The organism is Nonomuraea sp. NPDC050786 (genome assembly GCF_040654115.1).
GTDB lineage: Bacteria > Actinomycetota > Actinomycetes > Streptosporangiales > Streptosporangiaceae > Nonomuraea.
On sequence record NZ_JBFAHJ010000032.1, the window covers coordinates 56,704 to 114,374 of the forward strand.

The 57,671-nt window shown below is 67.6% G+C and carries 52 protein-coding genes and 2 pseudogenes (1 of these 54 running past the window's edge); 23 read left to right on the plus strand and 31 right to left on the minus strand.

Going from position 1 to position 57,671, the window contains the following annotated elements:
* Window positions 1-147 precede the first annotated feature (147 nt).
* A complete protein-coding gene (locus AB0H84_RS41705; protein ID WP_357617362.1) occupies window positions 148-1,734 on the minus strand; it encodes a peroxidase family protein in 1,587 nt (528 codons plus the stop codon).
* A 2-nt stretch (window positions 1,735-1,736) separates the two neighbouring features.
* Window positions 1,737-3,080, minus strand: a complete 1,344-nt coding sequence (locus AB0H84_RS41710; protein WP_357617364.1) for a cytochrome P450 — start codon at window positions 3,078-3,080, stop codon at window positions 1,737-1,739.
* 217 nt (window positions 3,081-3,297) lie between these two features.
* On the opposite strand from AB0H84_RS41710, the gene AB0H84_RS41715 reads away from it, so the two are divergent.
* Together AB0H84_RS41715 and AB0H84_RS41720 are read left to right on the plus strand one after the other, a co-directional pair.
* Window positions 3,298-4,266, plus strand: a complete 969-nt coding sequence (locus AB0H84_RS41715) for an acyl-CoA desaturase (RefSeq protein ID WP_357617366.1) — start codon at window positions 3,298-3,300, stop codon at window positions 4,264-4,266.
* Window positions 4,260-5,207, plus strand: coding sequence for an aminoglycoside adenylyltransferase domain-containing protein (locus AB0H84_RS41720; protein WP_357617368.1), 948 nt, complete (start codon window positions 4,260-4,262; stop codon window positions 5,205-5,207). Before AB0H84_RS41715 ends, AB0H84_RS41720 begins: the two co-directional genes overlap by 7 nt.
* On the opposite strand, the gene AB0H84_RS41725 is transcribed toward AB0H84_RS41720, so the two are convergent.
* The 11 genes from AB0H84_RS41725 to AB0H84_RS41775 all read right to left on the minus strand — a co-directional run bounded on the left by AB0H84_RS41725 (window position 5,126) and on the right by AB0H84_RS41775 (window position 15,453).
* Entirely contained in the window at window positions 5,126-6,211 is a 1,086-nt protein-coding gene (locus tag AB0H84_RS41725) for a GRAS family protein (RefSeq protein ID WP_357617370.1), read from the minus strand. The genes AB0H84_RS41720 and AB0H84_RS41725 overlap by 82 nt on opposite strands.
* 312 nt (window positions 6,212-6,523) lie before the next feature.
* Window positions 6,524-6,889, minus strand: coding sequence for a carboxymuconolactone decarboxylase family protein (locus AB0H84_RS41730; protein WP_357617372.1), 366 nt, complete (start codon window positions 6,887-6,889; stop codon window positions 6,524-6,526).
* A gap of 664 nt (window positions 6,890-7,553) precedes the next feature.
* Entirely contained in the window at window positions 7,554-8,168 is a 615-nt protein-coding gene (locus tag AB0H84_RS41735) for a hypothetical protein (protein ID WP_357617374.1), read from the minus strand.
* A 317-nt stretch (window positions 8,169-8,485) separates the two neighbouring features.
* Window positions 8,486-8,767 carry a YciI family protein gene (locus tag AB0H84_RS41740; protein ID WP_357617376.1) on the minus strand — a complete coding sequence of 94 codons (282 nt, stop codon included), beginning with the start codon at window positions 8,765-8,767 and terminating at the stop codon, window positions 8,486-8,488.
* Window positions 8,768-8,872: 105 nt separating this feature from the next.
* Window positions 8,873-9,781 carry an amidohydrolase family protein gene (locus AB0H84_RS41745; RefSeq protein ID WP_357617378.1) on the minus strand — a complete coding sequence of 303 codons (909 nt, stop codon included), beginning with the start codon at window positions 9,779-9,781 and terminating at the stop codon, window positions 8,873-8,875.
* A gap of 5 nt (window positions 9,782-9,786) precedes the next feature.
* Window positions 9,787-10,902 (minus strand): VWA domain-containing protein, encoded by a 1,116-nt coding sequence (locus AB0H84_RS41750; RefSeq protein WP_357617380.1) that lies wholly within the window; start codon window positions 10,900-10,902, stop codon window positions 9,787-9,789.
* Window positions 10,895-11,752 carry a MoxR family ATPase gene (locus tag AB0H84_RS41755; protein ID WP_357617382.1) on the minus strand — a complete coding sequence of 286 codons (858 nt, stop codon included), beginning with the start codon at window positions 11,750-11,752 and terminating at the stop codon, window positions 10,895-10,897. The genes AB0H84_RS41750 and AB0H84_RS41755 overlap by 8 nt, the downstream gene beginning before the upstream one ends.
* On the minus strand, window positions 11,742-12,758 hold the full coding sequence (locus AB0H84_RS41760) for a molybdopterin cofactor-binding domain-containing protein (RefSeq protein WP_357617384.1): 1,017 nt from the start codon (window positions 12,756-12,758) through the stop codon (window positions 11,742-11,744). Before AB0H84_RS41760 ends, AB0H84_RS41755 begins: the two co-directional genes overlap by 11 nt.
* A gap of 3 nt (window positions 12,759-12,761) precedes the next feature.
* On the minus strand, window positions 12,762-14,141 hold the full coding sequence (locus AB0H84_RS41765; protein ID WP_357617386.1) for a molybdopterin cofactor-binding domain-containing protein: 1,380 nt from the start codon (window positions 14,139-14,141) through the stop codon (window positions 12,762-12,764).
* Complete coding sequence (locus AB0H84_RS41770) at window positions 14,141-14,644, minus strand: (2Fe-2S)-binding protein (protein WP_357617388.1); 504 nt, start codon at window positions 14,642-14,644, stop codon at window positions 14,141-14,143. Before AB0H84_RS41770 ends, AB0H84_RS41765 begins: the two co-directional genes overlap by 1 nt.
* Window positions 14,645-14,655: 11 nt before the next feature.
* A complete protein-coding gene (locus AB0H84_RS41775; protein ID WP_357617390.1) occupies window positions 14,656-15,453 on the minus strand; it encodes an FAD binding domain-containing protein in 798 nt (265 codons plus the stop codon).
* A gap of 90 nt (window positions 15,454-15,543) precedes the next feature.
* Here AB0H84_RS41775 and AB0H84_RS41780 point away from each other — a divergent pair, with 90 nt between their 5' ends.
* Window positions 15,544-16,215, plus strand: coding sequence for a GntR family transcriptional regulator (locus AB0H84_RS41780; protein ID WP_357617392.1), 672 nt, complete (start codon window positions 15,544-15,546; stop codon window positions 16,213-16,215).
* A 409-nt stretch (window positions 16,216-16,624) separates the two neighbouring features.
* On the opposite strand, the gene AB0H84_RS41785 is transcribed toward AB0H84_RS41780, so the two are convergent.
* On the minus strand, window positions 16,625-17,839 hold the full coding sequence (locus AB0H84_RS41785; protein WP_357617394.1) for an ROK family transcriptional regulator: 1,215 nt from the start codon (window positions 17,837-17,839) through the stop codon (window positions 16,625-16,627).
* Window positions 17,840-17,994: 155 nt separating this feature from the next.
* Here AB0H84_RS41785 and AB0H84_RS41790 point away from each other — a divergent pair, with 155 nt between their 5' ends.
* Entirely contained in the window at window positions 17,995-18,138 is a 144-nt protein-coding gene (locus tag AB0H84_RS41790; protein WP_357617396.1) for a hypothetical protein, read from the plus strand.
* A 328-nt stretch (window positions 18,139-18,466) separates the two neighbouring features.
* On the opposite strand, the gene AB0H84_RS41795 is transcribed toward AB0H84_RS41790, so the two are convergent.
* Window positions 18,467-18,853: a transposase gene (locus AB0H84_RS41795; RefSeq protein ID WP_357617398.1), complete on the minus strand. Its 387-nt coding sequence runs from the start codon at window positions 18,851-18,853 to the stop codon at window positions 18,467-18,469.
* Between the two features lie 591 nt (window positions 18,854-19,444).
* Between AB0H84_RS41795 and AB0H84_RS41800 the strand changes: the two genes are divergently transcribed.
* A complete protein-coding gene (locus tag AB0H84_RS41800) occupies window positions 19,445-19,891 on the plus strand; it encodes a group II intron reverse transcriptase/maturase (protein WP_357617400.1) in 447 nt (148 codons plus the stop codon).
* Between the two features lie 11 nt (window positions 19,892-19,902).
* Here the strand turns inward: AB0H84_RS41800 and AB0H84_RS41805 are convergent, their stop codons facing one another.
* The 8 genes from AB0H84_RS41805 to AB0H84_RS41840 all read right to left on the minus strand — a co-directional run bounded on the left by AB0H84_RS41805 (window position 19,903) and on the right by AB0H84_RS41840 (window position 28,596).
* Complete coding sequence (locus AB0H84_RS41805) at window positions 19,903-21,138, minus strand: iron-containing alcohol dehydrogenase (protein ID WP_357617402.1); 1,236 nt, start codon at window positions 21,136-21,138, stop codon at window positions 19,903-19,905.
* A 1-nt stretch (window position 21,139) separates the two neighbouring features.
* Window positions 21,140-21,628 carry an Ldh family oxidoreductase gene (locus AB0H84_RS41810; protein WP_357617404.1) on the minus strand — a complete coding sequence of 163 codons (489 nt, stop codon included), beginning with the start codon at window positions 21,626-21,628 and terminating at the stop codon, window positions 21,140-21,142.
* Window positions 21,625-23,085, minus strand: a complete 1,461-nt coding sequence (locus tag AB0H84_RS41815) for an NAD-dependent succinate-semialdehyde dehydrogenase (protein WP_357617405.1) — start codon at window positions 23,083-23,085, stop codon at window positions 21,625-21,627. The genes AB0H84_RS41810 and AB0H84_RS41815 overlap by 4 nt, the downstream gene beginning before the upstream one ends.
* A gap of 139 nt (window positions 23,086-23,224) precedes the next feature.
* Entirely contained in the window at window positions 23,225-24,301 is a 1,077-nt protein-coding gene (locus AB0H84_RS41820; RefSeq protein ID WP_357617407.1) for an ABC transporter ATP-binding protein, read from the minus strand.
* Window positions 24,301-25,368, minus strand: coding sequence for an ATP-binding cassette domain-containing protein (locus tag AB0H84_RS41825; RefSeq protein WP_357617409.1), 1,068 nt, complete (start codon window positions 25,366-25,368; stop codon window positions 24,301-24,303). The genes AB0H84_RS41820 and AB0H84_RS41825 overlap by 1 nt, the downstream gene beginning before the upstream one ends.
* A complete protein-coding gene (locus tag AB0H84_RS41830; RefSeq protein WP_357617411.1) occupies window positions 25,368-26,279 on the minus strand; it encodes a carbohydrate ABC transporter permease in 912 nt (303 codons plus the stop codon). Before AB0H84_RS41830 ends, AB0H84_RS41825 begins: the two co-directional genes overlap by 1 nt.
* Entirely contained in the window at window positions 26,279-27,145 is an 867-nt protein-coding gene (locus AB0H84_RS41835) for a sugar ABC transporter permease (RefSeq protein WP_357617413.1), read from the minus strand. Before AB0H84_RS41835 ends, AB0H84_RS41830 begins: the two co-directional genes overlap by 1 nt.
* Before the next feature lie 80 nt (window positions 27,146-27,225).
* On the minus strand, window positions 27,226-28,596 hold the full coding sequence (locus tag AB0H84_RS41840; protein ID WP_357617415.1) for an extracellular solute-binding protein: 1,371 nt from the start codon (window positions 28,594-28,596) through the stop codon (window positions 27,226-27,228).
* A 440-nt stretch (window positions 28,597-29,036) separates the two neighbouring features.
* Between AB0H84_RS41840 and AB0H84_RS41845 the strand changes: the two genes are divergently transcribed.
* From AB0H84_RS41845 to AB0H84_RS41880, 8 genes and pseudogenes are all read left to right on the plus strand, one after another.
* The gene (locus AB0H84_RS41845; protein ID WP_357617417.1) at window positions 29,037-29,780 is read left to right on the plus strand and encodes a GntR family transcriptional regulator; all 744 of its coding nucleotides are present in this window, start codon (window positions 29,037-29,039) and stop codon (window positions 29,778-29,780) included.
* Window positions 29,781-29,872: 92 nt separating this feature from the next.
* On the plus strand, window positions 29,873-30,442 hold the full coding sequence (locus AB0H84_RS41850; RefSeq protein ID WP_138666282.1) for a DJ-1/PfpI family protein: 570 nt from the start codon (window positions 29,873-29,875) through the stop codon (window positions 30,440-30,442).
* A 22-nt stretch (window positions 30,443-30,464) separates the two neighbouring features.
* A complete protein-coding gene (locus AB0H84_RS41855; RefSeq protein WP_357617513.1) occupies window positions 30,465-30,923 on the plus strand; it encodes an alpha/beta hydrolase in 459 nt (152 codons plus the stop codon).
* Between the two features lie 170 nt (window positions 30,924-31,093).
* Window positions 31,094-31,282, plus strand: a complete 189-nt coding sequence (locus AB0H84_RS41860; protein ID WP_357617419.1) for a hypothetical protein — start codon at window positions 31,094-31,096, stop codon at window positions 31,280-31,282.
* A gap of 611 nt (window positions 31,283-31,893) precedes the next feature.
* Window positions 31,894-32,079, plus strand: coding sequence for a hypothetical protein (locus tag AB0H84_RS41865; RefSeq protein WP_357617420.1), 186 nt, complete (start codon window positions 31,894-31,896; stop codon window positions 32,077-32,079).
* A 400-nt stretch (window positions 32,080-32,479) separates the two neighbouring features.
* Window positions 32,480-33,070, plus strand: a pseudogene (locus AB0H84_RS41870) (VOC family protein); the annotation flags it as partial.
* Window positions 33,071-33,073: 3 nt separating this feature from the next.
* Window positions 33,074-34,312 carry a carboxylesterase family protein gene (locus tag AB0H84_RS41875; protein ID WP_357617422.1) on the plus strand — a complete coding sequence of 413 codons (1,239 nt, stop codon included), beginning with the start codon at window positions 33,074-33,076 and terminating at the stop codon, window positions 34,310-34,312.
* A gap of 5 nt (window positions 34,313-34,317) precedes the next feature.
* Window positions 34,318-34,842, plus strand: coding sequence for an AsnC family transcriptional regulator (locus tag AB0H84_RS41880; RefSeq protein WP_357617424.1), 525 nt, complete (start codon window positions 34,318-34,320; stop codon window positions 34,840-34,842).
* Window positions 34,843-34,908: 66 nt separating this feature from the next.
* Here AB0H84_RS41880 and AB0H84_RS41885 read toward each other — a convergent pair whose 3' ends face one another.
* The gene (locus AB0H84_RS41885; protein ID WP_357617426.1) at window positions 34,909-35,517 is read right to left on the minus strand and encodes a TetR family transcriptional regulator; all 609 of its coding nucleotides are present in this window, start codon (window positions 35,515-35,517) and stop codon (window positions 34,909-34,911) included.
* A 322-nt stretch (window positions 35,518-35,839) separates the two neighbouring features.
* On the opposite strand from AB0H84_RS41885, the gene AB0H84_RS41890 reads away from it, so the two are divergent.
* Window positions 35,840-36,382: a GNAT family N-acetyltransferase gene (locus AB0H84_RS41890; protein ID WP_357617428.1), complete on the plus strand. Its 543-nt coding sequence runs from the start codon at window positions 35,840-35,842 to the stop codon at window positions 36,380-36,382.
* Window positions 36,383-36,542: 160 nt separating this feature from the next.
* A complete protein-coding gene (locus AB0H84_RS41895; RefSeq protein WP_357617430.1) occupies window positions 36,543-36,869 on the plus strand; it encodes a hypothetical protein in 327 nt (108 codons plus the stop codon).
* A 1,630-nt stretch (window positions 36,870-38,499) separates the two neighbouring features.
* Here AB0H84_RS41895 and AB0H84_RS41900 read toward each other — a convergent pair.
* Genes AB0H84_RS41900 through AB0H84_RS41915 form a run of 4 tightly spaced genes read right to left on the minus strand, consistent with a single transcriptional unit; the run spans window position 38,500 to window position 43,477 of the window.
* Window positions 38,500-38,682, minus strand: coding sequence for a transposase (locus tag AB0H84_RS41900; protein WP_357617432.1), 183 nt, complete (start codon window positions 38,680-38,682; stop codon window positions 38,500-38,502).
* A 26-nt stretch (window positions 38,683-38,708) separates the two neighbouring features.
* Entirely contained in the window at window positions 38,709-39,662 is a 954-nt protein-coding gene (locus tag AB0H84_RS41905) for a hypothetical protein (RefSeq protein ID WP_357617434.1), read from the minus strand.
* A gap of 3 nt (window positions 39,663-39,665) precedes the next feature.
* Window positions 39,666-40,235 carry a hypothetical protein gene (locus tag AB0H84_RS41910; protein WP_357617436.1) on the minus strand — a complete coding sequence of 190 codons (570 nt, stop codon included), beginning with the start codon at window positions 40,233-40,235 and terminating at the stop codon, window positions 39,666-39,668.
* Window positions 40,232-43,477, minus strand: a complete 3,246-nt coding sequence (locus AB0H84_RS41915) for a CHAT domain-containing protein (protein WP_357617438.1) — start codon at window positions 43,475-43,477, stop codon at window positions 40,232-40,234. The genes AB0H84_RS41910 and AB0H84_RS41915 overlap by 4 nt, the downstream gene beginning before the upstream one ends.
* A gap of 93 nt (window positions 43,478-43,570) precedes the next feature.
* On the opposite strand from AB0H84_RS41915, the gene AB0H84_RS41920 reads away from it, so the two are divergent.
* From AB0H84_RS41920 to AB0H84_RS41930, 3 genes are all read left to right on the plus strand, one after another.
* On the plus strand, window positions 43,571-45,406 hold the full coding sequence (locus AB0H84_RS41920; RefSeq protein ID WP_357617440.1) for a hypothetical protein: 1,836 nt from the start codon (window positions 43,571-43,573) through the stop codon (window positions 45,404-45,406).
* 80 nt (window positions 45,407-45,486) lie between these two features.
* Window positions 45,487-45,645, plus strand: a complete 159-nt coding sequence (locus tag AB0H84_RS41925) for a hypothetical protein (protein WP_357617442.1) — start codon at window positions 45,487-45,489, stop codon at window positions 45,643-45,645.
* A gap of 153 nt (window positions 45,646-45,798) precedes the next feature.
* Window positions 45,799-45,978, plus strand: coding sequence for a transposase (locus AB0H84_RS41930; RefSeq protein ID WP_357617444.1), 180 nt, complete (start codon window positions 45,799-45,801; stop codon window positions 45,976-45,978).
* A gap of 15 nt (window positions 45,979-45,993) precedes the next feature.
* Here the strand turns inward: AB0H84_RS41930 and AB0H84_RS41935 are convergent.
* The 3 genes and pseudogenes from AB0H84_RS41935 to AB0H84_RS41945 all read right to left on the minus strand — a co-directional run bounded on the left by AB0H84_RS41935 (window position 45,994) and on the right by AB0H84_RS41945 (window position 52,549).
* A pseudogene (locus AB0H84_RS41935) lies at window positions 45,994-46,994 on the minus strand (IS256 family transposase).
* A 1,216-nt stretch (window positions 46,995-48,210) separates the two neighbouring features.
* Window positions 48,211-48,615: a hypothetical protein gene (locus tag AB0H84_RS41940; RefSeq protein ID WP_357617446.1), complete on the minus strand. Its 405-nt coding sequence runs from the start codon at window positions 48,613-48,615 to the stop codon at window positions 48,211-48,213.
* 61 nt (window positions 48,616-48,676) lie between these two features.
* On the minus strand, window positions 48,677-52,549 hold the full coding sequence (locus AB0H84_RS41945; protein ID WP_357617448.1) for an SGNH/GDSL hydrolase family protein: 3,873 nt from the start codon (window positions 52,547-52,549) through the stop codon (window positions 48,677-48,679).
* Window positions 52,550-53,394: 845 nt separating this feature from the next.
* Between AB0H84_RS41945 and AB0H84_RS41950 the strand changes: the two genes are divergently transcribed.
* The 5 genes from AB0H84_RS41950 to AB0H84_RS41970 form a co-directional block, all read left to right on the plus strand.
* A complete protein-coding gene (locus AB0H84_RS41950; RefSeq protein WP_357617450.1) occupies window positions 53,395-54,012 on the plus strand; it encodes an RICIN domain-containing protein in 618 nt (205 codons plus the stop codon).
* 32 nt (window positions 54,013-54,044) lie between these two features.
* A complete protein-coding gene (locus AB0H84_RS41955) occupies window positions 54,045-55,016 on the plus strand; it encodes a hypothetical protein (RefSeq protein ID WP_357617452.1) in 972 nt (323 codons plus the stop codon).
* Between the two features lie 759 nt (window positions 55,017-55,775).
* The gene (locus AB0H84_RS41960) at window positions 55,776-55,907 is read left to right on the plus strand and encodes a hypothetical protein (protein WP_357617453.1); all 132 of its coding nucleotides are present in this window, start codon (window positions 55,776-55,778) and stop codon (window positions 55,905-55,907) included.
* Between the two features lie 166 nt (window positions 55,908-56,073).
* Window positions 56,074-56,478 (plus strand): integrase core domain-containing protein, encoded by a 405-nt coding sequence (locus AB0H84_RS41965; protein WP_357617455.1) that lies wholly within the window; start codon window positions 56,074-56,076, stop codon window positions 56,476-56,478.
* Between the two features lie 850 nt (window positions 56,479-57,328).
* Window positions 57,329-57,671, plus strand: the 5' portion of a protein-coding gene (locus AB0H84_RS41970; RefSeq protein WP_357617457.1) for a hypothetical protein. 110 nt of this gene lie beyond the right edge of the window; only the first 343 of its 453 coding nucleotides appear in the window; the start codon lies at window positions 57,329-57,331; its stop codon lies beyond the right edge, outside the window.

Here is a 57,671-nt window from a genome sequence, read left to right on the forward strand (position 1 = left end):
TGTTCTGCCCGGTCACGCCCGGGGGCAGTGGTCCGGCGGCCGGATCGTTCTGCCCGGTCACGCCCGGGGGCAGTGGTCCGGCGGCCGGATCGTTCTGCCCGGTCACGCCCGGGGGCAGTGGTCCGGCGGCCGGATCGTTCTCCCCGGTCACGACCTGGTCCGCCGGGACATGGTGACGAGGCGGGGGCTCGGGTCCTCCGGTGTGTTGCGGCGCAGCACGTCCGACAGCGTGCGCGTGGCCGCGATGACCCGCACGCCCTCCGGGGAGAACGTGGCGGCGTTGAAGATCCGCGGAGCCAGCAGCGGGTTGGTGAGCGCCTGGGAGAAGGCGTCGATAGCGATGATCTTGGTCAGCAGCGGAGGCAGGATCGCGTCGGGGGAGCCGGGCTCCTCGGCGAACAGCCCGACGTACAGGTCGACGTCGTCCACGTCGCGGTAGAGCTCGCGCAGCGCGCCGCTGACCCGCCGATCGCCGGAGATCTGCTCGAAGGCACGCACTCTCGGGAAGCGGCAGTGCTCGCGGTAGCTGTTGTACGGGGCCAGGCCGAGCGCCCGGGAGTCGGCGATGCTGGCCACGTCGACCTCCTGCAGGACGGGGTCGGTGTTGAACAGGCCGATGCGGCCGGCCCGCTGGCGGGAGGCGTCCTCGAACAGCCGCCCGAGGCCGGGGCCGGGGATCAGCGCCCCGCCGAAAAAGGTCTGGGCCATCGGCAGGTCTCGCCCGCCCACCGACAGGTGGGACGGAATCAGGCTGTGCCAGCGGTAGACGAGGTTGAACTCCACCGACGCCCAGTTCTGCCGGTGCCAGGGCGCATGGTCCAGCCGCGCCGCCAACCCCGGGTCAAGGGTGAACCGGAAGTGGTAAGGGGTGATGTGGTTGATGTACTCCTCGACGACCAGTTTGATCAGCAGCACGATCAGGATGTTGCGGGCCGTCTGGAACAGCCGCTCGTCGTCCCAGCGTGGATACTCCCGGGCGAGCAGCCGCGCCACCCTGTTGTGCTCGCGCAGGAACAGCACCGTGAGCATGGTGAAGCCGATCTGGCCGTTGCCCCGGTCGCTGCCGGTGGCGAAGAGCGTGTCGCGTTGCGCGTCGGAGAGCTGGTCGAAGCGGATGACGCTCAGCGGGGCGAACTCCGGCTTGATCTTGCCGTTCTCACACAGGTAGGGCGGGAACTCGCCGCCGTTGATGAGCTGGCTCTTGAGCAGCCCGCCGTCGAACGTGCGCAGTGCGCCCGTCGCCGCCTCGTCGAGGCCGTACACCTGGTTCAGATCGATGTGATGGTTGGAGCTGTTCTTGCGCGGGTCGCGCGGGATGTTGGTGTCACCGCGCAGGAAACCGTCGGTGAACCATTGGGCGAAGTACGCGAAAAGCACCGTGGAGCGCGGGCAGGGGATCATGGACTCGCCGCGGGTGAACAGGCCGCCGGCGCGCTCCGGAGTGGGCAGATCCCGCTGGGCGACGGGGACCGGCGGCAGGTGCCTGCCGCTGTAGGTGCGGTCGGTCAAGGAGGCCCACGAGGTGTAGTCGGCCATGGTGCTCAGCGGCTCGGGGCGCGGCGGCATCTCGCGGATCGCATGGTCGATCAGCGAGGCGTTGACCCGGCACCGGACGGGCCGGCTGCTCTGTACGAGGTCCCAGAACGGCCGGCCGTTGGTCAGGGCCAGGAACCTGAGCCGGTTGGCGAGACCATCCGTGGCGATGCTGCGTGCGCGTGCTCGGCTCGCCGCCATCGTCAGCCTTCCCTCCCGTCGATGCCCGGCCGCTCTTCGGCGCCCAGGCTTTCGGCGGCCACTCGCCCCTCGGTGCCGAGCCCGAGGACGAAGGTGTCGGGGAAGATCCCGAGTGCCCGCTCGACGCGGCCCTCCGGTGGCGGGAGCGGACGCACGCCGGGACGCAGCAGCAGGCGGCGTACGGTCTCGGCGATCACCACGCGGGCCACGTGCACGCCGAGGCAGGCGTGATGGCCGGAGCCGAAGAAGAGCTGATGGTGGCGAGGGCGGTCGAGGCGGAACTCGTCGGGCTCCGGCACCACGGCCGCGTCGAACATGGCGGAGGCCGGCGCCGCGAGCACGAACGTGCCCGCGGGGATCACCGTGCTGCGCGGGGTGCCGCCGGCCAGGACATGGTCGCGCTCGCACAGCCGGGGGAGCAGCTTGAAGAACGGGCTGAACCGCAGTGCCTCCCAGACGTACGGATCGAACCGTTCGGGGTCGCCGGCGACGGCCGCGGCCTCCGCGAGCACCCGCGGGCGCAGCAGGAGCTGCTCGACCGCCTCGACCATGGCCCCCGGCGCGCTCTCCACGAAGCCCAGCGGCAGTCCGGCCATGTTGATCACGATGCGGTCGTCGGTCACGTCGGGCAGGGAGGAGCGGACGAGTCGGGCGAAGACGTCGTCGGGGAGGTCCCGTCCGGCCCGCAGCGTGGCCCGGTGCTCGGCGAGGCGGTCTCGCAGGTATCCGATCAGCTCGCTGCCCGCTCTTACGGACGCGGCCTGGATCTCCGGATCTCCGAGGAAGTTGGCGAAGCCGTCGGCGACGATGGCCCGCGTCCACCGGCCCAGGGTCTGTGGATCGGGGCCGGGAATGCCGAAATAGCGTGCGCACACGCCGAGGGCGACAGGGCGGAACAGCCCGTTGACCGCTTCGAGGCGCCCGTCGGGCCAGGCGGCGTCGAGCAGTTCGTCGGCGAGGTGGCCGGCCAGCTCGCGCACGTCGGCCGCGTCCCGCGGGTCGAGCATGAGCTGCATCAGGCCTTTTTCCCGCCAGTTCATCGGCGTGGCGTCCCGGCCCAGCATGAACGGGGCGCCCAGCGCGGCGTCGAGGCGCGGACCGAAGGCACGTACCGTGAAGACCTGCTCGTGGGAGAGCACCTCGATGACGTCGGCGAAGCGGGTCACGACCGTGAAGGCGGGTGTGACGAAGATGGGGCGCCGCTCGCGCAACTCGGCGAACAGGCTCCGCCAGTCGGTACGCATCCACTCCCGGACGAGGCCGAACGCGGACATCGGCTCCCTGGCCAGCGCCTCCTCGTATCTCTCCAGATGGCCGCCCGTGGTCGCCTGATCGACAGCACCCATTCCGTGGACCTTCCGTCTGATGCCGGAGCGCACAAGGATGATCACGTTGTGCAATCACAATCTAGGGATGCGTCGCCCCTTTCCTTCATGGCGGCCGCGTGCATTGTTTTGCTTCCTCACGGTAATCATCCCGTCACTGTCAGGACATTGCCGCACTCCATGGGCCTGGCCGTTGAATAAGGAGCCTGATCGCGCTGTACCGCTCACGGGAGGAAACGTGACGTCACCCATGCCGCAGCCGGGCACGGCGGAGACGGTGACCGTCACCACCGGCCGCCGCACCGCCTATCTGATCGTCCTGGTCGTCCTGCCCGTGCTGCTGCTGGCTCTCGCGGTGCCGGCCGCCTGGGGCTGGGGCATCGGCCCCCGCGACCTGGTCATCGCGGTCGCGATGTACCTGGTGAGCATCTTCGGGATCGCCATCGGCTACCACCGCCTCTTCACCCACCGCGCCTTCAAGGCCAACCGGCCGCTACGGATCGCGCTCATGCTGGCCGGCGGCATGGCCGTCGAGGGCCCCCTCACGCTGTGGGCCGCCGAGCACCGCCGCCACCACAAGTACGCCGACCGCGAAGGTGACCCGCACTCGCCGTGGCGCTACGGCGACAGCGGCCTGGCGCTGCTGCGCGGCATGCTGCACGCCCACATCGGCTGGTTCTACACGGCCCGGCACCGCTCCAGCCGCCGGCATTGGGTGCCGGACCTGCTGGCCGACCCGGACGTGCGACGTTTCGACGCCGCCTACCCGGCGGTCGTTCTCCTGTCGTTCGCGCTCCCGGCGGCCGCCGGCGGGCTGTGGTCGATGTCGTGGTCGGGCGCGTGGAGCGCGCTCCTGTGGGGCGGTCTGGTCCGCTACGCCGTGGTGCACCACGTCACCTGGTCGGTGAACTCGATCGCCCACACCTTCGGTGACCGCCCGTTCCGCACCAGGGACCGTTCCTCCAACGTGTGGTGGGTGGCGATGCTGACGCTCGGCGAAGGCTGGCACAACTGGCACCATGTGGAGCCGACCTGCGCCCGGCACGGCGTGCTCAAGGGGCAGCTCGACCCCAGTGCGCGGCTGATCCGCTGGTTCGAGCGGGCGGGCTGGGCCGACGGCGTACGCTGGCCGAACCCCGACCGCCTGACGACCCACCGCACCGACCACAGTGCCGACTCCCGCGCCATAGGATCCCTGGAGTGCTGAGCGATTTCCTTCATCCGGCCGACCGCGCACAGTCGTGGGACGACTGCGACGCCGATGTCCGCGAGTATGTGACCGGCACGTCCGCGGCCGTCGGCATACCACTTGTCGGCGCCTATCTGCACGGTTCCCTGGCGATGGGCTGCTTCTACCGCGCCAAAAGCGACCTGGACCTGCTCCTGGTCGTCGAGGAGCCGCTCAACGACCGGCAACGGGAGCACGCCTCCCGCGCCCTGGCCATGCGAAGCGACCGGCGGCCGATCACGGGCGATCTGGAGCTGTCCATCCTGACCCGCCGGCAGGCACGAGCACACGAGCATCCACGACCTTACGAGGTGCACTATTCAGCCGCGTGGACGGAGCGGATCCTGCTCGGCCGGCACGACTACAACGACCGGCATCAGGCCGATCCGGACCTGGCCGCGCACATCACCGTGACACGTAACCGAGGCGTGACCCTGATCGGGGAGCCGCCGCAGGACGTCTTCGCGCCGGTGCCGGAGTCCGACTACAAGGCGGCCGTTCTCGATGATCTGGCGTGGGCGCTCAAGGATGATCGCTTGCTGAAATCCCCCTATTACGGGGTGCTCAACGCGTGCCGCGTGCTCGCGATGCTCGCAGGTCCCCCGGGAACCGTGCTGAGCAAGGAGGAGGGAGCCCTGTGGGCACTGGGCGAACTGCCCGAACGCCATCGTCCCATCGTGGAGCAGGCGCTCGCGTGCTATCGCAGCGCTCGACCGGTCTCACTTGAGGAACGGGAGACCGACGGCCACGCATGGGACGCCGACGCCCTGCGGGCATTCGCCGCCCACGCCCTGCAGTGCGCGGACGGATCACCGCCCGACTCCCGCGCGGCCGGTGGCTACGCCCGCGCAGGCACCGCGTACAGGACGGCGACGAGTGACTCGCCCTCGAATCCGATGCGCACGCTGTCCGGATCCTGACGGATGGCGGCGGGAGTAGCGGCTTCCGGCACCACGGACGGGGGCACCGGCATCGGGTGAAAGCCGGCCTCACGCAGCCGGGCGAGCCAGGTGGCGGTCGGCTCGTGACGTTCGTAGCGCTCCTCGTCGTCGGCTGTGCCGACGATGTCGGCCACCTCGCGGCGGAAGAAGAGCTTCATCGCGTTGCGGTCGGCGGCCGCCACCTCCAGCGCGTCTATCAGCCGGAAGACGGCGTGGAAGTGCTCCCACGAGTTGTGGAACCGCTCGGGGAGCGCCACCCGATGATGGTCGGAGTCCGGCTCGCACAGCACCACGACGTCCGGCTCGGCCGCGCGTAATCTCTCGAAGAACGTGCTCCGCTCGTCCGCGCCGGACGGACTGTCCCGGAGGTGGTGCAGCGCGAACGCGGCGTTCATGATCAGCGGACGTGGCGCACGGCGTACCAGGTCCCAGTCCTTGCTGGTCATGTGTTCGGCGAGTCGGGGCACTCCGTGGAAGTCCAGCGTGACACCGGTGTCGCGGATGGCCTGTTCGGCCTGGCGGAGGCTGGCCGCCGCAGGGTCCACCCCGATGACCGTCAGCCGTCCGGGTGCCTGATCGCGGTCCGCGAGCGTCCGCAGTACCGCCGCCTCCTGGACGCCTGAGCCGATCCCCACCGACAGCAGGGTGGCCTCGTCCTGCCCGGCGAGGTGCCCGGCGAGGAGTGCGCCGCCGATGCGACCTGCCAGGTTCACGATCGGCAGGTGTTCGGCCACCAGGTCGAACAGCTGGATCTGCGGACGCTCGAAGCTGCGGAGATAGAGATTGTCCCGCTCGTCTTGGCACGTTCCATGCCGGGCGGCCAGAGCGTCGTGATAGAGCAGATAGAGGAAGTCGTCGCCGCCTGCCTTCTCGGGGTTGATCACACTGCGGAGCTTTTCCAGCCAGCGCCCCGCTGTGTCGGCGCGGCCCGCGTCCGTCTCCTCCACGGCACGGCACAGCAGGTCGAATGCATGGGAATTCACGTTCAGGCCTTCCTTCCACGTCGGTAATGACGAGGATGCCGCGATGCCCTTGTAAGAAACTTGGGATGCGCTTGGGGGCCAGGAATGGACGAGGACGCGCCCGCGCGACGACGTCGGCGTGGCTGCCGGGCACCGGTCGCGCCCTCCAGGGTCGTCAGTGCGACCCGCGCACCGAGCTCGCGGGCGAGAGCGCGCGTCGACCATGGTTCACTGCTGCAGGTACGTGGTGGCGTACTCCACGAATCATCTGCCGAGGAATCGCAATGAAGGCAGCCGCTCACCGCTCAGGACCCGCCTTTCTGGGTGGAGGTATCACTCCAAGGGCTCTGTCCCAGAAAGGAAGACAGAGCCCTCGCTCCCGTCGCCGAGGTTCGGGAGTTTCTCCATGTAGGAGACGGCCCGGCGAAGGAGCGGAATGGTGACCGAACCGCCTCCTACGAGGGCGATCTGCAGCGCCTCGAGCACCTGATCACGAGTGACCCCCTCTTCGTCACATCGTTCGAGGTGGTAGTAGACGCATTCCTCGCAGTCCTTCATCACGGACACCACGAGGCCGAGCAGTTCCTTGACCGATACGGGCAGGGCGCCGGGCGCGTACGCTGCTCCGTCCAACGCGAAGAAGGATTCGAACAACGAGCCACTGCCGCGCAGGCGATCGTTTCCGTCGGCTCTGGCCATGCGGAAAGCTTCCGGAGAAGGCGTCGCAGTCAGATGTTCGCGGGGGTGACGTGTGGCATGGGTCGGAGAGCTTGTGGAACTAGACATGGGGGCATTCTGTTCTGCCGGTGGGTTAAGCGCCAATGATGATTTCTGCGTGGACTATCAGGGATGCTTATGGTGCCCGTAGGACTGGTGCCATCGTTGTCCGTACCCTCGGATGGCAGTCCGCGCACCTGGTCGGCACCTCGCTGGGCGGAGTGATCGCCCAGGCCTCGCGATCCGACACCCCCTCCGAGTGCGCACACGGCTGTACCCCCGCTTCAGAAGTCGTCGCGGGGTGCTCGTCCTGCAGAGCGTGAGACCTGATGTGGCGGACGTGCCGACGGTCCGGGCGGGGCCCCTCCGCCAGGTGATTGAGGTCAGGATCCACCCGGAAACCCCTGCGACGGTGCTTGAGACGATTGCGGCCATACACGGGCTGAGCCGAGACTCGCTTCGCCCGTGCGGTCGGGTGCGCGGATATCACTGCCTTCGATCGCCTGCTACAGGCGCTTGCGGCAAGCTGATCCAACCGCAGACCGGAAGCCTCTCAGCAGTGGGATTTGGCTACGCGCTCCACCGAAGGTGGGCGGTGTCCCCTGAAAAATCTCGTTGAGAAGCTGTGACGCTGCCTTGGGGTCCATCAGATTTGACCAGACTTGTTCGGCGGGTAGCAAGTCACGTTCGGGCAGAGTGTATTCGGGAAACCAAGCATCAAACGCGCAGCCGGAGCGCGAGAAAGGATCATCACGGTGAGGTTTGTCGGGACTGAGCCGGTGATTCGAATGGCGACGTAGGTCTCGTGGCCATCGTCGGCACGGACGACAACGCCAAGACGGAACGTTGGGAAGTCAGCGGCGTGCTCGTGGCCGTCATGTAGTGAGCCTCGGATGAGAGCGCGCAGCTCGGTGTTGAGGCGCAGTGCGAGTCGAGTGCCTGCCTCCAAGAGGTAACGATCATGATCGTCCTGATTGGGCAGGAGGTGACCCACATAGGTGTCGGTGGTCAACGGTTTGTCGTGCTCGGCGTTGTATCGCTGTCTGGCTGTACGGGCGTCCCTGTGTAGGGAGGTGTAGAAGTCGTCGTTAGATCCGTCCTCGCGGATGCCGGCAGCCACAAGCCAGTCCCGCACCTCCGAGTTGGGTTCGTCGGCGAGTACGGCACCCCGCCATCGGCCGGTCTTGACCCTGAAGAGGACGACGTCGTCGATGGCCCGGATCCGCACGGCGAATTCGATATCCGGGCCTAGCTCTCTCACGGTGGCGTCGACAAATGGCGGCAGCCATCGCGTGGTCCTTCAAAGGCGAACAAAATCGAAGCGGAACACGTGATGGCCGCGCACAACAGTGTGACGCCCGAGCAGTGGCAGGCGAAGCGGGTCGCCCAGGACCCGACTTGTTGCGACCCGTACCGATGCGGATGATCGGGATGATCCGGACTGTCACCGTGCTGGCGGAAGCGCGACTGTAATCGGAGTGGGTGATGGCGTTGGTGACAGCTTCGCTGAGCCAGAGGAGCACGTGGTCGAATACGGGGGACGGGACGCCGAGAGACAGCAGGGAGCGCAGGCGTGAACTAGCCGGAGCCGAGCGAGCCGACCGTCACGCGCCACTGGCGCAGCCGGCGATCATTGGTGACCTGTAGCTGTGTGTACGGGTCCTGGTCGACGAGCGCCTGCGCCGCGGCCTCGTCCTCGGCCTGTAGGACGATCATGCCGGCCGTCAGGTCCGTGTAGGGCCCGGCCGCGACGAGACTGCCCTGCTCGAAGAGCTTGTTCAGGTGTGCGAGATGGTCCTCGCGGCGCTCCGCTCTCAGGGGGGTGTCGTTGTAGCCGTAGGTCAGGACGAACAGTGCCATGCCGAGATACTCCTTTTCGTGTCATACCGTTGGACGACCGGGAATGTCCGACGTCGCCGGTCGAAGCCCTCCGGGCCTCGCGGCCCGAGTCGCAGCAATTCCAGGTCAGCCCTCCAGTCCGTACACCCGTCGAGCGTTGCCGGCGAAGATGTCGTGCTGGTCGGCGGGTGGGAGGTGGGCCAGTGCGTCCTTCCACGCCTCGACCAGGCGGGGCAGGGTGGTCCAGATCTTCTCGACCGGGAAGTTGCTGCCGAACATGGCCCGGCCGGCGCCGAACCAGCCGATCACCTCGTCGGCGACGAAGGAGATGAGGCCGGGATCCACCTGGTGGACGAAGGTGCCCTGGCCGGTGAGTTTGACGACAACGTTCGGGCGCTCGGCCAGCGCGGCCATCCCGGCCCGCCACGGCTCCAGGAACTCGCGGCCGATGAGCATGCCCGCGTGTACGAGGACGAAGGTGACGTCGGGGAAGTCCGCCGCCAGCTCGACCGCGTCCGGCATCTGTTCGGGGAAGACCTGCAGCTCGAACAGCCAGCCGAGGTCGGCGAGCGCGCCGATGTTCTTGCGGAAGAGCGGATCCTTCATGCGGTCGGGCGCGGTGGCGAACCGGAACTCCGGGCGCCGGTGCCAGTGCAGCTGCTGGCGGATCCCTCGGATCAGCGGCGTGAGCGCGGCCTGTCGTCGCATGGTGTCCGGAGCGCCCTCGTCGAACATGTCGGCCGATCCGATGACGGCCATCGGCCGGCCCGTCTCCTGATGAACCTCGTGAAGCCAGCGCACTTCGTCCACGACCCGGTCGAGCGGCCAGTTCGTCTGCACGTAGACCGACTCGCGGATGCCTGCGGCGGTGGCGTCGGCGATGTACTCGTCGATCAGATAGTCCCGCCTGATCGGCTCGTACGGGCCGAAGATCCGCGGCACCATCGGTCCGGACAACCAGGGCAGGTCTCCGGCCCGCCAGATGTGGTGATGCGAGTCGACGATGTCACCCGAGTAGCGGGTCGCCTCCGGCATGACGATCACTCCCTGGTCCAGGTCTGTACCTGCTCGTACGCCGTCCGCAGGTCGCGCACGCCCGCGAGCGCGTCCACGCTGCCGAGCACGGCCGACATGCCGCGGGTGACCGGCCGGTACGCCGGGTCGCAGGCGAGTGGCGACCACCACAGCAACCGGTGGCTCAGCAGCGACAACCGCCGTACGGCCGCCTGCATGGGCCGGCAGTCGCCGCGTTCCAGGCCATCGGAGAGCACGATCACCAGGGCGCCGCGCGCCACGGTGACCTGCCTGGCGTTGGCGAGGAACTCCTGGAGCGAGGCGCCGATCCGCGTCCCGCCCTCGGCGTCCAGGACGACGTCGCTCAGCGAGCCGACGGCCGCGTCGACATGCCGTGCGCGCAGCGGCTCGGTGACGCGGGTCAGCCGGGTGCCGAAGGTGAACACCTCGACGCGGTCGAGCCGGCCGACCACGGCGTGGGCGAAGCGGAGGTAGTGGGCGCTGTGCTGCTTCATCGACCCGGACACGTCGATGAGCAGCAGCACACGGCGCTGCCGCTGCGGGCGGTTGCGCCGGCGCAACGTCATGATCTCTCCATGGCTGCGCCTGGACTCACGGCAGATCCTGGCGACGTCGATCCACGGACCTCGCCGGGCGGGCCGCCGGCGTCGCGACCGGATCGTCGGCACCGCCCGGGGTAGTTCTCGCCACAGCAGCGAGAGCACTGCCCGGTCGTCCTCGCTCGCCGGGCCGAACACCGGGCGGCTCTCGCGCTCCGAGGAGCCGGCCTTCAGCCCCGCGTCCCCGCCGGACGCTGCCGTGAGAGGAGCCTCGTCCCGCTTCCCGCGCGGGGCGGGGGCCTCGTCGTCGGGGAACTCCTCATCGGGGATGCGCCGCGCCGCGACCTTCCCGAACCAGTGCTCGAACGTGGGGGAGTACACCTCCAGGTCTTCATGGGAGGTGGTGAGCGTGACCGCCCCGATCCAGTAGAGGTTTGCGGTGTCGCGCGGGCCGGCGGCCTCGATCGCCTGAAGGAAGACCCGCTGTTTGGGCACCGGTACGGGCAGGCCCCGAGCGTGCAGGTCCCGCAGGAACCCGTGGACATGATCGGCGATGCGTACGACGAGGGACTGCTCAGTCACCGAACACCTCCGCGGTGTGGCGGCCGAGGAGCGCGAGGTCCTCCTCGTGCTTGACGAGCAGCCCCGCGGACCGGCGCATCGCCTCCAGCCAGCTTGACCCCTCACGGGCCAGCGTCTGCACGCCGCGGGCCCAGGAGACCGACTCGGCGATGCCCGGGGGTTTCAGCAGAGCCAGCCCGCGGATCCGGTGCACGGCGGCCACGAGGCGGGCCGCGCTTCTCTCGTCCAGGCCCGGCGCCTGCGCCCGGATGATCGCTCGCTCCCGTTCGGCGTCGGGAAAGGGGATCCAGTGGTAGAGGCACCGGCGTTTGAGCGCGTCGTGCAGTTCGCGGGTCCGGTTCGAGGTGAGGACGACGAACGGAACGCTCGCCGCCGTGATGGTGCCGATCTCCGGGATGGTGATCTGGAAGTCGCCGAGGAACTCCAGGAGGAAGGCCTCGAACTCGCTGTCCGCCCGGTCGATCTCGTCGATCAGCAGCACCGCGCCGGATGCCGCCCGCAGCGACCGCAGCAACGGGCGCTGCAGCAGGAACTCCTCGCGGTACAGGTCGCCGACGCCGCGCCCCTCCACCTCGGCGGCCCGCAGGGACAGCAGTTGTTTGGGATAGTCCCACTCGTACAGGGCCTGGGAGGCGTCCAGTCCTTCGTAGCACTGCAGCCGGATCAGCTCGCGGCCGAGGACCCGGGCCAGGACGTTCGCGACCTCGGTCTTGCCGACCCCCGGCTCCCCCTCCAGCAGCAGCGGGAGCCGGAGCGTGCCTGCCAGGTGGAGGGCGGTGAGCAAGCCCTCGTCGGCGAGATAGCCCTCCGCGCCGAGCCGCCGGTCCAGCGTTTCCCGGTCAACCAGCACGGCCGGCCCGCAGCTCGTCGAGTCCGCGCAGCACCTTCTCCGGGGTGAAGGGCATGCTCGTCAGCCGTACGCCGACCGCGTCGTACACGGCGTTGGCGATCGCGGGGATCGGCGCGTTCGCCGTCATCTCGCCGATCCCCTTGGCCCCGAACGGCCCGTTGCCGGCGGGCCGTTCGAGGAACAGGCTGGTCTGCGCCGGGATGTCGGCCGGCCCGGGCATCAGATATTCCGTGAAATCGACCGGGCCGTGCTCGCGCGAGTGCGGATAGTACGGTTCGGTCGATTCGAACAACGCGTGCGACAGGCCCATCCAGGCGCCGCCCTCGACCTGCTGCGTCGCGAGGGCCGGGTTGAGCGCCCGGCCGATCTCGTAGGTGTTGTAGAGCCGCAGCACCTCGATCACGCCGGTCTCGTCGTCGACCGTGACGTCGGCCACCGTGCACGCGTGCGCCTGGCAGGAGTCCGGGTCCATCTCGCCGGTCTCCGGCACCGGGGTGCTCGGCTCCTTGAGGTAGATGCCTCGGCCGGAGATGGTCCGGCCCTGCCGGAAGTGCGCGGCGAGCGCGACGTCGCTGATGTGGATCTTCTTCTCCGACGAGCCCTTGAGGCGGACGAAGCCCGTGCCGTCGGTCTCCAGGTCCTCCGCGTCGACCTCCAGTTCGTCGGCGGCGACCTGGAGCATGACGTCTCTGGCCTCGCGCGCCGCCATGATCACGGCGTTGCCGACGCGGTGGGTGCCGCGGCTGGCGAACGTTCCCATGCAGTGCGGGCCGGTGTCGGTGTCGGCGGTGTCGACGATGATGTTCTCGATGGGGATGCCGAGTGTCTCGGCGGCGCATTGGGCGATGACCGTCCGCAGTCCCTGGCCGAGATCCACCGAGGAGAGCGTGACGACGAATCCGCCCATCGTGGTGGCGTGGACGAGTGCCTGCGACGGGTCGCCGCCGAGGTTCATGCCGGTCGGGTAGTTGACGGCCGCGTATCCGCGCCCGTGCCGTAACGCCATCGTTCAGCCCTCCGGTCGCTCGGTCGAGGACATCGCCCGGTACTCCGGCGGAAGGTCGTGCCCCACCAGGTCGGCGGCGCTCTGGATCACTTCGACCAGCGCGGTGCCGGAGGCGATCTTGCGGTGAGCTTTCATGTCACCGTCCCGGTAGGCGTTCTTGAGCCGGAGCCGCAGCGGGTCCATGTTCAGCTCCCGGGCGATGCGGTCCATGTGCGACTCCAGCGCGAAGTCGCCGATCGTGACGCCGAACCCGCGCATGGCGCTGGACGGCGTGCGGTTGGTGTAGACGCAGTAGGCGTCGACGTGGACGTTCGGGATCGTGTACGGGCCGGGCATGTGCGCCGCCGCCTTCGTGGTGCCGTACGGGCTGTGCCGGGAGTACGCGCCCGCGTCCACGTAGAGCGTGATCTTGCGGGCGACGATCCGGCCGTCGTCCATGACGCCGTCCTTGATGGAGATGCGCTCGGCCGCTCGGGGGGACGACACCTGCATCTCCTCGGCGCGGCTGTAGACGTACTTGGCCGGCCGGCCGGTGAGCATGGCGGCGATGCAGGCGAGTGGCTCGACGATGACATCGACCTTGCCGCCGAAGCCGCCTCCCACGGTGCCCCCGACGACGCGCAGGCTGGTGGGCGGGACGCCGAGAATGAGCGCGGTGTTGTCGAGGGTGAAGAAGGCGGCCTGGGTGTTGGTGTGTATGCGCAGCCGGCCGTCGCCCTGAGGGACGACGATGCAGCCGGTCGGCTCGGTCGGCGCGTGCTCGATGGGGGAGGAGCTGTAGCGGCCCTCGATGATGCGGTCCGCCTCGGCGAAGCCTCGCTCGACGTCGCCGAAGCGGATCCGGCGGCAGTGATGTCCTTCGTACACGAAGTGGTTGGCGCCCGCCTGCTTGATGATCGGCGCGTCGTCGGCCAGCGCCTCCTCGACGTCGAGGACGGCGGGCAGATCGGTGTAGTCGACCGTGACCCGGGCCGCGCCCTCGCGGGCGGCGTCCTCGGTCTCGGCGATGACGGCGACGATCGGCTCGCCGCGGTAGAGGACCCGATCCTCGGCCAGCACCGGCTCGTCGTCAGGTCCCACGCCGATCAGGCGCAGCACGGTGTACCAGTTGTTCGGCACGTCCTGGTGGGTGATGACCCGAAGCACGCCCGGGACTCCGAGGGCGCCGGAGACGTCGACCCGGTCGATGAGGGCGTGGTGCCGCGTGGACCGGTGGATCTTGACGTGCGTCATCTCCGGCGGGGCCATGTCCTCGAAGAAGACCGTGCGGCCGGTGACGTGAGCGCGGGCGTCCGAGCGCGGGACGGCGGAGCCGATGACGGCGAAGTCGTCCGCGCGCTCGCCCTTGAAGTACGCGGTGTCGATCGGGGTGAGGCGCGCCATCAGACCTCGGCCTCCGCGTTCGTGAGCGGGGCGCCGCGGCGGCGTTGCGCGGCGGCGAGGACGGCGGCGATGATCGGCTCGTATCCCGTGCAGCGGCAGACGTTGCCGCAGATCGCCTCGGCGACCTCCTGGCGGGTCGGATCCGGCTTCCGGTTGAGCAGAGCCGTGGCGGACATGATCATGCCAGGGGTGCAGAACCCGCATTGCGTCGCGAAGAGGTCGACGAACGCCTGCTGCACGTCGCCGAGCCGGTCGCCCTCGGCCAGGCCCTCGATCGTCTCCACGGCAGAGCCGTCGATCGTCACGACGGGGACCAGGCACGAGACCGCGGGCCGGCCGTCCAGCAGCACCGTGCAGCTGCCGCAGCCCCCTTGCGCGCAGCCGCGCTTGGCCCCCATCAGCCCCAATGTGTCGCGCAGTGCGCTCAGCAGCGTCGTCGACGGCCGGGCGATCAGCTCCCGCTCGGTGCCGTTCAGCTTGAGCGTGACGATTGTCGAAGGCATGCGATGCCCTTTCAGGCCCCCAGCAGGGCGCGACGCAGGTGGACGGGGTAGACCCGAGCGCGGTACCAGGCGGAGGCGTAGGCGTCGTCGAACGGCTCGATGACGTCGGCGCCGGCCGCCCGGGCGACGATTTGGGCGTTCAGCGGCGCGCCCAGCAGAACGCGCTCGGCGCCGGCCGCGCGTACCAAGCGCCGCGCCAGGCCGCCGAGCACGAGACGGATGTCACCGACCACGCCGTCCTCGATCGTGATCCGGGCCGCCACCGTCACAATGGATCCTGAGTTGAGCCGCCGCCGGCTCGCCTTGTAGAACCGGAACACGTCCTTGGCCGGAGCGGTGAACCGGACGCGGGTCACCAGGTCGCCCGCCGGCAGGCTGCCGGTGACGACCCGCTCGAGCGGCTCGCGGCGGGCGCCGTCGGCGCCGAGCACGTCCAGCTCCGCGTCCAGGGCCAGAAGAGCCGCCGCCAGGTCGCCGTACGGTTGTGGCACGAAAAGGTTGCCGGCCACGGTCGCGAGGCTGCGGACCGGCGGCGCGGCGATCGACCGTACACAGCCGGACAGGTAGCTCAACCGATCGTCGTCCTCGATGTCGGCGAGAGTGGTGGCCGCACCCAGAGTCACCGTGTCGCCTTCGACGTCGATGCCGGACAATCCCGCCTTGCGCAGGCTGACCAGCCGCAGGTCGCCGCCGGCCTGATCGTTCAGGCGGGCCAGCAGGTAGGTGCCGCCGCCGAGGGGCACGGCACCGGCCTGAAGCGCCGCATGAGCGGCTTCAGGACTCTCGGGTGTCTGAACGGAGGTCAGCATGTGCACTCCAGTTATCGATATCGATAATTAACTTACGTGGCATGATCGAAGAGTCAAGAGCCCTCTGGGCGTCAATGTGGAGGAGGTTCGTTGTCGCAACCCACGGGGAGCCCGCGCTCCGCGCGACCGACCCTGAGCCGGCAGATCCGCGACGGTCTGCTGCAACGGATCGTCTCCGGCGAACTCGGCGAGGGCGACCGGCTCATCGAGACGAAGATCGCCGCCGAGTTCGGAACGAGTCAGGCCCCGGTCCGGGAGGCGCTCCGGCAGCTTGAGGGCCTCGGCCTCATCGACGGCCGGCCTCGTCACGGCAGCCGGGTGCTGCCGTTCGCCGAGCAGACGATCCGCGAGGCGTACATCGTACGGGCCGCCCTTGAGGAGACTGCGACGCGGCTCGCCATGCTGGCCGGAACCCTCCCCTTCGACCGGCTGGGGGAGGAGGCCGAGGAGATGTACCGCCGCGCCCGTGACAACGACGTGCACGGCATCGGCCTGGCCAGCGCGCGGTTTCACCGGCACGTCGTGCAGGCCGGCGGCAACGTGCTGCTGACCCGCGCCTGGGAGGCGCTGCAGATCGAGGCGCGCACGGCCATCGCTCTCATGGTCACCAGACCGAAACTCGAGCGGGTCGCCGACGAGCACCGCGAGCTGCTGGACGTCATGCGCGCCGGGGACGTGGAGGTGGCCTGCCGGCACGCACGTGATCACCAGTGGGCCTACGCCGACACGCCGCACGACCCGTATGGAACGCCGAAACCCTAGGAGTCAGCCTCCGACGAGGCGCCGTGTCTCGTCAGACAGGAACTCCGACACTGTGCTGTTCCAACGCCTGTGTTGCCTGGTCGTCATAGAGATCGGCAGCCGCCGGGTGCACGTCCTCGGTGTCACCCGGCATCCGACCGGGCCGTGGGTTGCGCAGCAGGCCAGGTACCTGGTGATCGAACTGGGAGACAGGCGGAGGGGTTCAGGTTCCGGATCCGCGATCGGGATACCAAGTTCACCGCGATGCTCGACGAAGCCTTCACGGCCGCAGGCATCGGCCGTACCAGTCGAGGCGCCAACGTCCCACGGGCTCCACGATGCAGCCCTTCCGCGACGTGACCGCTACGACCTCAATCGTTTACGGCACGGCTGTGCCGATCGGTTTGTCGGCGCGGCTGTCCTCATCTCATCAGCGCAGGGTGGCCAGTGCGTCGAGTGGGTTGTCCAGGAGGTTGGCGAAGGCGAGTTCGGCGGCACCGGCGAGCGTGGTGTCGTCGCCGAGGGCCGTCACGGCCAGGCGGACACGTTCGCGCGACACCGGCAGGACATGCGCGTCGATCCGGGCACGGACGCGTGACGCGGCGCCCGGGTAGACATAGCGGAGCATCCCGCCGAAGACCACGAGCGCCGGGTTGAACAGGTTGATGAGGTTGACGACGCCGACACCGAGCCAGTCGCCGATGCGGTCGAGGGCGTCCCGCGCGCGGGCGTCGCCGGTCCCGGCGAGGGCGACGACTGCCCGGATACCGTCGTGTCCGACGAGTTCGCCGGACCGTCCCGCGTAGTCGAGCAGAGCTTCCTCCCCCACCTCGGCCTCCAGACAGCCCCGCGACCCGCACAGGCAGCGCCGTCCGTCGAACGGGTTGACCAGCATGTGCCCGAGTTCGCAGCCGTAGCCTCCGTCTCCGTCCAGGAGTTTGCCGCCGACGATGATTCCGCCGCCGACGCCGACGTCCCCGTGCAGGTAGATGAGGTTGTCGACGTCGCATCCCACGCCGCGCACGTGCTCGGCGATCGCGCCCAGGTGTGCCTCGTTGCCGACCTCGACGGGAAGCCCGAGACCGAGGCCGGCGGCGAGTTCCGCGCCGAACGCCTGGTCCACCCACCCGAGGTGCGGTCCGTACCGGACTGTGCCGTCGGCGCGCCTGATCAACCCGCAGTAGGACGCGCCCACCCCCACGCACAACGAGCCCGGACCGGCCCCGACGACCAGTTCGCGGCCGAAGGCCGCGAGAACGCCTACGATGTCCTCCAGGTCGGCCCCGGCGCGGGTGCGCACGGCCTCGCGGCGGTCGAGGACCCGGCCGCCGAGCCCGACACGGGCCGCGAGCAGCCGGTCCACGGCGACGTCGAACGCGAGCCCATACAGTCTCCCCTGCTCGGGCATGACGACGATGGACGGCCGCCCGGCGCGACCCCGCCCGATGGGGACGCCCTCGCGGACTAGCCCGGCGGCGGCGAGTTCGGCGGTCAGGTCCATGATGGTGCTGCGGTTGAGCCCCATCCGGCGGCTGAGCGCGGCCCGTGACACGGCCCCTTCCTTATGGACGCGCCGCAGCACCTCACTCAGGTTTCGCTGCCGCATCTGCTCCTGTGTCCGCGCGCCCGCCGCCGATCCCGTCATCCCCGCCAGCCTAGTGCTGCGTTGCCTTTCTCGCCCAGGCGGTCACCCACCGGCTGTCCGCTGCTGTACCGGCTGATCGCCCTGCGCGGGCTGCGCCGGGGGAGGCGGTCGGGCTGCGCTGGAAGGACGTCGACCTGACCGCCGGGACCGCCGGGGTGCCCTGGCAGATCACTCCGTTGGGTTGGGAGCCGGTGCAGGGCAGGCCGAAGACCGAGGCCGTCGACCGCACCATCGCGTTGGATGAGAACATCGTCACCGCGCTGCGCGCGCACCGCAAGCACAAGCCGCCGAACGGTTGATCGCGGGCGAGGCCTGGACAGACAGTGGGTTTGTCGTCACTGACGAGATCGGCCGGCCGCTGCATCCGCAGCAGGTCAGCCACCAGTTCTGCCTGCAGGCCTTCTTGCTTGGTCTTCTGATGCCCATCCCTGGCGGTGTGACCTGACGGTGGCCGCCTAAACGATCTGCCGCGATACACGATCCGTACACAAGAGCAACCAGCGAGCAACCATGCGTTCTTGACCATCGCCGTTATGAGCCATTGGTCCCCTATTTCGACACCGCTGTGTAGGGATGTCAACGACGGCCGGATTCAGGGTCTGGCACGAATTCCGTGAAGGGGCGGGCTCAGTCGGCGAGTAGGACGCGTTTGCGCATGAGGTGGGGGTTGGCGCGGCCGTACATCTGTCGCTTGAGCATCTTGATGCGGTTGACGTGTCCCTCCACCGGGCCAGAGCTGTAGGGCAAGGTCAGGCCTGCCCGGGCTGCGTCGAGATCTCGACGCAGGCCCGTGATGAAGGAGCGCAGTTCGGGCAGGTCGTCGGCGTCGGCTGTGGCCATCCAGCGTTCGAGGTGATGGCCGTGCCGGTTGACCATCATGTCCGCGAAGGCGCGGACGTGGTCGTAGGGCCTGGCCAGCGGCGGGCAGGCGGTGGTGAGTGCGTCCAGGTGTCGCTGCCCGTCAGCGGCGAGGGTGGCGGGGTTGCGCAGCAGCCATCCGGTGACTTGCCGCACTGCGGGCGGAGCCGGGAGCGGCGGTTGCCTGGTGGCGTCCGAGCGCCAGGGCTGTAGATATTGGCGGACGGTGGTCGGAGCGCCGTGGAAGCCGCGTTCACGCAGTTCCTGGTAGAGCTGTTCGGCGTTGGTGCAGCCGTCGTTCCAGCGCTGGCGCCGGTAGGGCTCGAAGGCCTCTACGGCTCACGGGTGGCGTCCGGTGCTGTCCTTGACCAGTAGTTCCTCTGGGGTGGCGGCGCGGGAGCGGGAACTGATCCAGCAGTACACGCGGGGGGCGACGCGGGCCGCCAATTACCGCCTACCGGCAGGCCGACGCCCTCCTCAGGAGAGCGCGGCGGCGCGGGGACCGGGCGGAGGCCCGGCGTCTCGCGCTGGAAATGCGCACGTCGAGGAGATCAAGGCGAAGCTGGCGCGGTTCCTCCGGGAGACCCTCGGACTTAACTCAACCAGGACAAGACCCTCATCACGCACGCCCGCAGCCCGCGGGCGCGGTTCCTCGGCTATGACATCACCGCCCAGCACTCCAGCACGAAGGTCAGCAATGGCCGCCGGTCGCCCAATGGCAAGATCGCGCTGAAAGTGCCTCCGGACGTGGTCGGGGCCCAGTGCGCCCGCTACCGGAAACACGGAAGGCCGTGCTACCGGCCGCGGCTCCAGAACCTGGACGATTACGACATCGTGCGGGTTTACGGAGCCGAGTATCGCAGCGTCGTGAACTACTACCTGCTCGCCAAGGACGCCTGGCGGCTGTGCAGGCTGCGCTGGCACGCCGAGGTGTCGATGCTGAAGACGCTGGCCCTCGAGCACCAGTCCACCGTCTCCAAAATGGCCACCCGCCATAAGGTGAAGGTCACCACCCGCGACGGCCCCAGGACCTCGCGAACCCGGTCGCGCACGCGGCATGAATCGCTGGAAAGCGGCCGTGGCCGGCCTGGTGGCGCGCAGCTGTGCGCCAGGCCTGGGAATGGGCGGCTCCCATTAAGGCGTAGCCGGCAATTCCGATACACAGGGTGGGGCAGGGAACTCGTCGTCATGTGAAAGGCCCGTCACTATCTCTGCTCCCGGGTCAGGACGTGTCGGGTCCGGTCCCCGATCCAGGCCGCTTCGAGGATCGCGGTCAGGCTGGCGGTGTCGGTCGGGCCTGGATGGTTCTGGATCAAGCGGGTGACGCCACCGGCCATCTCCGCGAAGCGCGGGAGGTCGGCGCGTGCCACGCCGATGTCCGCCAAGGTGGCAGGGATGCCGATGTCGGCAAGGAGCCCGTCGAGCCAGGTGAGGAACGTATCCGCGGCCTCGGCATCCGAGGCGTCGGTCACGTCGAGCCCGCACACCCCGGCGAGGATGGCCAACCGGTCGCCGATGGCATCCCTGGCCGCGTCCAGCGCGTAGGGCAGCAGCAGCCCGACGCCCAGGCCGTGCGGCGTGTGGGTGGCTGCGCCGATGGGGTACTGGAGGGCGTGCGGAGCCGCGTTGCCTGCGTGGGAAAACGCGAGCCCGGCCAGCATGGACCCATAGGACATGTCCGCGCGCGCGTCCTTGTCGCCTCCGTCCCTGACGACTTGGGGCAAGCTGCGGGCGATCCGCTCCGCGGCCAGGAGCGCGTAGTGATCGGTGATCGGGTTGCGGCCGAGGAAGACCTGCTCCACCAGGTCGCGCGGTCCGTGGGCGCGGGGTCGCGCGGTGTAGCTCTCCACCGCGTGACAGAACGCGTCGATGCCGGAGTGGGCAGTGACGGTCGCAGGGCAGGTGTAGGTGAGCTCGGGGTCGACGATGGCGAAGTCGGGCACGATGTGGACGCTGGAGACCCCCACCTTCAGCTCGCGGTCCGGGTCGGTCAACACCGAGACGGGCGTGAGCTCGGAGCCGGTGCCTGACGTCGTCGGGACGGCGACGAGAGGAATCGTCGGCCCCGGCACCTTCGACTCGCCGTAGAAGTCGCGCGGCGTTCCACCGTGGCACCGGATGACGCCGACGATCTTGGCGAGGTCGATCACCGTGCCACCCCCGATGGCGAGGATCACGTCGGCGTCCACCTCTGCGGCGGCCGAGACGGCCAGGGCGACATCGTCGAGTGGCACGTCCGGAGTCGCGTCGGCAAACACCCCGACGACTTCGACCTTCTCCCGCACGGCGGCCACGATCTCGGCCACGCCCGGCTGCCCCAGAAGAACCCGGTCGGTCACGATGAGGGCTCGCGAGCCACACTCGGCCACCACTCGTGGGATGTTCTGCGCGACCCCTTCGCCCACTATCAGCTGGCGTGGTCCGCGGACGGTCTCAAGCATGTCAGTGCCTCTCTGGAACGTCGGCGGTGATTTGCTGGGCGGACGTCCAGGTCACCTGCGAGACCGGGACGGCGTCGGCAAGGTTGGCCGCCGGGTGGCGCAGGCGCGCGCCGGGCTCCCGGACTCGGTCGCGCCCGGGAGCCATCGGGTCCATCGCGATGAAGACGTCGCCCTTGGTGGGCGGGTCAGTCGGGTCGAGGGTCCGGCGGCCATCGTCGCCAAGGGCGGTACGAGTCAAGGTCGCGACCAGCACCTCGGTCATGAGCCCGAGGGCGTAGCCTTTGGGACCGCCGAAAGGGCTGATCGCGCCGGCCACCGACGCGGCCGCGTCTGTGGCGCGCACATCGGCGGAGTCGACGGCGTCCCCGGGTGCCGGCGGATTCGTGCCGACCATGGCCCGGGTCCCGCCCCACGGGTGGAGGCCGGTCAGGTCATGTGTGCGCAGGGCGCGGTGATCCCCGGCGGGCACCCGCAGCGGCAGGCCGGTCACGGCAGGTCGATCGCCGCGTAGGTGACGTCGAGGTACTCAAGGATGCCCTCGTGCGACCCCTCCTTGCCGATCCCGGACTGCTTCACGCCTCCGAACGGAGCTGACGGGTCCGAGATCAGACCGCGGTTGATGCCGACCATCCCCGTCTCCAGCCCCTCGGTGAACCGGAGCGCCCGCTGGAGGTCACGGGTGAAGACGTATCCGATCAGGCCGTGCTCGGTGTCGTTGGCCTTCGCCATCACCTCGTCGTCGGACGTGAACGAGATGATCGGCGCCACCGGGCCGAAGATTTCCGCCTCCAGCATCCGCGCGTCCTCGGGCACGTCGACGAGGACCGTAGGCGGGTAGAAGTAACCCGGCCCATCCGGACGCTCGCCGCCCACCAGGACACGGGCGCCGCGATTGACCGCGTCGGCGACGAGCTCGTCGATCTTGGTGACCGAGGCCTCGTCGATCAACGCCCCGACGTCCACGCCGTCGTCGAGACCATGGCCCACCGAGAGCGCGCCCATCCGCTCGGCGAAGCGCGCCGTGAACTTCTCGCGCACCGGCTCCTCGACGTAGATTCGGTTGGCCGCGATGCAGGACTCCCCGATGTTGCGCATCTTGGCCACCATGGCACCGTCGAGCGCGACGTCCAGGTCTGCGTCGGCACACACGATCAAGGCCGCGTTGCCGCCCAGTTCCATGGAGGTGCGCAGCACGTTGTCCGCCGCCTGTCGTAGCAGCACGCGCCCGACCTCGGTCGACCCGGTGAACGAAAGCTTGCGGGTCCGACGGTCGGCCAGCAGTGCTGAGACCACCTCGCCGGCGCGCTTGGTTGTCACGACGTTGACGACGCCCGGGGGAACGCCGACCTCCTCCATGATGCGGGCCAGCAACAGCATGGTGAGTGGCGTCTGGGCCGCCGGCTTGGTGATCGTCGTGCAGCCCGCCGCCAGCGCAGGAGCGATCTTGCGGGCGCCCATGGCCAACGGAAAGTTCCAGGGCGTCACGAAGACGCACGGTCCGACCGGCTTCGGCACGGTGAGGATGCGATAGCCACCAGAGGGAGCGGTGTTGTAGCGCCCCTCGACGCGCACCGCCTCCTCGGCGAACCAACGGAAGAACTCGGCGCCGTAGGCCACCTCTCCCCGAGCCTCGGCGAGCGGCTTGCCCATCTCGAGCGTGATCAGCCGGGCGACCTCCTCGGATCGCTCGGTCAGTGCCCGGTACGTCGCGGTCAGCAACTCTGACCGTTTTCGCGGCGGGGTCGCCGCCCACTCCGCCATTGCCTTGCTCGCCACGTCCAGAGCGGCGAGCCCGTCAACGACGTCGGCGTCCGCCACCTCGGCGATGATCTTGCCGGTGGCCGGGTCCTCGACGGCAAAGGTGGCTTCGCCGGCGGCGTCGCGCCAGGTGTCGCCAATCCGGAGCCGCCGGTGCTCGGGGGCCAGGACGTTCATCGGGTCACTCATTGCGTCGCCTCCTGTGGTGTTCTTGGTGATGTCCAGCCCCCGCGCCACCGATCGTCTTCTCGGGCCATGGCTGCTTCAGCGTCGCGCCGAGGCCCGATTGCCACCTGTGGGCGCATGTTGACGTCGCCGCCCTGCGCGGTTACCTACCGGCCTCGGACAGCGCCAGCCCGGTGCCCGCATCGAACAGGTGCGCGCGGTCCAGGTCGACCGTGACAAGCAGCCGCTCGCCCGGCGTGCCGGTGACGGTGGGTCGTGCCTTGACCTTGAGGATCTCCGTCCCCACTCGGACGTCGACCACCGTTCGGTCACCGAGCGGCTCAAGGCCGTAGAGCTCACCCGACAACGACGCGTCCCCACGCTGCTCGACGGACAGGTCCTCTGCGCGCAGGCCCAGCAGCAGCGGACGACCGTCCTCAGCCGTGGTCCAGCGAGGCCGCGGCAGCGTCCAGCCTTCCGCCCCGATCAGACGATCTCCTTCGGCGTGGCAGGCGAGCAGGCTGATCGGCGGGCTCCCGACGAAGCCTGCGACCCACTGGTTGGCCGGACGCTCGTACACCTCGGTCGGCGTTCCGACCTGTTGCACCTTCCCCTCCTTGAGGACCGCGACCTGGTCGGCCATGGACAGGGCTTCGACCTGGTCGTTGGTCACGTAGATGAAGGTTGCTCCGAGGCTCCGGTGGATGCGGGTGAGCTCGGTGCGCATCTCGACGCGGAGCTTGAGGTCGAGGTTCGTCAGCGGCTCGTCCATGAGAAACGCGCGCGGACGACGGACCAGCGCCCGGGCCAGGGCGACACGCTGCATCTCACCGCCCGACAACTGCGCGGGACGACGCTGCAGCAGACGTTCGATGTGCAGCAGGCTCGACATCTGCTCGACGGCGGCAGCGATCTCGCTCGAAGAACAGCGGCGTGCCCGCAGCGGCGAAGCGATGTTCTCGTACGCCGTGTGTCGCGGGTAGAGGGCGTAGTTCTGGAAGACCATGGCCAGGTCGCGTGCGGCCGGGGCGTCACCGGTCGCGTCCCGCCCGTCCAGATGCACCGACCCGGCGTCAAGCTTCTCAAGGCCGGCGATCGCTCGCAGGGTCGTCGTCTTGCCTGCCCCGGAGGGCCCGAGCACGACGAAGAACGAGCCGTCCGGCACGTCCAGCGTCACCCCGTCCAGGGCCTGGACCTTACCGAAGGACTTGCACAGCCCGTGCACTGCCACGGTTCCCATCAGGCCACCAGCTCTTCCGTGCTCACGTCGTAGACCGGCGGGGGGCCGCCGGTGTGCCGCAGCCCGACCGGTGCGTCAGCAGCGAAACGGACAGTCGGTGGCATCCGAACCCGTACGTCGCGCTGGCCGCCGTGGTCAACCACGTAGATGATTTCGTCGCCCAGCCACTCCGCCGAGACCACGCGGGCCGGGACCGAACGTTCCGCCCCTGGTTCTGTGACTTCCAGCGCCTCCGGCCGCACGCCTGCGACCAGGCGACGGTCGCGCGGCAGGTTCGGCGGTGGCGTGAGGACCAGTCCGCCCTGACTGCGCAGCTTCCCGTCGGCCACCTCCGCCTCGATCAGGTTCATCGGCGGGGAGCCGATGAATGCGGCGCAGAAAAGGCTCGCCGGACGGTCGTAGACTTCCAGCGGCGTGCCGATCTGCTCGACGCGGCCCTTGTTGAGGATGGCGATTCTGTGACCGAGCGACATCGCCTCGACTTGGTCGTGGGTGACGTAGACCATCGTCGTCCCCAGTTCCCCCTGCAGGTGCTTGATCTCCGTGCGCATGTCCGCCCTCAGCTCCGCGTCCAGATTGGTGAGAGGTTCGTCCATGAGGAATGCGCGAGGCCGTCGCACCAGGGCGCGAGCAAGCGCGACGCGCTGCTGCTCCCCGCCGGACAGCCGGTGCGGTCGCCGGTCCAGGAGCGGACCGAGCCGCATCAGCCGGGCGGCCTCGTCGACCCGCTCGCGCACCTCCTGCTTGGGCAGTCCCTCGGCCCGCAGGGGGAACGCCAGGTTGTCGCGGGTTCTCAGATGCGGGTAGAGAGCGTAGAACTGGAACACCATGGCGATGTCGCGCTCGGCGGGCGGCAGGTCGTTGACCAGCGTGTCGCCGATGCGGATGTCGCCCGTCGTCTGTCTCTCCAGGCCGGCTATGGCCCGCAGCGTGGTCGTCTTGCCGCAACCCGACGGGCCGAGCATCACGAACAGCTCGCCGTCGCCGATGGACAGGTCCACGTGATCAACTGCGACCGTCCCGTCCGGGTAGCGCTTGTGCAGGGCGGTCACCTCGATGCCCGCCATCAGCGTCGCACCGCCCCGAGCGTCACACCGGCGACGAGGTGCTTGCGCACCAGGTAGGCGAAGACGAGCACCGGTAGGGCGAACACTACGGAGGCGGCGGCCACGAGACCCCAGTCCACAGTGGTTCCACCGATGAGGCCGGCGATGGCGGGTGGGGCCGTCCGCACGGCGTCGCTGGAGGTGAGGAAGATGGCGAACACGAACTCGTTCCACGAAAAGATGAGTGCGAAGACCGCCGTCGCGGCGATGCCGGGCAGGAGCAGGGGAAGGGTAAATCGCCAGAACGCCTGCAAGCGGGTGTAGCCGTCGAGCATGGCGGCATCCTCGTACTCTGGGGGCACCTCGTCGACGAACCCCTTCATCATCCAGATCGTGAACGGGACGTTGAACGCGGCGTAGATGAGGATCAGGCCGAGCTTGGTGTCGATGAGTCCGACTTGGCGGTACATGAGGAAGATCGGGATCACGACCACCACGGGCGGCATGAAGCGGGTGGACAGGATGAAGAACAGTTGGTCCTTCTTGGCCTTCACGGCGAAGCGTGAGTAGGCCCAGGCCGCCGGGACCCCCAGCACGGTGGCCAGCGCCGTGGAGACCCCGGCGACCACGACGGAGTTGAGGAACGAGACGGACAAGGCCGAGCGACCGCCGCCGGGGGCGACGAACACGTCCTTGAAATGGTCCATAGTGACCTTGAAGTCGAAGAACTTGGCCGGGATGGCGTAGACGTCCCGGTTCTCCTTGATGGACGTCTCGATCATCCACAGCGCCGGAAAGAGCATCACGACGGCCAGCACGGTCAGCAGCGCGACCTCCAGCACGGAGCGGCCCCGGCCGCCGAAGCGACGCGCGGGAGGTGTGTGATCCCGGGCAGGACCTGTGGACACGGCCTCGTCGACGGAGATGGCCATCAGTCCTCCTTGAGCTTGTTCAAGTAGCGCAGGTAGAGCTGCGTGAGGACCATGACGACGAGGACCATGAGGAGCCCGTACGCCGAGGCGGTTCCGGTGTTGAAGCCCAGGAACGCGACCTTGTAGACGTGGAACGACAACGTCTCGGTGGAGACCCCCGGACCTCCGCTGGTGAGGATGTAGACGAGGTCGAACAGCCGGAAGGCCTCGATGGCCCTGAACAACACGGCGATGAGGAGCAGCGGCCACACCAGCGGAAGAGTGATGGTGCGGAACCGGAACCACTCGGACGCCCGGTCGATCGAGGCGGCCTCGTACAAGTACTTGGGGACCGCGGTAAGGCCCGCAAGTGCGATGAGCATGATGAACGGCGTCCATTGCCAGGTGTCGACCACGATCAGGGAAATCAATGCCGTTCGCTGCCGGGTGAGCCACTCCACCTGCCCCAGGCCGAGCGAGCCGAGCATGCTGTTGATCACGCCGAATTGCGCGTCGAGCATGAATCGCCAGAACAGCCCGACCACGACGGGCGACAGCATCATCGGAACCAGGAACAGAGTGGTCAGCAGTCCTCGCCCGTGCGTACGCCGTGAGATCAGGTACGCGATGGCGAAACCGAGCACGGTCTGCAGGGTGACCGCGCCGATCACGTAGATCAACGTTGTCAAGGCCCTCAGGTGGACCTGCGCCGAAGTCAGGATGGCGGTGAAGTTCTCGAACCAGATGAAATGGGCGGGCCCCCCGCGGGTGGCCGAGTAGTCGGTGAAAGACAGGTACAACGCCCACAGCAACGGGAACACCGACATCGCGAGCAACAGCAGCAACGCGGGGGAGATGAAGGTCACGGCGAGCCAGCGGTCGCTCAAGCGGCGGGACCGACCCGGTGCAGGTGGCGTCGCGGACGCCACCTGCCCGGTGTGGTCGGTCGTCAGAGGGACGGGATCACTCACAGTCCGCCGCCGCCCTTGCGGCTGCTGGCGTCGAGCACGCCCTGCTGCTCCTTGGCGATGTCGTCGAGCGCATCCTTCGGCTTCTTCGCGCCGTTGAGAGCCGCGTTCACGTTGGTGTTCTCAATGTCGACGAGGCGCGCGTACTCGGGCACGTTCCACATGTCCCGCATCCGCGGAACCGAGTCGGCGTACACCTTGTTGAACGGCTGGGCATTGAGGAACTCGGGCGACTGCAGGGCGTCCGTACGCGATGGCACGCCACCGGCCGCGGCCCACTTCTTCTGGATGTCAGCCCGCTCGAACCACTTCATGAAGTTCAGGGCCTCCGCCTGGTTCGTCTTGGAGGAGTAGGCCGACACGTGCATCCCCATGCCGCCGAGAGGCACCAGGTTCGTCTTCTGGCTCGGCAGAGGGGCGAAACCCAGCTTGTCGAGAATCTGCTCCCGCGTGGTGCCGAGCGTCGACTGCTTCGGGTCGAGCAGGCCGCCGCTCGCGGCGATCCAGTTGAACGCGATGCATGCCTTGCCCTGGGAGACCGCCGCGTTCACCTCGTCGATGAACCAGTTGCCGGAGCCCTTGGCGGTCAGCGGCTTCATCTTGTTGACCAGGACGTCCATCGCCTCCTGGCCCGCAGTGTCGTTGAGGACGCCCTGGATCTTGCGCTTCTTGGAGTCCCAGAGGTTGCCGCCGTAGACGCCGTTGACCGTGTTGTAGGTTACGGCCGCGGCGTCGGAGCCGTTGGCCTGGTGGAAAGCCAGCCCGCTGACGCCAGGGTGGTCCGCCTGGCATTTCTCGGCGACTGAGATCATCTCGTCCCAGGTCTGCGGTGGCTTGTCGCCAATCAGGTCCTTGCGGTAGATCATCGTCCAGGTGTCGCCGAGCAGCGGCAGTCCGTACAGGGGGGCGTTTTCGTCGCGCTTCCCGGTCTCCGCCTGGGGGAACTGGCCGTAGGCCGCCAGGAGATACGGGTTGTAGGCCTTGACGTCGATGTTCTTCTTGACGAAGTCGGTGATGTCGAGGATGTTGCCGTTCGTCACGGCCTCGCCGATGTGTTGCGAGTCCAGGATCGGGATGTCGAAGTCGGTCTTGTGCGCGGCGAACTGGGTGAACATCGCGTCGTGCCAGTTCGCGTTCGGCACGGTGTTGACCTTGATGGTCACGTTCGACCGCTCCTTGGTGTACTCCGCGTTCGCGAAGTCTTCCAGCGCGTGGGCGGGGGGCCAGTCGAACCAGATGAAGCTGAGGGTCAGCGGGTCCTTGGTGAGCTCCGGGATGGTCGCCGGTGCCTTGGGGGCGCTCGCCTGCGTGTCGCCGCCGCAAGCCGCCACGGTCGTGGCCGCTAATATGGCCGCCGTCGCCAGTTGCACCTTTCGACCGGGAACGGACGGTCGTCCTCTTCGCTTTGGATACCGCATCTTCTTGCCTGCTTTCTGGGTGGGGACTTCTGGAGCCCTGCTGCGTGCTTCGCCGAGCAGTTGCTGGGGGTGTTCAGGCGTGTTGCCGGCTGTCGCAGGGGCTGACCCGCAGACCGGCGTCACGAGTACGCCACGACGTCATGGGGCTTCAGGCAGTCGAGCAGTCCTTCAGCCCTTGTGCGGCCCGGTGGCGAACCGAGAAGGACGTCGAGCATGCTCATGGGAGCTCCAACTGATCGAAGCGGAGCGATGGCGGGCGGTTCCCCGATGAGTGAAGGATGGCTGGCATCCGCCACCTTTCCTATACGATCCGAGTGGGGGCGTCAACATCCCGCAGCGTTGCGACCGATGTCAACAGGTTCCCGAAAACGCAAGAAAGGACCTCAGTCACGATGGACGACGAGGCGATGATCGCGCGGCGCCGTGGGGCCATGACGGCCGGAATGCCACCGGGAAGATCTCGCGGCCGGCTTGCCGACGAGGTGTACGACACGCTGCTCGGGCAGCTGATGTCGCTACGGATCGAGCCTGGCTCCCGCGTCACGATCGACGCCCTGGCGCGAGAGCTGGGGGTCTCGCAGACGCCGATCCGAGACGCTCTGAACCGCATGGAGGCCGAGGGCCTGGTCGTGCGGGTGCCCCATGCCGGCTATCGTATTCCCCCCCAAATCACCCGTCACCGATTCGAGGACATGCTTGAGGTCCGCCTGCTCCTCGAGCCGGCAGCGGCGCGCAGATCCGCCGAACGCGCATCCCCGAAGCAGGTGGCCGGTCTGCGACGACTGCTGGAGGAGATGGCGGAGCTGGAGGGGGGCGACGGGCTCATGGCCTATGGCGCCTTCGGGCTACGCGACGCCGCTTTTCACGATCTCGTCGCCCTGAGCGCGGAGAACGAGGTCATCCGCGAAGCGCTCGCTCGCCTGCACACGCACGTGCACCTGTTCCGGCTTCTCCACGACACCCAGGTCACTCACTTGGCCATGGCCGAGCACGAAGAAGTTCTGGCCGCGATCGCCGCGCGTGACCCCGAGGCCGCCGCCTACGCCATGCGTCGGCACATCCTGCTCTCCGGCGAGCGGTTCCGACGATTGTTCGACGACGTCAAGGATGCGGACGGAATGGCGGTAAAGGCTTGACGGGCGGGCTGGGTCGAGGAATGCTGACGCAATCGGATCGGATCGGATCGGATCGGATCCACCTCACCCGCCTCAGATGCTAGGAGAAGCAGGTGCCCAGAGCGCTGCTCCTGACCGGCGACGCCGCCGAGGAGCTCGACACCATGTATCCCTACTATCGCGTGCAGGAGGGCGGCTGGGACGTTGACGTCTCGTCACGGACGATGCGTGACGTTCAGCTGGTCATCCACGAGTTCGACCCCAACTCCGACGCCTACGTGGAGAAGAACGGCCGAAAGTTGCCGGTCGACGTACCCTGGGCCGAGGTCGACGTCGAGCGCTATGACGCCCTCATCATCCCTGGGGGACGCGCCCCCGAGTGGATCCGGGTCGACGCCGACGTCAGGCGCATCACCGAGCACTTCTTCGCGCGCAACCTCCCGATCGCGCTGGTGTGCCACGGCGCGCAGGTGCCGGCTGTGTACGGGCTGCTGAAGGGTCGAAAGACGGCGTGCTTCCCCCCCATCACCGGTGACATGGAGAACGCCGGCGCGACGGTCATCGACGCTCCCGACGTCGTGGACGGCAACCTCGTCTCCTGCCGGGGGTGGCCCGACATGCCGCAATTCGGCAGGGCGATGATGGAGGTCTTTTCGAAGTCCATCAACTCCGCATCGGCATGAGCACACCTGACCTGTCCCGGTGATGGCACTTCGGACCGTCATAGTCGACGGCTCTCCCGTCCACGTCCTGGAGAGCGGCACCGGGCCCGCGGTGCTGATGCTGCACGGCTCCGGACCCGGTACGACCGGATCCGGCGCCTGGGCGACGACGGCCCAGGCGCTGGGCACGTCCTGGCACCTGGTGGCTCCTGACCAGGCGGGGTTCGGCCGTACACCCATCCCCGCGGGCTCCAGGGGTGGGCTCCGGCTGTGGACGGAGCAGGCCGCGGGCCTGATGGATGCTCTCGGTGTCGAGCACTACGCCGTGGTGGGCCACTCCATGGGCGGTGCCGTGGCCCTGGCGTTGGCGGCCGCGCGTCCCCAGCAGGTCACCCGTGTCGTGGCGGTCTCGACGATGGGCGCCCCCGGGGCGCCGCTGTCCGCCGAGCTCGACGCGATCTGGGCCGCCCCGCCGGCCCGCTCGGGGCACGAGACATGTTGAGTCGCCTCGTCCTCGACCAAGCGCTCGTGACCGAGTCGGCCGTCGCTGCCCGTGCAGCCGCGATGCAGGCGGGGGCGGCCGCATTCGCGTCGTTGTTCCCTCCACCCAGGGCACGTTGGGCCGAAGAGCTCACCCTCTCGGCGCAAACGCTGGCAGGGGTCCGCGCGCCCGTGCTGCTTGTCCACGGCGCCGAGGACCGAGTCACCCCGCTCGGGACGGCAGCCCTGCCCCTGCTCGAACACCTGGCTGATGTCCGTCTGCACGTGCTCGGCCGATGCGGGCACGTGCCGGCGCTCGAGCACCCGCACGACTTCAGGCGACTCCTGTCGTGCTTCCTCGGCCGGGAACGAGGTCACTGATTGCTGCCGCAGGTCCGCAGCCCGTGCTCAAGCAGATCAGCATGAAGCAGGCGTGCTCCGCGCAGAAGCCGGCGCCCTCCCCGAGACCCTAGCCATGGCGAGGCAGTGGCCGAGGTCATCGCTCGACATGGTTCGTCTGCTGTATCTGGCTCTGATTCGGGTGTCCGGCCGGCTGGTGTTGCTGGGCCGCGGCCAGGCATCCAAGGATGTCGAGATCATGGTGCTCCGCCATGAGGTGGCGGTGTCGCAGCGTCAGGTCGTCCGGCCGAAGCCGGACTGGGCCGATCGGGCGCTCCTGACGGCCTTGGCCCGCTTCCTGCCGACGGTGCTGCGGGCGCATCGGCTGGTCACCCCGGGCACCTTGTTGGCATGGCATCGCCGGCTGATCGAACGCTCCTGGACTTTCCCCAACACCCTGGCCGTCCCGGAACAACCAAGGAGGTCCGGGAGCTGGTCCTCCGGCTGGCACGGGAGAACCCGGGGTTGGGGTATCGGCGGGTACACGGCGAGCTGGTCGGCCTCGGCTTGCAGGTCAGTGAGGCGACCGTGCGACGGATCCTGCGTTCGCGCCGACACGGTCCGGCTCCTCGCAGCTTCTACACGTCCTGGGTGTGACCGCCCATCCCACCGGCGCCTGGACCGCCCAGCAGGCCCGTAACCTGCTCATGGACCTCGGGCACAGGGCCGCCTCGCTCCGGTTCCTTATCCGTGATCGGGATACCGAGTTCACCGCCGCCTTCGATGAGGTCTTCACCAGCCTGGGCGTCACGGTGATGAAGACGCCGCGCATCCGTTGATCGGATATGACCTCGCCGCTGATCGAGTCCTGTCGCTCGCGACTTGAGGTGAGGGGATGGCCGGAGAGGGGCGTTGATTGCATGGGCCTGTGGCGGTGGAGCGGCGGGTCGGGAGAAGTGTGCCAGCCATAGCTCGAACAGCCGCACCCCCGGTGCGGCAGGGTCAGGCTCCTGGCGGCGGTGCGGCCCTTCACGTATCGGAATCCACCACGACTGGTCATTCAATGTCGAAAAGTATCGATCGCGGGACATTGACTGGAACTCAGTCCAGCCGTGGCGGCAGCCTGCGAACCATGAATGCCCACGACATCGACCGAATCGACCACTCCGTCCTCTACACCACTGACATGGACGTCACCGCGGCGACGTACGAGGCGCTCGGTTTCACCACGGCTACTCCTTCGGCTGCATCGACGCCGAGACCACCGAGAAGCGGCTGCGCGCGGCCGGCCTGTCCTCCTCCGGTGTGCTGCCGCTGCAGCGGGATGTGGAGACCTCTGACGGGGTGGCGACCGCCCGCTTCCAGGCCATTCACCTGGACCGTGCCCTCACTCCCGAAGGGCTGATCCACGCCGCACACCACTTGACCCCTGAGCTGATCCACCAGCCTCGCTACCTCTCGCACGCCAACGGTGCCACCGACCTGCACAGCGTGCTACTTGTGGTGGATGACCCCGAGTTGGAGGCCACCGTCGCCCGCTATGCCCTCATCCTGGACACCGAGCCGGTGAACGAGGGAGTGTTGCGGGTGCTGCCGCTCCAGCAGGGGCGGGTGGAGATCGTCGCGGTCCCCGCCTTCCACGAGGTGCTGCCCGGTGAGCCGGTGCCGGCGCTGCCGTACATGGCCGGGCAGACCGTGGCCGTCAGGGACGTGAGCGCGGCTCGCGCGCTGGTGGAGGGCAACGGGTTCATCACCGGCGAGCTGCCCGGCGGGTTCTTCGTCGGAGCCGCCCAGGCCCGCGGCGCGGCGCTGGCCTTCCTGGAGGTGTGATCGGTGAGCACCCTTGTCCACGCCCCCGCAGGACTGCTGCGCGGCGCCTCGAAGGGTGCAGCCACCGCCTATCTCGGCATCCCGTACGGGAGCGCCGAGCGGTTCGCCGCGCCGCGACCGGCCGAACGGTGGACCGGCGTACGGGAGGCCACCCGTCCGGGACCGGCCGCTCCGCAGCCGGCCTCTCGGCTGGCACGCGTCATGGGTCCGGGCAGCGATCTGCGCCAGGGCGAGGACTGCCTGTCAGTCAATGTCCGGACTCCGGGTGGCAGCGGGTTGCCTGTCCTGGTGTGGCTGCACGGTGGCGGCTTCTCCAGCGGTTCCGGGGCGGAGGCCTGGTACGACGGCGCGCTGCTGGCCGAGCGCGGCCGGATGGTGGTCGTCACGCTCAACTACCGGCTGGGCGCCCTGGGCTACCTGTACCTGTCACCGCAGTTCGGCCCGGCCGACGTCGGCCTGCTCGACCAGATCGCCGCCCTGCAGTGGGTACGGAAGAACATCGCCGCCTTCGGCGGCGACCCTGATCGCGTCACGCTGGCCGGTCAGTCCGCCGGCGCGCTTTCCGCGCTCGCCCTCCTCCACCATCCCACCGGCCGTGGCCTGTTCCGGCAGGTCATCCTGCAGAGCACACCGGCCGGGGTTCGGCCCTACAGCACCGGGGAGGCGGCCGGAGTCGGCGAGATCTTCCTGGACGCCCTGGGCCTCCGGCCCGACGACGCTGAACGGCTGCGTACACTGCCCCTGTCCGACCTGCTCGCCGCGCAAGCCGAGACCGTCCGGCGCACGGCACGGCCCCTGACGGTGACGCCACCCTTCCAGTTGGTCGCCTCCGGCGGCGTGCCGGCCGATCTGACCGCCGGGGTTCCGAAGGACGTGCCCATGTTGATCGGCACCACCCGGGACGAGGCATGGGCGTTCTTCCCCGGGACTCCGGCGGAGTTGACCGAACGCCTCTTCCGCGACGGCAGCCTGCACCTCGCCGAAGAGGTCGACCATGCCCACGTCTACCAGTTCGACTGGTCTCCGCCGGGCAGCCCCTTCGGGGCCTGCCACTGCATCGAGCTGCCGTTCGTCTTCGGCGATCTGGACGCCTGGCGCGCCTCCCCGATGCTGACCGGCGCCGAGCCCGCGCACCTTGAGCGGCTGGTGGAGCAGGTGCAGCGGACCTGGACGAGCTTCGTCCATACCGGTTCGCCAGGCTGGGCCCCGTTCCGCCACGTCAGGCACATCACGCTAACCTGACCATGGTGGCCGCCTCGATCCTGGACGAGCTCGACCGTGCGATCGTCCACGCACTGCACGTGGACGGTCGCGCGCCCTTCAATCGCATCGCGAAGGTGCTGGGAGTGTCCGACCAGACGGTCGCGCGCCGCTACCGCAGGCTCCGCTCCGATGGGCTGCTCACCGTGGTCGGCCAGTTGGAGGCGCGACGGCTGGGCTGGGTGCAGTGGTTCGTCCGACGGGTCTGGGTTGACCGTTCCCGCGAGCTGATTGAGGTTGTCTTGCAGGGCGATCAGCAGCACCGCGCTGCCGAAGGAAGCGCCGAATTGCATGAGGATCCGGTTGGCCGCGCTGGCGCGGGAGATGTCCGCGCCTTTGATGTCACGCAGCGCGGCGGTCATCGCCGGGGCCATCACCGCCCCGATTCCGCCGCCGCTGAGCAGCAGCGCGGTGGGGAAATTCTCATAGGTTCCTCTTCTTCCTCGTCGACAGCCGGACCGCGGCGGGCGGAGTCACGCGAGCGGCCACGGTCCTTCATTAGCGGTCGGTAATCCCGGGAATTCAGGCGCGGCTGAGCCACCAGCGGCACGCCGGTTGGTCAGGTGGAGGTCGGGCTGTCAGGCGGTAGGAGTGGGAAGGCCCTTCGCCACTTGATCGAGCGCGTCCCGTAGCAGCACGCCGTACGGCTTAGGCGGGTCGATGCGCAGCCACAGATCGGTCGAGGCGGTGATGGCGGCGCTGACCGTGCCCGCGACCAGCCGGGGATAGAGGTCGCGGTCGAGGTCGGTGCCGGTGCGCTCGGCCACGGCGGCGGCCAGCTCCTGCTCGGCGTCCATGGCCGCCTTGAGGAACTCACCCCGCAGCGCCGGGTGCTCGGTCATCAGCCGGACCCCTTCCACCCAGCGGGCATCGGGCTGGGCGTCCTCGGCCTTGGTGTCGAGCGGTGCCCCGATGAGCACCGCGTTGCTGATCGCCACCCAAAGAGGCTCTTCGGACGGGCGGGCACGCAGCTCGTCCGCGATGCGCGCCGCGCGTTCGAAGTGCCGGGCGGCGATCGCCTCGGCCTTGCTGGAGAAGTAGTTGTTGAACGTGCGGGGCGAGACGCCGACCTCTGCGGCGATGTCCTCCACTTTGACGTTGTCGAAGCCGCGCTCGGCGGTGAGCCTGATCGCCGCCCAGCTGAGCGCGATCCGGGTGTCGCGCTTCTTCTGCTCCCTCAAGCCCATGCGACAAGCATAGCCAATCTTGCGCAATAGGAAAAGATGCGTGATCGGAAAAATAATCCGTGCTCGTACGGCGTACAGCGCCTCCTGGGCCGGCAAGCCTGCCGATCTTCAAGGTCTGGGCCGTCTCGGCCACCGACATACCCTCATCAACCAGCCGGCGCGGCATCGCCGGCTCGGCGGGGCCACCGGTCGGACTTCCAGAAGCCCAGCTCGGCCAGTGCGGCGAACTCTGGTCCGGCACCGCGCAGTCGGCTCAGAGTTGTGGCACGATGTCGCGATGGTCCCCAGCTCGCCCATACCGGCTGTCGTTCCCGCAGGTCAGATGAGCCAGAGTGCCCAGCCGGTTCTTACCCTTTCCAGCGGCCTGGAGCTGCGGCCCTGGCACCTTTCCGACGCCGGCGTACTGGCGGCCGCCGGCCAGGATCCGGCGATCCGCCAATGGAACTTCCTACAGGTGGAGACTCGAGAGGAGGCGTCCCGGAGGATCGAGCGCATGCACGAGCGGTGGCGGGCCGAGGTGAGCGCCATCTGGGCCATCGCACGACCAGATGATGAGGCCATGGGTCTGATCGGGTGGGGCGACATCGACCTCAAGGGCGGCAGTGCCGAAATCGTCTACTGGGTGCTGGCCCCAGCGCGCGGCCGCGGAGTTGTGGTTGAAGCCACCAAGCGCGTCAGCCAGTGGGCCTTGAACGACCTTGGCCTGCATCGGTTGCGGTTGTGCCACTCGGTGGCGAACCCAGCATCCTGCCGTGTGGCGGTCAAAGCGGGCTATTCCCTCGAAGGAACCATGCGCAGCGCGCTGCTGCACGTAGATGGATGGCACGACCAGCATCTGCACGCCCTCCTCCAAGGCGACATCTGATTGCCTGGGCACCGTCCCGCCGTTCTGGTAGAAGCCCAGATCAAACGTGCCAAACACCGGATCCGCGGGCCCTGATCGCGAGCTCCCCACCGTCACTCCTGACGACCGGCGACGTGTCACTCAACCTTCGGGGCCTCACCTGGGAGGGCGTGATCCAGGGATGAGTTTGACCCCACTCGCCAGGCGCGGTGGTGACTGGGGCTGCACGCCGGATCAGCGGTCGGCGCCACCACGAGCGCTGGAGCCGGCCCGCGTCGTCGAGCCCCCGCGCAGGTTGTCGAAGTCAGGGGGTGCGAGGGCCGCCTCGCTCATGCTCGCCGCCGGAGTCGACCTGAAGGTCGTGCAGGAGTCCCTCGGCCACGTCTCGTCCACCTTCACCCGCGACACCTACACCAGCGTCTACCCCGAGGTGGCCCGTGCCGCCGCAGAATCCACCGCCTCCCTCGTCAACACCGCAGCCAGCAGCGCCCATGCGGCCCGGCTGTGATCACCTTGCCGGGCCACGCGGGAGACGCCACCACCTGAACCACCGAACCCAGGCAAGGCAGGCCCGCCGATCCTCCGGCGGGCCTGCCTTTTGCCCTCAGCGGCTGTCGCGCAGGTGATGCAGCTGATCGATCCTGAGCCTGAGCGGTGAACGGGCCGAGCGGATCGCTGCGAGAAGCAGCGGATCTTTTATCTCCTGGTTGCCAGCGGCCTGGCCGGCAAGACGAGGCGGCTTGGACAAGGCTTGACCGCACACAAGCCCTCACTGACCAGGGGCGCCATGCAGACCGTCTGGCTTGATCTTCTGGTGACCGTCACTGGGGTCTGAACTGACACCGGCGGCCTAAATGATCTACCCCGATCCGTACATAAGAGCAACCACCGAGCAACTAACCATGATCAACAACGAGCCCAGAGGCTGGCGAGAACCGAGGAACACCAGGTCGAACGCGGTATTGGTGAGTAGGGCGGGTGGGACTTGAACCCACGACCCACGGATTATGAGAATCCTCGGTAAATATCACTAGGTGCCATCGAGTGTTGTTTTGTATCGCTGTGGTCGGCATCGTCCACGCCGACGTGTCGGCCAGTGTTATCCCGCGCCGGGTTGTGGGGCATACACGCGAGCAACCACCGAGCAACCATGCGTTCTTGGCCATCGCCATTACGTGTGGTTTGTCCCAATGTTGGCGTCGCCGCGTAGCGCAGGGCCTGCGGGATAAGCTCGCGCTTCATGGCAGATCGAACGCGTACGAGCAACCGCCGAGCAACCATCCGCGAGTGACTGCATCCGCTGCTCGCCGCTCAGCAATCTGTGAGGCTCAAATACATCAGGCGCCGTGTCCGAGCTGTGGTCTTGCTGGACGCGCTGGTCTCCACCTTCCGGTTCAAGCGGTTGCTCCAGCAGATTTGAGCAACCGCTCGGACGGCAACGCTCAAGATCGGCAAGCCTGCCAAAGGCTGCAGGTCAGCGCGGGGATCGAATATTCGAGCCCTACAGGGTCAGTTCACCATGGATACGCCGGTGACCCCAGCTCGGGTTCTTCGCGGCCATGCGCAGGATAAGTGCCTTGACCGCAGCCGCGGTGGGTGGCCGTCGGGGACGCGACGCTTGCTGTAGTCCCACTTCTTCGCCACGAGCTTGCGGTGCCAGGCCGGCAACGTGGCTGGTCTGATCGGGAAGATTTCCGCCCATTGGGAGCGGGGGATCAGGTGCGAGAGCGCCGCCAACTACGGGCGAGCGGGCGGTTCGTAGCGCACCCGTTGGGCCTGGCGACGCAGGACCGCGTTCTGATGCCGAAGCACCAGCAGTTCCGCCTCCTTGGAGACGCTCCTCCGTAGCAGCGGCCCGGGCAAAGACAACAGCCGCCGGGTGACGCGTACACGGTAGACAAGATCACGAAACCTGATCCCAGGTGACCCGCACCAGCCATTCGGCACCCCAGAGCCCTTCCTCCCACCGGACGAAGAGGCTCTGCGCTTGACGAAATTCGAGTTCTTGAGCCCCACCGCTTGAGGAAGTCGACGTCCTCGCGCAGCCGCCGGTTCTGTCGCCGCAACGCCTCCACCTCCTCGCGTTCGCTGCTGGTCAACCCGTCGCGCTGCCCGGCGTCGATCTCGGCCTGGCGCACTCACTGCCGCACCGCGGTCTCGGTCAGATCGAAGTCCTTGGCCACCTGCCCGACCCAGCGGTCACCGCGCTGGCACAGCTCGACGATCTCGGCTTTGAACTCCGGCGTGAACGACTGGAGCGGCGAGGACGCGGCTTCTTCCCCAGGCCCTCGAGGATTCTGGTCAACACACTCATCGCTCACCCATGGGTGGTTGCGCGACGGCGTGACTATCTGAGGCACACCACCAAAAGTCCGCTCACGACGAACAGGGTCCACGCAAGCACGCTCAACGAAACGGACGGCAAGGCCCGCACCTCAAGGCGGTCGTTGGCCTCGGGCAGCAGCGGTGTGTCAAGCGGGATGTTACGGTGCCAAAACTGGTTCAGCCGCGCCCATTGTTGGTCGCCCTCCACCCCGAGGCGGGTAAGCAGCTCCTGGCGGTAGAGGTCGAACGCGACGCGCACCTGGTCGCTGTAGAGGCGGGCGGGTGCCAGCGCCCCGCAGTAGGTGGCCCAGGAGAGCGCGGCCGCGCCCCAGTAGCAGGTGAGGAACAGCCAGACCGAGCCACCAGTGACCGCGAGCCATCCTCCCGCTGCCACCGCGAAGAACGCCGCCTGCGCGGAGATCGTCACCTGGAACTCGATCTCCGCGCGGGCGGCGGTCAGCGAGGCCGTGAGCTTGTCCGGCAGTAAGGGGAACAGGCGTGGCCAGGTCAGCACGGCGTCCGCGCCATAGCGGTCGAACGCGTAGCTCTCCGCGGAACGCAGGATGTTGCCCAGCCGGGTCGGCAGAATGTCCGCCGGGTCGGCTGGGTAGTCCGCCGCGCCGCGTTCGAACCCGAGCCGCCGAGCGCGCCTGCGGTGCCGGTGTGTGCCGGGCAGCAGCAGGACGTGCCGCATCTGCCCCGGCCAAAGTCCTTCGTAGCAACGGATAAGCGACTGCGCCCGCCCTGCGACAATGGCGGCGATCAGTACGGTGACGACCACGGCACCGGTGCCTGCCAGCACTTTGACCGTGCCGTCGAGCGTGTTCCACGTGCGCAGCGCCTTGACCGGATCGGTCAGTGTGCTCGCGACCACCGCCCCGAGCAGGCCGAGGGTGATCAGGGTCGGCAGCAGCGCGTTGAGCAGGAAGCGCCGGTCGAACAGACCGGTGGTCTCCCGCACGACATCGGTGATCACGGGTCACCCGCCCAGCTCGAGGTCGTGCGGCGCGCGGTCCGGGTTGGCGCACTGCGGCGGCCTGCGCGGGTTCCAGTGCTCGAGCGTGTTGCGGTAGCCACAGTGCATGCAGGCGACGTGGGCGGCGGCGAGCCGTACCCGGCCGGGCAACGCTCCGTCGGCCGAGGCGCCGGCCGGGCCCATCTCGTTGCTGGACAACGGATGCGCGCCGGACGCGAGGTAGTCCGACACCCGCGCGACCGGGAGCATACCCACCGGTGTGCCGCCCCGCGTCAGCACCAGCCGGGTGATACCGAGCAGCAGCAGGGTGATCGCGGGGGAGTCGGCGAGCTCCGCGAAGGTCCGGTCCGCGTGGACCTCGACCGCGGGTGGCAGCGCACGCCACGAGGCCAGCGCGTCCGCGTTGGCGCCGGCCAGCTCCGGCGCGGTCACGGTGCCCAGCACGGTGCCGTCGTCGTCGACCACCACGCCGACGCCCTTCAGCACGGCACGTGCCTCGGCCGGGGTCAGCTCGCCTGCCAAGATCGTGAACTCGTGGTCGCCATGCTCGGCGATCCGGTCCCCTGGTTTCATCGCCAGTCTCCGATCAGCACGAATCCGGCCCAATGGTGTGGATGGGCATACACCCTCCTGGTGTAGTCGAGCTGCACGGCGGTGCCGCGCGACGCCAGTGTCGCCCTGGCATGTGCGGCGAACAGCCCGTGATCGTCGCTGCTCGCGGAGCCGAGCAACCTCGTATACTCGTCGGCCGCCGCGGTGAAGTCGCCCGCGCGGAACCTGATGTCCGCCACGCTCCGCGCGACCGTCCGCTCGTCACCACCGACCATGGTGCAGTACTCGATCACGCCGGCGCAGGTCGCGGTGCGCACCGCGAGCTGTGCCGTACGCAGTGCCTCGGCCTTGCCCGCGCCCGCCTTCCGCGCCAGGTAGAACGAGTACATAAGCAGGCCGGTGGCCACCTCGTCCACCGGCCAAAGGCTGACCAGAACGGCCGACGCACCCGCGTAGATCAGTGCTCTGGGCAGGCCGAACAGCTCGTCGCCCTTCCTGCGGTGCGCGACACCGCTCTGACAGGCGCTCAGCGTGACCAGGTCGGCGGGTAGCGACATACCGAGGATCTTCTCCGCGGTCAGCGCGCCATCGGCGTTCGTGTCCGCAAGCAGCACACGGGACTGCGCGGGCCGCTCGGCGTCGAACTCGCCGTGACAGGCTATGTGGAGCACAGAGACACCCTTCTTCACCGCAGACCTGATGCCGGCGATCGAAGCCTGCTTGCCGACGAGCCATGTTGCATCGCCCAGCATTGAAGCGATCAACCGGCTCTGTGCCCGCGAATGCGCCAACGGCCGATCCGCGCGGGAGTCGGCCAGCACGACCGACCTGCTCGCGGCCGCCTGCCGTTTCGCCTGGCAGTAGCGCATCACCGCGGCGGAGGGGGTGTAGCAGGTCGGATTCCGTTCGACCAGCGGCACCCCGTCGACCTCGATCGCGTGCAAAGGCACGCCATGCAGTTGGTCGTGCGGGACGACCCAGATCACCTGTCCCGGCGTGCTGTGCTGAACCAGCGGTGCGACCAACGGGCTCAACGCCTGCCAGTCGTCCGGATCCGCGGAACGCACGTCGTTGAACGAGGCGCCCACGATCCGAGCAAGCGCGGTACGACGCATCGGAACGCGTACGACGGTCGGCTCGGTGGCACCGGACCTAACCAGCAGCAGTACGACGGCGTCTTCGGTGACGTGATACTCGGCCAGCAGCGCCTGCCCCAGCACCGGGCCGAGGTCGGCGAACGTGAGCGGATCACCCCGGCGCAGCTGGACATACTCGGCACCGCGCGCCCCGATGGCAGCCATGTCCCGCCAGGTGGCGCTCAGCCGAGTACGGGCGGCGCGCACGGCGGCCAGTGCGGTGACGCGCTGACCGACCGCCTTCATTTCCGAGCGGTGGCGCTCGATCTCGGCCATGCCGTCACGTTCGCGTCGGACCAGTTGGTCCGGAATGTGTTCGGTCCGCAGGTCCATGGTGCCGAGCTGCTCCAGCAGCAGTCGCGACCGGGACCGTTCCGCCAGGTCGAACGCGGCGATGGACGGATGCGGCTGCCCGGTCGCGCTTCCCGCTGCGGTGAGCAAGCCGATCTGGTGGGAGTGCAGGGTTTCGAACCAGCCGTTGACCTGCATGTGCAGCTGCTCGTCGACGACCTCGTCGCGGAAGCGCTCCTGCAGCCGGAGCGCCTCGTTCAGCGTCTCGAACGCCGCGTGCGGGCCGATCGGGGTCTGCAGCCTGGCCAGCTCCGCCAGCACGCCCATCGCGGTGAGCTGCTGGGAGTTCTTCTCCAGCAGCGCCGCGGCCGCTCGCAATTCCCGAGCGCCCTCCGCGTGCCGTCCTCGGCGGAACAGCCTGGTGCCGCGGTCGATCATCCGTTGTGCAGGGCCGGTACCTGGATAGCGGGTACGGGAGATCTCGTGCTCGTCCGCCGGTGCACCCGGCGGAGCGGCAGTGACGAGAGGCAGCCACGGGGGCGTGGCCCGGCCTGGACTACCCGGCAGTCCGGCCCGCATGGCCATGCCCGAGTACCTCTGGTCGTCGGCGGGGTTGTGGACGTTCGCGCCCGCCCATCGGCGGATCGGCACGACCAGTTCGGCGTCGGCGGCGATCGCTGTGCGTTCGGCCGCGGCCTCGGCGCCGCGGTCCAACCGCTCGGCCAGCAGACGGGCGCGGAACAGCCACGCCAGCGCGGCGATCGCAGGCAACCCGGCCTCGTCGTACCCGGTCGCCGCAGCCCGATACGCGGCAACGGCGGCTTCCCAGTCCGCCGCGGCTTCCAGCACCTGCCCACGGGAAAACGCGCAGTGCGCTCGCGCTCGGGCGACATCGTCCGAGCCGACGTGCGGCTGCGCGATGGTGATCAGGTGCTCCGCGGTGGCCAGCCAGTCCTTTCCGGCGGCGATGGCGTCTGCGGTCGGCGGCCACTGCTTCTGTCGGAAGTCCCCGCGCAGGTCGTAGACGGCCAGCTCGGCCATGGTGTGCGGCAGAGCCATCCCGGTTGGCTCCCGCACCTCGTCGTGGAGCCATGCTTCGGCGTACCGGGGGTCGTGCTTGCGGAACTTCCGCGCCGACTCGACCCTGGACCACCACAGCGTCCAGTCGTCCGTGCCGAGGTGCACGGCCACCGTCACCATGGCCGTCAATGAGACCACGATCGACGCCCACGCGTCGACCATCGACGGCTGATGCAGGAATGAGTAGGCCAGCACCGTGCCGTTGGCGAAGACGCTGACGGGGTGGGCCACCGACCATGCCTGCGGGATCGGCCGGCGCAGCAGTGTGGTGGAACTGACCTGCATGATCACTACCGCACCCGCGGTGAGCAGGACTTCCACCGTCCCGCTGGGCAGCAGGCCGGTGTCGATGCGTGCGACCGCCACGAGCACGCCCAGGTTTCCCACTGTCTCCAGCATCAGGTGCCAGCGACGCTCGTAGTGGCCCACCTTGCGAGTGCGGAGCCGGCTCAGCACGCACACGAGGGTCGCGAGCCCACCCACCACCATGGTCAGCACCGAGTTGACCGGACTGCCGACAGTGACCACACCGACCGCGATGCCCATGGGGACCCACATCTGCACCCATGAGACGCCACGCACCCCTCGCTCCAGCAGCCCCAACGGCTTGCCAGGCGCCTTCGCACGGCGGCCCTTCGGCAACCCGACGCCGATCACCAGCGCCAGCACGACGAACCACGCCGCCGTGGTGATCACCTGCGGATTGAGCAGCAGCGGATCCGCATTCTGCACCAAATTTTGGGCCAGAGCCGTCACCGCGCCGTCACCCCATTCCGCACAAAACCATCATCCCCGTTCGTGATCACCACCACAATGAGGTGTCCGGTCGTGCGACGCGGAGGAGTTCGAGTGGGAGTCGAGATCCTCATCGGAGACCCTTCGCTGATCGCGTACGTGTTGCTGGACGTCGCGAGCCTGGTGCTGCTGCTGTCCAGGCTGCGGGAGGCGATCGGCCCCAGCGGTCGCGGACGGGCCCTCTACGTTCTCGACCTGGTGGTTGCACTTGTCTTGCTGTTCACCGCAGGCTGGTTCAGCGATCTCGTGGCGACGCTAGCCCGTGACGGGGCGCTGTTCGTGGTAGCGGCCGGCCTGGTCGCCGGGCTGACAGGCATGGCCACCACAGGGTTCGTCGCGCTGGTGATGGTCTCCATCGGCGGTAACGGGACGCCGGTGATCGCCTGGTTCGTCACGCCGCTGCTGGCCGGCGCAGCATTGCGCAACATCCGGCTCCCCCCGGAGATGCCACCTTCGGTCACCGGCGAGCTCACGGAGCACATCGACCGCTGGTTCATGAGGCCGAAAGCATACGACGTGTTGTGGGGTCTCGCGGCGAGATTGGTGTGCGTCGTCCCGCTGGTGTTCGTGTTGCTCGTGCCGGGAGACGCGGAGCTGAGGGTGCGGATCGTCGGCGCCGTGGTGATGTGGGTGATGTTGCTGGCCGCCGACCGAGCCCGGCGGCCCCTGTTCATCACCCACCGCAGAGCCGCGCGGACGACCGACGTCGGTCTGTTCCTGGTACTGCTGGCGGTCGCCGCCGGCCCGGTCGGCGAGTTGATCTCACGGTGGTGGCTGGCGCACGTGTCCGACGCCCAGTGGTATGTGATGCTGGCCGGAGCCAGCGTGATAATGCTCGACGCTGCCATCAGGCCGCGGTTCGACAGGTGGCGCTTGTCCTGGCTGATGGTGTGGGCCAGGCGGGTCATCATCGGACTACCGCAGGTCGCACTGACCTGCTCGACTCTGCCGTTCCTTATCGCGGGGGTGTTCCACCCAGCTCAGCGACCGCTGGAGTCGGCGTTCGTCGCGTTGCTGGCCGGGCTCGTGTACGCGGTCAGATCGGGGCGGAACGGCGACGGCTTCAACCGTCAGATCGCCGACGCTTTGGTGCTGGTGCGTGCAACTCCGCAGGAGCGGAAGATGCTGCTCGCCGGATGGCGGAACGACAACTTCTTCCGGCGTCGGACAGTGCGGGTCCGGACGTGGAACTACACGAATCTGCCGCGGATGGCCGGGGTGCTGGCGCAGTTGGGCGCCGAGTCCGCACACGCGACCACGGCCGTGCACATGACGCTGCCGTGGGGCGATCTGGTGCGGCTGGACCACACGTTCACCCAGAAGTTCCTGCGGCTGGCGGAGCAGGTACTGGACGAGGTGGACAGGACCTTCCCCGCGCAGATGTCCACGCCGGGCACCGTGGGACATCGAGTTCAGCAGATCGCCCGTGCCGACCTGGCCGTGCGCCGCTCCACAGTGGCGCAGTACCTCGACGACTTCGAAGGCGCGATCGCGGCCTCGCGTCAGGCCGCAGACCACTACACCGCAGTCATGGCACCGGCGCACGCGGCCACCGAGATCATCCACACGGCGAACAGGCTGTCCGCCGTTGGGCAGCACGAGGCCGCCGCTGAATTGCTCGCAGAGGTGCTTGACGACCTGCCGCCACCCGTTCGGCGGCTGCTGCTTGTCATCCGGGCCGCCGCGGCGCAACGGGCGGGCCGAGGCGCCGCCGCCCGCAACCTGCTCGCCGCCGCCAGAGCGATCCCCGAAAGCAGCACCTTCGCGTTCCACAAGGCTTTCCTGGTGGAGAAGGTCAAATATCCGTCCTTCGGGGAGGGCGCGCACAAGGCGCTGGTGGCGACCGAGCGCGAGCTCGACCGGAAGCTCGGCTCGGTCACCAGTTCGTGACGCGCTACGGCGTTATCGGGACGTTCGTCAGCGGCCAACGTCCGCCCCACATTTGCTCGAGTAGTTTCGGCGGCGGGGATGTGCTCGTAGTGGAAGGTACGGAGTTCATCGAGGATGGCGTCGCCGGCACGCTGGAACTGCTGGGCGGGGTCGCTCCCTCGCGTTCGGCTTGTTCGTTGATGTCGGCGGGGCTGGGGTGGCTGGTGAAGGTCTCGTACCGGGGTGTGCCACCCCAGTGACCTTGACCACATTCTGGCTCCGTTTCCAGCTCCCGCCACTTCGAGTATGCGGTTCTCCCTGCGCCGCTTCGTAACTCAATCGCAGAGGTGTGTCCCGGGTTGAGCAGAGTTGGGTTGCTGGATTCTTGTGCCACTTGATGAGAGGAAAGTGGCATGGGACGACGGGGTCATCCGCCAGAGTTCCGGCGCAAGGTGCTGGATCTGCTCGAGGCGGGGTGTAAGGTCACAGACCTGGCGCACGATCTGCAGGTCAGCAGTCAGACGATCTATACCTGGCGGCCGCAAGACCGGGTCACGTCCACGGACGTGGTGTATGAATCGATCTTCGCGTGATCCTGTTTCTGCAGGTTAAGCGGTAAGTGTCTGCGGGAGCGGGTTCTGGGTCGGTGTGTCGCTGGCGACAAGCCGGACGCGGGCTTTGGCCAGGACGTCCAGGCCCATGTAGCGGCGGGCTTCGACCCATTCGTCGGTTTGCTCGGCCAGCACGGCGCCGACCAGCCGGATGATGGAGGGCCGGTCGGGGAAGATGCCGAGGACGTCGGTGCGGCGGTGGATCTCCATGTTGAGCCGCTCTTGCGGGTTCGACCAGATCTCGCGGGGGAAGGCGGGCAGATGGAGGGCGACGGTGCGGCCACGAGACCGGCGTGGCAGTCGGAGATGACCAACTGCACGCCGGACAAGCTGCGGGCGACCAGGCCGCGCAGGAAGGCCAGCCAGCCCGCGCCGTCCTCGGCGCTGGTGACGTCCATGCCGAGGATCTCGCGACGGCCGTCGGCGTTGACGCCGGTGGCCACCAGGACGTGCACGTTGATGATCCGGCCGCCCTCGCGCACCTTCTGCGTCAGCGCGTCCAGCCAGACGAAGGTGTAGGGGCCGGCGTCCAGCGCGCGGGCGCGGAACGCCTCGACCTGTTCATCCAACGTCTTGGCCATCTGCGAGACCTGGCTCTTGGAGATGTGCTTGATGCCCAGCTGCTCGACCAGCTTGTCCACCCGCCGTGTTGAGATCCCCAGCAGGTAGCTGGTCGCGATCACGCTGATCAGCGCCTGCTCGGCCCGCCGCCGGCGTTCCAGCAGCCAGTCGGGGAAGTACGAGCCTTCGCGCAGCTTGGGAATGGCCAGCTCGATTGATCCTGCGCGGGTGTCCCACTCGCGGGTGCGGTAGCCGTTGCGCCGGTTGGTCCGCTCGCTGCTGCGTTGGCCGTAGCCTGCCCCGCACAGGCTGTCGGCCTCGGCCGACATCAACGACTCGGCCATGGTCTTCACCATGGATCGCAACAGATCCGGGTCGGTGGTCTCGATCTGCTTCGCCAGCCACTGCTCGGGCGTCACACTGGGATCTACGGCCATCGCCTGGTTCTCCTTCGAATCTTGATCTTGCTGCTCGAAGGATCACTCGATGGCCGTCTTCATTTCACGACGCCACGCCTGTGACCAGGCCAAACCCGTACACCACTCCCGCGGACGCAACCAGGATCAGCCACTCGGTGCCCTCAATCCTGCCGCACCGAGACGAAGGTCTCTGCGCTGGAAGCGATTTGAGTTCTTGAGTTCCGCAGGCTTGACCAGTGCTTGGACACGTCTGCAATCAAGCCGGGCGTGTCCCGTCCGCCAACCCTTCCAGTCAGGCCCTTCTGTAGGGCGCCGATTGAGTCTGGCATTACTGTCCGGCCTAAGGGGCCCGATAGCTGACATCGCAAACCGGGGCAGTTCGCTCTCGCTATCGGCCCGCTGATGTGCCGGACGTGTGCCGAAGAGCATGTGACGAGCATGAACTCGCCCATCTTCGCCTCGCGAAGAGGGCCGAGAACCGAGAAAGCCCAGGTCGGAAGGGGTATGGAGTGGTAGGGCGCCCGGGGCTCGAACCCGGAACCTACGGATTAAAGTCGCACTTTTAAATGCCGACCACTATCGAATCATGTCTCATTGTGTCGCGGTGTCATGCATTGCCCGCACTCGAAATTTCCAAGGATGCCACCCGGTGTTATGCCGTATCAGGTGCCGACGAGCATCCAACGAGCAACCATAGGACGGATAGCATCCCTTGACCGTTCTTACTTTACCTCCGATTGGTGACCTGACGTCCCGGATGGTTTGCGGTCCGGGAGGGGTTTGATGCGTCCCCAACGGACCTGTGATGATCGTTCAGAAACGAGCGAATCCGGGATGGGGCCGCCACGCACAGTTCGGCGACCACGTCACGGCACCTGGCCGGCAGATCGGCCACCTGCGGCCGTAGCCCGGCGAGGTGCAGCCCGACCCCGCGCGCTTGGGCGAGGGCCGCGGTCGCAGCAGCACGGCCAGGCATGAACTGTCCAGGAAGAACAGCCGACTGGCGTCGAGTTCAGGTGGGCGTCCAGGCTGTGGCGGACCAGGTCGATGTAGGTCTCCAGTTCACGAGAGGTGGTGATGTCTACCTCGCCACTGATCATGGCGAACTGCACGCCGGCCTGGCTGGGGATATGGCTCAACAACACCTGTCAGTTCTGGTCGATCGCACCGTAGGGCACAGGGCATAGCGCTGTCCCAGGCTCCGGCCGCGACTTCGCGACCTGGGTCTCTTGACTCAGCCTTCCTCGTAGGGGCACCCGGGCAGATCCTCGACGGTGTGCCGGAATCCGCCTGCCGGAACGCGGTCGAAGGCCAGCGTGTAGCAGCGAACGAATGTGCTCTGGCCGAAGAGGTCCTCCTTGGCTGTCGCCACGGCGATCTTGAGGAGGAGCCCCTGCGGCTCTCGCGCCGAGGAGAAGACCGAGATCTCGCCGGGTCGGCCCTTGACGGCGTCCGCCGACGGCAGCTCGGCTCCCCAGTCCTGTGGCAATTTCGTCGCGAAAAGCTCGGCCACCTCTTCGTTATGGCTGGCCGCCGACGCTTTGTATAAATAACCGAGAATGAACGGGCTGAGCACGCCGATGGCGAGGGCGGCGAGCAGGGGGATGAGGCACCCTTTTGGCATGGCCCTGCCCTCCATGTCGCGTGCTCAGTCTGTTTCCGAAAGTGATCGGCCTGCCATGTTCAGACCGATCGTGATTCTACCAGCCGGTGTATCCCAGGGCTTGAAGGTGAGTCGTCAGGACGCTGGCGTACGTCCGCGCTCCCGCCGCGTTGGGATGCATTGAGGTTCGGCTCGCACATCTGAATCCATCGAACATGCAACCCGACCAAATGTCGTCGACATCCCCGAAGTCGCCGGGGCCTGTCTTGGCGAAGGTCACTGGGGTGATCCAGCGTTCGCTCTCCGGCTTGCACGCGCCGTGGCCCTGGAACGCCGGCATCGGATTGGCGAAGGAGACCTCGACGCCGGCAGCCTTCGCCGCCTGCACCATCTTGTTCTCCTCGGCGGCGAAGTGCTCCGCCATCCGCTGCATCATGTTCTGCTCGTCCGGATCGAACGCGCCGCAGTCCAGCACTCCGGTGCCGGTGATCTCGGGATATCCCATCAGGACTATCTGCGCCTTCTTGCCGCGCGTCGAGCTGTAATTCTGGACGCGACTGTCGATGCTCTCCACGATATTCTTGACGTTGGCCTGTTCGGTCCCCACCGTCTTGTTGAACACCGCGGCGGTGACGTCCGCCTTGATATCGGTTTCGTAGCCCTCGGTATAGCAAGGCAAGAGGAAACAGTTGGTGACGACCGGCGAGAAATCGGCATCGTTGCCGCCGATCGAGAGAGCAACCAGTGTCGTGTTCTCGTCCAGGTATCCGCTTTCGAGCTGCGCCGCCTCGCGGAACCGGCCCTCCGCGCTGCCTCGATAGTCGGACCAGTCGAAGGGGACGGTCGTGTACGTGTACTCGGGAACGGTCATGTCCCGCGTCACGGCGCCCGAGCAGGCCACGAAGGAGAAGTCGAGCCTGGGATCGAACGAGTCGGCGAGCTGCCCCACGGTCTGCGTCTCGCCGGGCAGTACCGTCTGCCGGATCCATGCGTCCTTGCTGCGGCGGCAGGCGTTCCAGGTCGAACGCTTGTAGGCCGTGTCGGTCTCCGGGTAGTAGTTCCCGACCCCCTCGCCGGAGGCAAAGGAGTCACCCATGCCGACGACGAAATGCTTGGGCTTCTTGGCCAGCACCTGAAAGGCGATGGCGTCCCACGCCACGGCGGCGGTGCCGTCACCCTCCTGGTTGCGGTTGGTGAGCGCCACCTTGGGCACGCCCTTGAACTCGAACACGCCGAGGTTCTGCCAGTGGTTCTCCAGCCGGCCCTGCGACAAGTGACGGGTGCGGGTCTGCCCGTTGCCGAGGTGCACGGTGTATGGGGCTTGCTGGGTTTCCGCCCGGCGTTTCGGCACGTGCACGAGGACCCGCGCCCAGCCGTTGATGGCCTGGTTCAGCTCCCAGGTGCCGGTCACCTTCATAGGGTCGCCGAGATGAGAGCTGTTGCGGGTGTACCCGTACCACAGGTGGCCGCCGAAGCCGTTGCCGAGCTGCCCGAAATCGGCCCTGCCCGGCGCCTCGCCCGCGGAGTCCTGCTCGAACTCGAAGCTCAGCGTCCCGGAATTGGCCCATCCGGTGTTGTCGCATCCGCCGCGCACCGCCGGCACAGAATCGGGCACGTCGTCGACGATCAGCACGTTCTTGGTGTCGCCGGTCACCCTGGGCAGCCCTGAGGTCAGGCACGTCGTCCATTGGTCGGACGGCTCGGAGCGCTCGATGCTGGCATAGCTGGCGTCGTAACGCAGATACGCCTCGTTTCCGCACTGCTGGGGGCAGGTCTTCCAAGTCTTCGCCGAATGCCACCAGCATTTCCAGTCGGCCCGCGTGCATCCCCGCATCGTGTCGGCGGGGTCGCACTCGTTCTCTGCCGAGCAGAAGGCGTTCTCGTCCACCAGGGTCCCGCCGGGGACGATGGAGCTGCGGTACCCCTCAGAGTTCCACCAGGCGTAGTTGTAGCCGCCTTCGGTGACCCACTGGCCGGTGGCGGCGTTGTAGTAGGTCTTTGCGATGGGCCAGGCCGACCAGCCGAGGACCTTCTCCTGGTAGGGCCAGTCCTGCGGATGCGCGGCGTCGGAGTAAGAGTTGTTGTCGAGGAAGGGACGGCGCCCCGCCACGTAGTCGGGGTTTTTGGGGTTGTTGGCCCACCCGACGCCCCATGCGCCGCCGTTCGCGCTCGCCTGCGCCTTGGGGTAGTAACCGGAGTTGTACGCCCAGATGGCGAAGTACCAGTTCTCGATCTTAGAGGGGTCACCGTTATTGATCTTCATGGTGCCGCCCGTGTCGGCGTAGATCTGGTTCCACTTCTCGGCGAGTGTGGTCAGGCCGACGGCGATGTTCGTCACGTAGTCCAGGGCGATCCTGCGCTGGGTGTCCGGGTCCCACAGCCATTCCCCGGGTTTCGCGTGCCCTGCCCGGCGCATGTGATCGGTCTGCTGGGTGAGGCCGTACCCGCAGTCGGCCTCGTCCCACCGGATGATCCAGTCGTTGTCCGGCTTGTCGTCATAGATCTCCACGCCGTAGTAGTTGCCGACCAGCGGGTTGCCGGTCTCGCCCGGGAGCGTGTCGCGCTGCGCCTGCCACAGGTTGGACTCCTGCGCGAGGATGCCGAACATGACGGATACGGGAATCCGGCCGCCACCCGCCAGGTCGGGCACGGGGAACAGATCCTGTGGATTCCAGGATGAAAGGCCGGACTCCTTCCAGTTGTCCTGGCGCCACACCTGCAGCCGGTCCTTGAAGACAAGCTGGTCGACTGCCCACTCCACCTGCCGCCAGTGAGGCTGGTAGACCTGCGTGTTCGGGTCGTTTCGGGCCACGGCGCAGGTGTGATTCGGGTCGATCGTCCCCGTCGAGGTCGCGGTGGTCGAAGCTTTCGACTCGGCCTGCCCGCGCGCCTCGGCCAGCCGGGGATTCTCCTCGCGGCCCGATGGCGAGGTGGTCTCCCGCGCCGGGTCGATGGCGAAGGCCAGCGGGGAATGCGTCTGTGCGGTCTGGGCGTCGATGTCGATAAGCTCCGGGGCGGGATTCTCCGGTACGGTCCCTGGGTAGCCGGTGTCCGCCCGGTCGCTCTGCGTGTCACGCCTGAGCCCGCGCCGCGCGGTGCTCTTGATCAACAGGCCGCCTTCCGACGACACCGTCTCGACGTCCAGTGCGCCGCCGATCGCGGACATGCGTGAGGGTAGCTGCCCCTGCTGACGCGTCTCGCCGGTGATGAAGACCCTGCCGCCCGTGCCCGAATGCAGAGCCACCTCGCCCAGCCGTCCTGAGGCGAGCACCCGTACCGAGCCGTTGCGGTAGTGCTTGACGGATACCGCGCCACCGGCCTGGTCCATGAACGCGACGCCGCCGTCGGCTGTCGGCCGGATGCCGAATGGGATGGAATCCGCGGTCGCCAGCGTCTTGAGCTTGCCCGATGCTGTGACCTCCACGAGCTCGTTCCCACGGGCCGCGACGATATGGTCGGCGACAGCTGTGGCCGAGGTGATCTGTCCGTCCAGGACGATGGGTCGAGATGCCGACTTCGTGCCGGTGTCCACCGTGAACAGGCGCGTCGTCATGTGCTCCTCGGTGGTCCCCTGCGTGAGGGCGACCTTGTCGTCCGAGCCGCATCCCGGGTTGTAGTGGGCGAGGCTCACCTGGTCCTCGAGTTTGGTGACCTTGCCGCTCTTGACATCGATGACGGCGGCGAAGGCGCCCCTGCTGAACAGCCAGGCGCGATTGGTGAAGTGCCGCGGCGCGTAGGTGGCGACGACCTGGCGTCCCGAGCTTGTCAGGCAGGCGTTGCCCACCCACTGGTCAGTGTCCATGCCCGGTTCGCTGAGGGTCGCGATGGTGTGCCAGGCGTAGCCGTCGCTGGACCTTGCTCCCAGAATGTGGAACCCGGTGGCGTCGCCCGTGGCGGTGATGGCCAGGTCGTTCGACGCTTCCCAGTTCGAACCCAGCATCTTGTCGCGCTGGGACGGCTCAACCGACACGCGTTCTTCGGGCGGTTGCGGCGATGTCCTCGTCGGCGGGGGTGCCGCTGCGGCGCTGCTCGTCGCGGCGAGTACTTCCGGAGCGGACAGCGTGGTGGTGACCAGAAGGGCGGATAACAGGAGGGTGCATGTACGGTTCAGGACTCTGCGCTCCTTCTACAAGGGGGTTGCCGCCGTGGGGGTTGCGTGCCGGCTGGAGCGTGCGGTGGCACCTGAAGTTTCAGGAGGAAGGAAACACGATGGCCGCAGGGCCTCTCGCGTTGCTGGCTTTGTCTGCTCAGGACGTTTTGTTGTCTACACGAAGCGTAGACGCGGATTCCGACACGAGACGTTTGACGCCTTGACACTCCGCAGAATAGAGCCATTGTGCGCGGGGGCCCGAATGGCCTGACAGTCCTGGCCGAGTAGCCGACAAAGAACCATTGAACTGCAAGAACAGCCCTTCCTGTACGGTCGGTTCCCTTTCTCGCCGCCTGCGCCAGACACGACGATGACGGCCATGGCCTCCATAATGTGAACACATCGGGCAAACCTCGGCAAGGGTGAAAAGAATCCCATGCAGTCCTCTTGTGTCCCAGGCTGCCAATGAGTAATGATCCCTGTCGGCCAGGTCGTGTCATCTTCCTCTGTCAAGGTCCCAACCGTTCGGGAACCGAACGCGCGTGGACGCCCGCCTCGCATTCGGGCATCGAGTCTTGTCGCCTCGAAGACAGAGAACGGACGCACATGCGCCGCACCTGCTGAGGTCCGGTGAGCGAAGGGGGAAGCATCAGGAGACCGAACATCGATCTCGGTAATTGTCAAGCTCTCAGGAATACTGATCGAGGAGAACGGGAGAGCTCGTTGTGCAACTGAACATGCGCGGAATCAAGTCAGCGGCGCGGGCCGCGGCGGTAGGACTGCTCGGCGTCGTGGCAGGCATCACCATGATGCCCGTGGGCACCGCTCAGGCGGATTCGGTGAACCGGTGGGCCACGGCGAACGACTACGGCTACGGATACTTGTACCTTGAAGTGCTCAATTCCAGCACCGCGGATCTCGCCTCCGTCATCGCCTACCCCGGAAACAGCGGATCGGCCAACCAGTGGTGGTCCGACTACCAGTTATCCAATGGCTACTTCGCACTGTTAAACAACAACAGTGGCAAGGCGCTCGACCGATGGGATCCGCACACCGGTACCGGCAGTGATGGAGGCTGCAGCACGCCCATGCAGTATTCATGGGTTGATGAACCTCAGCAGCACTGGGGCTATCGCACGGAATGGAGCGGCTACTACGGCCGGTACTTCAACAAATGGGTCAACTTGCATGGCTGCAACGGTGACCCTTGGCAGGATACGATCAGTGTGAACTTCACCACCGCTGCTTCCTATGGACTGTGGACGACTCTGTTCCATTCCAACCGCTGTGTCGACGGCCAAGACAGCGCAACCCGGTGCTTCTGGAGGAGGAACGGCGAATGACGACGCGACGAAAAGGACCTGCCGTCGCGGGTATGACCGCGGTTGCCCTGGCCACGTTGACTGTCGTGGGCTTCACCGTCAGCCAGCTTTCCGGCACCGATACCTCGGCGCTGGCCACGGTGGACCCCACCGTGGAACCCACCACCCCCAGGGCGACGTCGGCGGCCTCGCCTCTCGGCTCCGAGGGCGAACCAGCCCTCGGAGCCATCCCGAAGATCAAAGACGCGACGCCCGTACCGATGCCGCTCGACTCTGTTCTCACGCCCATGAACGACATCAAGCTCATCGACCAGGCCCGAGACGTCGCGGCAGCGGCCTGTATGAACGCGCTCGGCTTCAAGACGTGGACGGCCGGCACTATCCGCACGTGGGACGCCCGGGAGTATCGCGAACACGATTTCTTCGATTACATCGATCCCGCGGTCGCGGCTGAATCCGGGTACCCGCGGCAGGCCGATGTCAAGGCCGTCTCCTCCACCTTCGCAGGCACGAAGCACGAACCGACCGCAGAGGAGAGGAAGGCGTACGAGGGAGGCGCGAGCCAGACCGCGGACGGGAAGCCCATTCCGGCGGGTGGTTGTGCGGGCCAAGCCGACGAGAAGCTCTACGGCCAGCAGAAGAAGCTCCCCGCTGACCCGCGCGCACTAGCCGTCGCCTCCCGCTCGCGCGCCCTCGGCGACAGCCGTGTCCGCGCGGCGCTGGTCTCGTGGCAGTCGTGCATGCAGAAGGCGGGTGTCACGGCCTACCAGCATCCGATCACCGCACAGAACGACCCCAAGTGGAAGTCAAGAACGCAGGGAACCCCCGCGTCGGACGAGGAGAAGCGGATAGCGGCTCTCGACGCCAAGTGCCAGGACGAGGTGAATCTGGTCGGCGTCTACAAGGCGGTCAGGGCTGCTTATGAGCAGCGGCTCATGGAGGAGAACAAGTCGAAGTTCGCCGAAAGCAAGGCCATCGTGGACGGCTGGACGAAGAACGCGGCCGCGATCATGAAGTCCGGCTGAGGCGCGAAACACGACCGATTGCGGACCGGTGAAAGGACCGCGCCATAGTAGGGGAACCGCGTGCTCGATCGGGAGCGCGCGGTTTCTCGCAGTGCCTGGTCACCGTCCACATCGTCTCTCGCCGTAGCAACCACCTGCGTTCCTCTGCCGCGTGCTCGAAGGGCGAAGCGCAACTGCACTCCACAATCGCCTGCTCGAACAGCTCATCCAGATAATCGTCAGGGGCAGGCGAGCCACAGCAGCACTGCGCCTGCCGATAATGTCATCCGGCCAGGTCATGGCCTTGCTGAGAACGGTCGGATGCGCGTGATCCTCAACCGTTCGGAGTGCGGCATGATGATCGTCCGTGCTCTTTCGCCTGGCCTATCTCGCTATCACGAACGCCTTCGCCGCGCTGCGGTTGCTTCCGGTGAGCGATCGGGATAAGGACGTGAGATCCTCGCCCTGCGTCATCAGATCACCGTTCTCGAACGGCAGCTCGGTGCCGACGCCAGGGTGAGATTCGCTCCCGAGGACCGTGCCTTTCTCGCCGCTTTGCTGACGTCGCTACCCCGCGAGGTCTTGCGCCGGCTGCGGCTTCTCGTCCGGCCGGATACCGTCCTGCGCTGGCACCGCGATCTGATGACACGGCGTCATGCCAGCACGTGTCGGCCGAAGCGGCCGGGGCGCCCGCCCACGGTCCGCTCCATTCGCACGCTCATCCTGCGCCTGGTCCGGGAGAACCCGTCCTGGGGATATCGGCGGGTGCATGGTGAGCGGGTGCATGGTGAGTTGGCCGCGCTCGGCATCGCGGTCGCGTCCTCCACGGTCTGGGAGATTCTCCAGCAGGAAGGGCTTGACCCGGCCCCCGACCAGGCCTCCACCTCGTGGGCCGACTTCCTGCGCTCCTAAGCTGCTGCGTTGCTGGCTTGCGACTTCATCGAGACCGTCACCCTCAGCGGGCAGCGCCAGTACATCCTGGCCGTCATCGAGCACGCCAGCAGGCGCGTCCGCGTGCTGGGTACCACCGCCCCATCCGACCGCAACCTGGGTCGTCCAGGTGGTGAAGGATCTCGTGATGGATCTGGAAGAGGTCGGTTGTCGGGCCCGCTACCTGATCCGGGACCGTGACGGGAAGTTCCCCGGCCTCCTGGACGAGATCCTGGCCGAGGCCGGTATCCGGACCGTGCTCACCGGGATCCGGGTGCCGCGGATGAACGCGGTCATGGAGCGGTGGGTGCAGTCGTGCCGCCGTGAGCTGCTCGACCGCTGCCTGTTGTGGAACGAACGCCACCTACGGCACGCCCTGCGCGAGTACGAACAGTTCTACAACCGGCACCGCGCCCACCAAGCCCTCGCCCAAGCCGCCCCGCTGCGTCCCGTCCCGGACCCGATCACCGATCCAGAGCAGATCACGAGCTTGACCATCCGCCGACGAGATCGCCTCGGCGGAATCCTCCACGAGTACTCACATGCCGCTTGAACTGCACGGATGGAATTTTCGGCAAGGACAGTCTTTATCCTCAGCGCTGTCGTGCAGGTGATGCAGCCGATCGATCCCTAGCCCGTCCTGTAAACAGGGCTAAGAGGATCGCCGCGAGAACCAGCGGATCTTTTTTCTGCTGGTCACGAACGGCCTGGTCGCGAGACGAGCCCACTTGGACAAGCTTGACCATCCATCGAATCAACACTGACCAGCGACGCCGATCGGGCCTTCCGGCTTGATCTTCGGATGGTCGTCTCTGGGGTCTGAGCTGACGGTGACGGACTAAATGATCTACCGCGATACACGGTCCGTACACAAGAGCAACCACCGAGCAACCAACCATGATCAACAACGAGGTTGGAGGCCGACGAAAACCGAGAAAACCCAGATCGAACGCGGTATTGGTGAGTAGGGCGGGTGGGACTTGAACCCACGACCCACGGATTATGAGTGGATTTGATCCTAGTGGCCAGGTGGTGCTTTGAGCTGCGCCTCGACGGGACGTTGATCATGTTGCTCTAACGGCGTTCCGCATATGTGCCGGATCTTGAAAAGCGCGTCCGTGTACGCCTCGCCCGCCTGATCGTCCGTATGCCCCGGCCCACACCAAAACGGCTGAGGGCTGGCCATGGGCGACCCGGAGTCCTCGCGAATATGAGTTCTGGGTCGGGGAGGACAACCAAACCGGAGATGGGCCCGATTCCCCTCACGTCCGTGCCACGCTACTGCCCTGTGGGTTGTTGTCGGGATAGCCTGCGATCAACCGTGACGATGGGTCGGCTCCGGTGCTGCTCCGTGCCGGAGGAGTGGACCCCGGCCTCCCGCTCTTCGCCGCAAGGAGCAGACTTTGATCTCCGCACCATCCCCGTACGCTTTCTCGCTGCTCACGATGACCGCGCTCGGCGTCGTGCTGCTCGCCGGTTGCAGCGCCCCCGTGATGTGCGGGCCATGCCCTGGAAACGGGATACAACTCACCGCGGAAGGGGCGACCTTGACAGCGGGGAGGACCTACGAGCTGTGCGATGGACGGGGACCATGCCAGAAAGGCGCCTGGGTGGTGCCCACTGACACCGGCACGCGCGCGGCCGCAGTTCCAGTCTTCGTCGTCTCACTGCCGGGAACTGCCGAAGACTATTCACGGGTGACGGTCAAAGCCATCGTCCGAGACCAGGCTGGGCGGGAAATCGGGG

Bases quoted from the DNA above. Each gene is read 5' to 3' on its own strand.
- AB0H84_RS41895 (WP_357617430.1), top strand. From the start codon at position 36,543: ATGAGTTTGACCCCACTCGCCAGGCGCGGTGGTGACTGGGGCTGCACG.
- AB0H84_RS41745 (WP_357617378.1), bottom strand. From the start codon at position 9,781: ATGCCGGAGGCGACCCGCTACTCGGGTGACATCGTCGACTCGCATCAC.
- AB0H84_RS41890 (WP_357617428.1), top strand. From the start codon at position 35,840: ATGAGCCAGAGTGCCCAGCCGGTTCTTACCCTTTCCAGCGGCCTGGAG.
- AB0H84_RS41940 (WP_357617446.1), bottom strand. From the start codon at position 48,615: ATGGAGGGCAGGGCCATGCCAAAAGGGTGCCTCATCCCCCTGCTCGCC.
- AB0H84_RS41820 (WP_357617407.1), bottom strand. From the start codon at position 24,301: ATGGGAACCGTGGCAGTGCACGGGCTGTGCAAGTCCTTCGGTAAGGTC.
- AB0H84_RS41805 (WP_357617402.1), bottom strand. From the start codon at position 21,138: ATGCTTGAGACCGTCCGCGGACCACGCCAGCTGATAGTGGGCGAAGGG.
- AB0H84_RS41855 (WP_357617513.1), top strand. From the start codon at position 30,465: ATGGCACTTCGGACCGTCATAGTCGACGGCTCTCCCGTCCACGTCCTG.
- AB0H84_RS41965 (WP_357617455.1), top strand. From the start codon at position 56,074: ATGGATCTGGAAGAGGTCGGTTGTCGGGCCCGCTACCTGATCCGGGAC.
- AB0H84_RS41765 (WP_357617386.1), bottom strand. From the start codon at position 14,141: ATGGCGCGCCTCACCCCGATCGACACCGCGTACTTCAAGGGCGAGCGC.
- AB0H84_RS41705 (WP_357617362.1), bottom strand. From the start codon at position 1,734: ATGGCGGCGAGCCGAGCACGCGCACGCAGCATCGCCACGGATGGTCTC.
- AB0H84_RS41825 (WP_357617409.1), bottom strand. From the start codon at position 25,368: ATGGCGGGCATCGAGGTGACCGCCCTGCACAAGCGCTACCCGGACGGG.
- AB0H84_RS41885 (WP_357617426.1), bottom strand. From the start codon at position 35,517: ATGGGCTTGAGGGAGCAGAAGAAGCGCGACACCCGGATCGCGCTCAGC.
- AB0H84_RS41710 (WP_357617364.1), bottom strand. From the start codon at position 3,080: ATGGGTGCTGTCGATCAGGCGACCACGGGCGGCCATCTGGAGAGATAC.
- AB0H84_RS41830 (WP_357617411.1), bottom strand. From the start codon at position 26,279: ATGGCCATCTCCGTCGACGAGGCCGTGTCCACAGGTCCTGCCCGGGAT.
- AB0H84_RS41730 (WP_357617372.1), bottom strand. From the start codon at position 6,889: ATGGCCAGAGCCGACGGAAACGATCGCCTGCGCGGCAGTGGCTCGTTG.
- AB0H84_RS41775 (WP_357617390.1), bottom strand. From the start codon at position 15,453: ATGCTGACCTCCGTTCAGACACCCGAGAGTCCTGAAGCCGCTCATGCG.
- AB0H84_RS41815 (WP_357617405.1), bottom strand. From the start codon at position 23,085: ATGAGTGACCCGATGAACGTCCTGGCCCCCGAGCACCGGCGGCTCCGG.
- AB0H84_RS41760 (WP_357617384.1), bottom strand. From the start codon at position 12,758: ATGGCGTTACGGCACGGGCGCGGATACGCGGCCGTCAACTACCCGACC.
- AB0H84_RS41845 (WP_357617417.1), top strand. From the start codon at position 29,037: ATGGACGACGAGGCGATGATCGCGCGGCGCCGTGGGGCCATGACGGCC.
- AB0H84_RS41930 (WP_357617444.1), top strand. From the start codon at position 45,799: ATGGGACGACGGGGTCATCCGCCAGAGTTCCGGCGCAAGGTGCTGGAT.
- AB0H84_RS41910 (WP_357617436.1), bottom strand. From the start codon at position 40,235: ATGAAACCAGGGGACCGGATCGCCGAGCATGGCGACCACGAGTTCACG.
- AB0H84_RS41770 (WP_357617388.1), bottom strand. From the start codon at position 14,644: ATGCCTTCGACAATCGTCACGCTCAAGCTGAACGGCACCGAGCGGGAG.
- AB0H84_RS41785 (WP_357617394.1), bottom strand. From the start codon at position 17,839: ATGACGGGATCGGCGGCGGGCGCGCGGACACAGGAGCAGATGCGGCAG.
- AB0H84_RS41955 (WP_357617452.1), top strand. From the start codon at position 54,045: ATGACCGCGGTTGCCCTGGCCACGTTGACTGTCGTGGGCTTCACCGTC.
- AB0H84_RS41740 (WP_357617376.1), bottom strand. From the start codon at position 8,767: ATGGCACTGTTCGTCCTGACCTACGGCTACAACGACACCCCCCTGAGA.